Annotated in this window: 58 protein-coding genes and 1 pseudogene (2 of these 59 running past the window's edge); 25 read left to right on the forward strand and 34 right to left on the reverse strand. The window is 62.2% G+C overall.

The annotated features are described in order from the left end of the window. Together FHW75_RS00270 and FHW75_RS00275 are read right to left on the reverse strand one after the other, a co-directional pair. Window positions 1-431, reverse strand: partial view of a hypothetical protein gene (locus tag FHW75_RS00270; RefSeq protein WP_025754204.1) — the 5' portion only. Its footprint begins 151 nt before the window's first position; only the first 431 of its 582 coding nucleotides appear in the window; it begins with the start codon at window positions 429-431; its stop codon lies beyond the left edge, outside the window. Further along, window positions 400-1,137 (reverse strand): SURF1 family protein, encoded by a 738-nt coding sequence (locus FHW75_RS00275; RefSeq protein ID WP_019098092.1) that lies wholly within the window; start codon window positions 1,135-1,137, stop codon window positions 400-402. Before FHW75_RS00275 ends, FHW75_RS00270 begins: the two co-directional genes overlap by 32 nt. Window positions 1,138-1,189: 52 nt before the next feature. Here FHW75_RS00275 and FHW75_RS00280 point away from each other — a divergent pair, with 52 nt between their 5' ends. Further along, window positions 1,190-1,393 carry a twin transmembrane helix small protein gene (locus FHW75_RS00280; protein ID WP_019098091.1) on the forward strand — a complete coding sequence of 68 codons (204 nt, stop codon included), beginning with the start codon at window positions 1,190-1,192 and terminating at the stop codon, window positions 1,391-1,393. A gap of 110 nt (window positions 1,394-1,503) precedes the next feature. Here the strand turns inward: FHW75_RS00280 and FHW75_RS00285 are convergent, their stop codons facing one another. Genes FHW75_RS00285 through coxB form a run of 4 tightly spaced genes read right to left on the reverse strand, consistent with a single transcriptional unit; the run spans window position 1,504 to window position 5,745 of the window. Beyond that, a complete protein-coding gene (locus FHW75_RS00285) occupies window positions 1,504-2,391 on the reverse strand; it encodes a cytochrome c oxidase subunit 3 (protein WP_019098090.1) in 888 nt (295 codons plus the stop codon). A gap of 16 nt (window positions 2,392-2,407) precedes the next feature. Then, entirely contained in the window at window positions 2,408-2,974 is a 567-nt protein-coding gene (locus tag FHW75_RS00290; protein ID WP_016712829.1) for a cytochrome c oxidase assembly protein, read from the reverse strand. Between the two features lie 10 nt (window positions 2,975-2,984). Further along, window positions 2,985-4,574 (reverse strand): cytochrome c oxidase subunit I, encoded by a 1,590-nt coding sequence (ctaD, locus tag FHW75_RS00295; protein WP_183673019.1) that lies wholly within the window; start codon window positions 4,572-4,574, stop codon window positions 2,985-2,987. Between the two features lie 43 nt (window positions 4,575-4,617). Then, on the reverse strand, window positions 4,618-5,745 hold the full coding sequence (gene coxB, locus FHW75_RS00300) for a cytochrome c oxidase subunit II (RefSeq protein ID WP_019098089.1): 1,128 nt from the start codon (window positions 5,743-5,745) through the stop codon (window positions 4,618-4,620). 369 nt (window positions 5,746-6,114) lie between these two features. Between coxB and FHW75_RS00305 the strand changes: the two genes are divergently transcribed. Continuing rightward, the gene (locus FHW75_RS00305; RefSeq protein ID WP_019098088.1) at window positions 6,115-6,756 is read left to right on the forward strand and encodes a hypothetical protein; all 642 of its coding nucleotides are present in this window, start codon (window positions 6,115-6,117) and stop codon (window positions 6,754-6,756) included. A gap of 76 nt (window positions 6,757-6,832) precedes the next feature. Here the strand turns inward: FHW75_RS00305 and FHW75_RS00310 are convergent, their stop codons facing one another. From FHW75_RS00310 to prlC, 6 genes are all read right to left on the reverse strand, one after another. After that, the gene (locus FHW75_RS00310) at window positions 6,833-8,365 is read right to left on the reverse strand and encodes a SulP family inorganic anion transporter (RefSeq protein ID WP_025754206.1); all 1,533 of its coding nucleotides are present in this window, start codon (window positions 8,363-8,365) and stop codon (window positions 6,833-6,835) included. A 190-nt stretch (window positions 8,366-8,555) separates the two neighbouring features. Further along, window positions 8,556-9,275, reverse strand: a complete 720-nt coding sequence (locus tag FHW75_RS00315) for a carbonic anhydrase (RefSeq protein WP_016712825.1) — start codon at window positions 9,273-9,275, stop codon at window positions 8,556-8,558. Window positions 9,276-9,548: 273 nt separating this feature from the next. Continuing rightward, window positions 9,549-10,607, reverse strand: coding sequence for a PA0069 family radical SAM protein (locus tag FHW75_RS00320; RefSeq protein ID WP_183673021.1), 1,059 nt, complete (start codon window positions 10,605-10,607; stop codon window positions 9,549-9,551). Window positions 10,608-10,677: 70 nt separating this feature from the next. Beyond that, the gene (locus FHW75_RS00325; RefSeq protein WP_183673023.1) at window positions 10,678-12,672 is read right to left on the reverse strand and encodes a M3 family metallopeptidase; all 1,995 of its coding nucleotides are present in this window, start codon (window positions 12,670-12,672) and stop codon (window positions 10,678-10,680) included. Window positions 12,673-12,782: 110 nt separating this feature from the next. Continuing rightward, window positions 12,783-13,064, reverse strand: a complete 282-nt coding sequence (locus tag FHW75_RS00330) for a YheV family putative zinc ribbon protein (RefSeq protein ID WP_019098084.1) — start codon at window positions 13,062-13,064, stop codon at window positions 12,783-12,785. Next, complete coding sequence (prlC, locus tag FHW75_RS00335; RefSeq protein ID WP_232889095.1) at window positions 13,061-15,112, reverse strand: oligopeptidase A; 2,052 nt, start codon at window positions 15,110-15,112, stop codon at window positions 13,061-13,063. The genes FHW75_RS00330 and prlC overlap by 4 nt, the downstream gene beginning before the upstream one ends. 102 nt (window positions 15,113-15,214) lie before the next feature. Between prlC and FHW75_RS00340 the strand changes: the two genes are divergently transcribed. Continuing rightward, window positions 15,215-15,763 (forward strand): gamma carbonic anhydrase family protein, encoded by a 549-nt coding sequence (locus tag FHW75_RS00340; RefSeq protein WP_016712820.1) that lies wholly within the window; start codon window positions 15,215-15,217, stop codon window positions 15,761-15,763. 59 nt (window positions 15,764-15,822) lie between these two features. Then, window positions 15,823-16,473 carry an HAD family hydrolase gene (locus FHW75_RS00345; protein WP_025754209.1) on the forward strand — a complete coding sequence of 217 codons (651 nt, stop codon included), beginning with the start codon at window positions 15,823-15,825 and terminating at the stop codon, window positions 16,471-16,473. Between the two features lie 33 nt (window positions 16,474-16,506). Here the strand turns inward: FHW75_RS00345 and FHW75_RS00350 are convergent, their stop codons facing one another. After that, on the reverse strand, window positions 16,507-17,580 hold the full coding sequence (locus tag FHW75_RS00350) for an aminopeptidase (protein ID WP_161989587.1): 1,074 nt from the start codon (window positions 17,578-17,580) through the stop codon (window positions 16,507-16,509). 85 nt (window positions 17,581-17,665) lie between these two features. Between FHW75_RS00350 and FHW75_RS00355 the strand changes: the two genes are divergently transcribed. Together FHW75_RS00355 and FHW75_RS00360 are read left to right on the forward strand one after the other, a co-directional pair. Then, window positions 17,666-18,079, forward strand: coding sequence for a hypothetical protein (locus tag FHW75_RS00355; RefSeq protein ID WP_016712817.1), 414 nt, complete (start codon window positions 17,666-17,668; stop codon window positions 18,077-18,079). 55 nt (window positions 18,080-18,134) lie between these two features. Next, window positions 18,135-18,548, forward strand: a complete 414-nt coding sequence (locus FHW75_RS00360) for a hypothetical protein (RefSeq protein ID WP_027609954.1) — start codon at window positions 18,135-18,137, stop codon at window positions 18,546-18,548. A 35-nt stretch (window positions 18,549-18,583) separates the two neighbouring features. On the opposite strand, the gene FHW75_RS00365 is transcribed toward FHW75_RS00360, so the two are convergent. Continuing rightward, window positions 18,584-18,817 carry a DUF1161 domain-containing protein gene (locus FHW75_RS00365; protein ID WP_016712815.1) on the reverse strand — a complete coding sequence of 78 codons (234 nt, stop codon included), beginning with the start codon at window positions 18,815-18,817 and terminating at the stop codon, window positions 18,584-18,586. Window positions 18,818-18,890: 73 nt separating this feature from the next. Next, on the reverse strand, window positions 18,891-19,316 hold the full coding sequence (locus tag FHW75_RS00370) for an OsmC family protein (protein ID WP_016712814.1): 426 nt from the start codon (window positions 19,314-19,316) through the stop codon (window positions 18,891-18,893). A 154-nt stretch (window positions 19,317-19,470) separates the two neighbouring features. Here FHW75_RS00370 and FHW75_RS00375 point away from each other — a divergent pair, with 154 nt between their 5' ends. Next, the gene (locus FHW75_RS00375; RefSeq protein ID WP_025754211.1) at window positions 19,471-20,475 is read left to right on the forward strand and encodes an LLM class flavin-dependent oxidoreductase; all 1,005 of its coding nucleotides are present in this window, start codon (window positions 19,471-19,473) and stop codon (window positions 20,473-20,475) included. A gap of 37 nt (window positions 20,476-20,512) precedes the next feature. Here the strand turns inward: FHW75_RS00375 and FHW75_RS00380 are convergent, their stop codons facing one another. Together FHW75_RS00380 and FHW75_RS00385 are read right to left on the reverse strand one after the other, a co-directional pair. After that, window positions 20,513-20,734: a DUF1161 domain-containing protein gene (locus FHW75_RS00380; RefSeq protein WP_025754212.1), complete on the reverse strand. Its 222-nt coding sequence runs from the start codon at window positions 20,732-20,734 to the stop codon at window positions 20,513-20,515. Between the two features lie 101 nt (window positions 20,735-20,835). Beyond that, window positions 20,836-21,051, reverse strand: coding sequence for a dodecin (locus FHW75_RS00385; protein WP_003253076.1), 216 nt, complete (start codon window positions 21,049-21,051; stop codon window positions 20,836-20,838). A 151-nt stretch (window positions 21,052-21,202) separates the two neighbouring features. On the opposite strand from FHW75_RS00385, the gene FHW75_RS00390 reads away from it, so the two are divergent. Beyond that, on the forward strand, window positions 21,203-21,526 hold the full coding sequence (locus FHW75_RS00390; RefSeq protein WP_016712811.1) for a YqjD family protein: 324 nt from the start codon (window positions 21,203-21,205) through the stop codon (window positions 21,524-21,526). Here FHW75_RS00390 and FHW75_RS00395 read toward each other — a convergent pair. Further along, window positions 21,523-22,419 (reverse strand): LysR family transcriptional regulator, encoded by an 897-nt coding sequence (locus tag FHW75_RS00395; protein ID WP_019098080.1) that lies wholly within the window; start codon window positions 22,417-22,419, stop codon window positions 21,523-21,525. The two genes, FHW75_RS00390 and FHW75_RS00395, sit on opposite strands and share 4 nt — an antisense overlap. A gap of 110 nt (window positions 22,420-22,529) precedes the next feature. Between FHW75_RS00395 and trpB the strand changes: the two genes are divergently transcribed. Both trpB and trpA read left to right on the forward strand, forming a co-directional pair. After that, window positions 22,530-23,747 (forward strand): tryptophan synthase subunit beta, encoded by a 1,218-nt coding sequence (trpB, locus tag FHW75_RS00400; protein WP_015268451.1) that lies wholly within the window; start codon window positions 22,530-22,532, stop codon window positions 23,745-23,747. Continuing rightward, complete coding sequence (trpA, locus tag FHW75_RS00405; RefSeq protein WP_019098079.1) at window positions 23,744-24,553, forward strand: tryptophan synthase subunit alpha; 810 nt, start codon at window positions 23,744-23,746, stop codon at window positions 24,551-24,553. Before trpB ends, trpA begins: the two co-directional genes overlap by 4 nt. A gap of 120 nt (window positions 24,554-24,673) precedes the next feature. Here the strand turns inward: trpA and FHW75_RS00410 are convergent, their stop codons facing one another. Both FHW75_RS00410 and FHW75_RS00415 read right to left on the reverse strand, forming a co-directional pair. Continuing rightward, complete coding sequence (locus FHW75_RS00410) at window positions 24,674-25,006, reverse strand: DOPA 4,5-dioxygenase family protein (protein ID WP_183673025.1); 333 nt, start codon at window positions 25,004-25,006, stop codon at window positions 24,674-24,676. A 23-nt stretch (window positions 25,007-25,029) separates the two neighbouring features. After that, complete coding sequence (locus FHW75_RS00415) at window positions 25,030-25,929, reverse strand: choline sulfate utilization transcriptional regulator (protein WP_025754213.1); 900 nt, start codon at window positions 25,927-25,929, stop codon at window positions 25,030-25,032. Window positions 25,930-26,037: 108 nt separating this feature from the next. Between FHW75_RS00415 and betC the strand changes: the two genes are divergently transcribed. From betC to FHW75_RS00430, 3 genes are all read left to right on the forward strand, one after another. After that, window positions 26,038-27,555, forward strand: coding sequence for a choline-sulfatase (betC, locus tag FHW75_RS00420; protein ID WP_019098076.1), 1,518 nt, complete (start codon window positions 26,038-26,040; stop codon window positions 27,553-27,555). A gap of 14 nt (window positions 27,556-27,569) precedes the next feature. Continuing rightward, window positions 27,570-28,493, forward strand: coding sequence for a choline ABC transporter substrate-binding protein (gene choX / locus FHW75_RS00425; protein ID WP_027609958.1), 924 nt, complete (start codon window positions 27,570-27,572; stop codon window positions 28,491-28,493). Between the two features lie 158 nt (window positions 28,494-28,651). Further along, entirely contained in the window at window positions 28,652-30,217 is a 1,566-nt protein-coding gene (locus FHW75_RS00430) for a SulP family inorganic anion transporter (RefSeq protein ID WP_025754215.1), read from the forward strand. A 304-nt stretch (window positions 30,218-30,521) separates the two neighbouring features. On the opposite strand, the gene aroE is transcribed toward FHW75_RS00430, so the two are convergent. Together aroE and hemF are read right to left on the reverse strand one after the other, a co-directional pair. Next, window positions 30,522-31,346 (reverse strand): shikimate dehydrogenase, encoded by an 825-nt coding sequence (aroE, locus tag FHW75_RS00435; RefSeq protein WP_019098073.1) that lies wholly within the window; start codon window positions 31,344-31,346, stop codon window positions 30,522-30,524. A 25-nt stretch (window positions 31,347-31,371) separates the two neighbouring features. Continuing rightward, complete coding sequence (hemF, locus tag FHW75_RS00440) at window positions 31,372-32,283, reverse strand: oxygen-dependent coproporphyrinogen oxidase (protein WP_183673027.1); 912 nt, start codon at window positions 32,281-32,283, stop codon at window positions 31,372-31,374. A gap of 135 nt (window positions 32,284-32,418) precedes the next feature. Between hemF and FHW75_RS00445 the strand changes: the two genes are divergently transcribed. After that, a complete protein-coding gene (locus FHW75_RS00445) occupies window positions 32,419-33,396 on the forward strand; it encodes an NADPH:quinone reductase (protein WP_025754217.1) in 978 nt (325 codons plus the stop codon). A gap of 162 nt (window positions 33,397-33,558) precedes the next feature. Here the strand turns inward: FHW75_RS00445 and FHW75_RS00450 are convergent, their stop codons facing one another. From FHW75_RS00450 to dprA, 5 genes and pseudogenes are all read right to left on the reverse strand, one after another. Further along, window positions 33,559-33,858 carry a Txe/YoeB family addiction module toxin gene (locus FHW75_RS00450; RefSeq protein ID WP_084296581.1) on the reverse strand — a complete coding sequence of 100 codons (300 nt, stop codon included), beginning with the start codon at window positions 33,856-33,858 and terminating at the stop codon, window positions 33,559-33,561. Then, a complete protein-coding gene (locus tag FHW75_RS00455; RefSeq protein WP_019099397.1) occupies window positions 33,824-34,108 on the reverse strand; it encodes a type II toxin-antitoxin system Phd/YefM family antitoxin in 285 nt (94 codons plus the stop codon). The genes FHW75_RS00450 and FHW75_RS00455 overlap by 35 nt, the downstream gene beginning before the upstream one ends. 283 nt (window positions 34,109-34,391) lie before the next feature. Further along, a pseudogene (locus FHW75_RS26710) lies at window positions 34,392-34,673 on the reverse strand (hypothetical protein); the annotation flags it as partial. Between the two features lie 78 nt (window positions 34,674-34,751). Beyond that, entirely contained in the window at window positions 34,752-35,309 is a 558-nt protein-coding gene (locus tag FHW75_RS00460; protein WP_016712799.1) for an L-threonylcarbamoyladenylate synthase, read from the reverse strand. 42 nt (window positions 35,310-35,351) lie between these two features. Further along, entirely contained in the window at window positions 35,352-36,449 is a 1,098-nt protein-coding gene (gene dprA / locus FHW75_RS00465; protein WP_019099399.1) for a DNA-processing protein DprA, read from the reverse strand. A 206-nt stretch (window positions 36,450-36,655) separates the two neighbouring features. Here dprA and def point away from each other — a divergent pair, with 206 nt between their 5' ends. Genes def through FHW75_RS00490 form a run of 5 tightly spaced genes read left to right on the forward strand, consistent with a single transcriptional unit; the run spans window position 36,656 to window position 41,179 of the window. After that, window positions 36,656-37,162 carry a peptide deformylase gene (gene def, locus FHW75_RS00470; RefSeq protein WP_016712797.1) on the forward strand — a complete coding sequence of 169 codons (507 nt, stop codon included), beginning with the start codon at window positions 36,656-36,658 and terminating at the stop codon, window positions 37,160-37,162. A 60-nt stretch (window positions 37,163-37,222) separates the two neighbouring features. After that, the gene (gene fmt / locus FHW75_RS00475) at window positions 37,223-38,155 is read left to right on the forward strand and encodes a methionyl-tRNA formyltransferase (RefSeq protein ID WP_025754219.1); all 933 of its coding nucleotides are present in this window, start codon (window positions 37,223-37,225) and stop codon (window positions 38,153-38,155) included. Next, a complete protein-coding gene (gene rsmB, locus FHW75_RS00480) occupies window positions 38,152-39,462 on the forward strand; it encodes a 16S rRNA (cytosine(967)-C(5))-methyltransferase RsmB (protein WP_019099401.1) in 1,311 nt (436 codons plus the stop codon). The genes fmt and rsmB overlap by 4 nt, the downstream gene beginning before the upstream one ends. Window positions 39,463-39,485: 23 nt before the next feature. Further along, a complete protein-coding gene (trkA, locus tag FHW75_RS00485) occupies window positions 39,486-40,859 on the forward strand; it encodes a Trk system potassium transporter TrkA (RefSeq protein ID WP_016712794.1) in 1,374 nt (457 codons plus the stop codon). A gap of 11 nt (window positions 40,860-40,870) precedes the next feature. After that, complete coding sequence (locus FHW75_RS00490) at window positions 40,871-41,179, forward strand: tetratricopeptide repeat protein (protein ID WP_019099402.1); 309 nt, start codon at window positions 40,871-40,873, stop codon at window positions 41,177-41,179. A 120-nt stretch (window positions 41,180-41,299) separates the two neighbouring features. Here the strand turns inward: FHW75_RS00490 and FHW75_RS00495 are convergent, their stop codons facing one another. Together FHW75_RS00495 and FHW75_RS00500 are read right to left on the reverse strand one after the other, a co-directional pair. Next, on the reverse strand, window positions 41,300-42,187 hold the full coding sequence (locus tag FHW75_RS00495; RefSeq protein WP_016712792.1) for a lysophospholipid acyltransferase: 888 nt from the start codon (window positions 42,185-42,187) through the stop codon (window positions 41,300-41,302). A gap of 41 nt (window positions 42,188-42,228) precedes the next feature. Next, a complete protein-coding gene (locus FHW75_RS00500; RefSeq protein WP_016712791.1) occupies window positions 42,229-42,780 on the reverse strand; it encodes a DNA-3-methyladenine glycosylase I in 552 nt (183 codons plus the stop codon). Window positions 42,781-42,863: 83 nt separating this feature from the next. On the opposite strand from FHW75_RS00500, the gene glyQ reads away from it, so the two are divergent. Genes glyQ through FHW75_RS00520 form a run of 4 tightly spaced genes read left to right on the forward strand, consistent with a single transcriptional unit; the run spans window position 42,864 to window position 47,222 of the window. Beyond that, on the forward strand, window positions 42,864-43,811 hold the full coding sequence (gene glyQ, locus FHW75_RS00505) for a glycine--tRNA ligase subunit alpha (RefSeq protein ID WP_003253126.1): 948 nt from the start codon (window positions 42,864-42,866) through the stop codon (window positions 43,809-43,811). Next, entirely contained in the window at window positions 43,808-45,859 is a 2,052-nt protein-coding gene (gene glyS / locus FHW75_RS00510; RefSeq protein ID WP_019099403.1) for a glycine--tRNA ligase subunit beta, read from the forward strand. The genes glyQ and glyS overlap by 4 nt, the downstream gene beginning before the upstream one ends. Before the next feature lie 3 nt (window positions 45,860-45,862). Beyond that, window positions 45,863-46,390, forward strand: coding sequence for a D-glycero-beta-D-manno-heptose 1,7-bisphosphate 7-phosphatase (gene gmhB, locus FHW75_RS00515; protein ID WP_016712789.1), 528 nt, complete (start codon window positions 45,863-45,865; stop codon window positions 46,388-46,390). Between the two features lie 46 nt (window positions 46,391-46,436). Then, window positions 46,437-47,222: a 1-acyl-sn-glycerol-3-phosphate acyltransferase gene (locus FHW75_RS00520; RefSeq protein ID WP_019099404.1), complete on the forward strand. Its 786-nt coding sequence runs from the start codon at window positions 46,437-46,439 to the stop codon at window positions 47,220-47,222. A 177-nt stretch (window positions 47,223-47,399) separates the two neighbouring features. Here the strand turns inward: FHW75_RS00520 and FHW75_RS00525 are convergent, their stop codons facing one another. Next, the gene (locus tag FHW75_RS00525) at window positions 47,400-49,019 is read right to left on the reverse strand and encodes an MFS transporter (protein ID WP_019099405.1); all 1,620 of its coding nucleotides are present in this window, start codon (window positions 49,017-49,019) and stop codon (window positions 47,400-47,402) included. A 96-nt stretch (window positions 49,020-49,115) separates the two neighbouring features. Then, window positions 49,116-50,762, reverse strand: coding sequence for a GMC family oxidoreductase (locus FHW75_RS00530; RefSeq protein WP_027609963.1), 1,647 nt, complete (start codon window positions 50,760-50,762; stop codon window positions 49,116-49,118). Window positions 50,763-50,925: 163 nt separating this feature from the next. Between FHW75_RS00530 and FHW75_RS00535 the strand changes: the two genes are divergently transcribed. Continuing rightward, window positions 50,926-51,813, forward strand: coding sequence for a LysR family transcriptional regulator (locus FHW75_RS00535; protein ID WP_019099407.1), 888 nt, complete (start codon window positions 50,926-50,928; stop codon window positions 51,811-51,813). Here FHW75_RS00535 and FHW75_RS00540 read toward each other — a convergent pair. From FHW75_RS00540 to FHW75_RS00550, 3 genes are read right to left on the reverse strand one after another with little or no spacing between them, the layout of a single operon-like run. Next, window positions 51,802-52,620, reverse strand: coding sequence for a sulfite exporter TauE/SafE family protein (locus tag FHW75_RS00540; RefSeq protein WP_019099408.1), 819 nt, complete (start codon window positions 52,618-52,620; stop codon window positions 51,802-51,804). The genes FHW75_RS00535 and FHW75_RS00540 overlap by 12 nt on opposite strands. After that, entirely contained in the window at window positions 52,617-53,888 is a 1,272-nt protein-coding gene (locus FHW75_RS00545) for an FAD/NAD(P)-binding oxidoreductase (protein ID WP_019099409.1), read from the reverse strand. The genes FHW75_RS00540 and FHW75_RS00545 overlap by 4 nt, the downstream gene beginning before the upstream one ends. Before the next feature lie 39 nt (window positions 53,889-53,927). Further along, on the reverse strand, window positions 53,928-54,812 hold the full coding sequence (locus tag FHW75_RS00550) for an MBL fold metallo-hydrolase (protein WP_027614797.1): 885 nt from the start codon (window positions 54,810-54,812) through the stop codon (window positions 53,928-53,930). Window positions 54,813-55,034: 222 nt separating this feature from the next. Here FHW75_RS00550 and FHW75_RS00555 point away from each other — a divergent pair, with 222 nt between their 5' ends. Then, window positions 55,035-55,096 carry the beginning of a sigma-54-dependent Fis family transcriptional regulator gene (locus FHW75_RS00555; protein WP_019099411.1) on the forward strand. Its footprint extends 1,231 nt past the window's final position, so 62 of the gene's 1,293 nt are visible here — the first part of the coding sequence; the start codon lies at window positions 55,035-55,037; its stop codon lies beyond the right edge, outside the window.

Consider the following 55,096-nt stretch of genomic DNA (forward strand, 5'->3'; position numbering starts at 1 on the left):
TGGGCATCCAGCGGGTAACGTTGCAGTTGCGGGTACTCACGGCCAAGCAGCGCCTGGTAGTCGGCGCTCAGCGGCTGGGCGGCGGCCAGCGCATGGCTGGCGCGGCTGGCATCGCGGCCCAGGCCGACCTGGATCTGCCGGGCCAGGTACACCAGGCGCTGGCAGTCCTCGGCGCAGGCCTCAGGCGCGCTGACCAACAGCTGCCAGCGCTCGTCCTCACCCGCCACGCCGATATCGGCACGGCTTTCACCATTGCCGATCATGGCGCCGTGGTAGCTGCGGCCATCCGGCACCCAGAACTGAAGTTTGTACATGCTGGTGGCCAAAATCATCGGCCCGAGCACCACCAGCAAAATCAGTAATAGCTGCAAACGCCCGCGGGCTCTGGGTTTGCCACGTTCAGGCACGTCCAGTGGAGTGGCGGTGGCCATGGCGTTTCTCCTTGTTGTGGTGCCAGCCAAAGTAGAGGTAGAGCAGAACCAATGCGGCAGAAAGGGCAAACCACTGCACGGCGTACCCCAGGTGTTTTTCCGGGCCCATGGCGACTACTGGCCAATCCAGGCGATAGGCTGCCGGGCCTGGTTCCAGACGCAGCTCATGGGCGTAGCCTTCGCGGTCCAGTTGCGGCCAGAGCTGTGCGGCATCAACGGCCGTGAGCAGATGCGGCCATTGGCCGCCTTCCGGGTCGGGATGCAGCTGGAACGTGCTGCCGGGTGATACGTACACTGAAGCGTCCAGCGCCATGGCCTGGGAAGGGGTATCGAAATGCACGGGCACGCGACGGTCTGGCCAGGGCAGCCAGCCGCGGTTGACCAGCAGCCACAGGCCGCTGGCCTGGTCATGGAAGGGTTGCAGCAGTTCCACACCGGCCTGGCCGTCGCGCATGCGGTTGTCCAGCAACAGGCTGTGCCCGGCGTCGAAGCGGCCATAGAGGTGAACGCGGCGGAAGGCGTTGTCTTCGTTTGATACGAGCTGGGCCGTGGCGATCGGGGCTTCGATTCGCCGTTCGGCATAGCTGGCCAGCAGCGTACGCTTTTCCTCGGCACGGCCGAGTTGCCAGCAGCCAAGCGCTATCAGGCCCGGCAGCAGCGCAAGCACCGCCAGGGTCGGTACCCAGCCTGGGCGAAACGGCCTCACGGGCGCCTCGCTATACTTATCCACATCACCGCATCCCCCCCGGAGTAGCGCCATGCTCAAGGCCGCGATTGTCCTGATGCTGTTGGCCACGATTGCCAGCCTGTTCAGTGGCCTGGTGTTTCTGGTCAAAGACGATGAAAACTCGACCCGCCTGCTCAAGGCGCTGACCGTGCGGGTGACCCTGGCGGCCCTGACAGTCGGCCTGGTCGCCTGGGGCTTTATCAGTGGTCAGCTGGTTTCGCATGCTCCCTTCTGAATGTGCAGTTGGTTTGATGGCCTCATCGCCAGCAAGCCAGCTCCCACAGGAACCCCACATGCCTCAGGGTCAGTGCCCCCCTGTGGGAGCTGGCTTGCCGGCGATTGGCCCTAGAGCACATACACGAAGATGAACAACCCCACCCAAACCACATCAACGAAGTGCCAGTACCAACTGGCCGCCTCGAAGCCGAAGTGTTTCTCCGGGTTGAAGTGCCCACGCAAAATGCGCACGAACATCACGATCAGGATGATCGTCCCCAACGTCACGTGGGCGCCGTGGAAGCCGGTCAGCATGAAGAACGTCGCACCATAGATCCCCGAACCCAGCGTCAGCCCCAGCTTGGTATAGGCCTCGTGGTACTCGTAGGCCTGCAACGTAATGAAGCTGATACCCAGAAGAATGGTCAGCGCCATCCAGAACTTCAGTGGCCCACGGTGATCACGGCGCAGCGCATGGTGCGCAATGGTGATGGTCACACTGGAACTGACCAGCAGGATGGTGTTGATCAGCGGCAGGTGCCACGGGTCGATCACTTCCTTGGGCGGCGGGAACAGTTTCGGGTCGGGCGTGTGCAGCAGCGGCCAGGTGAACTCGAAAGTCGGCCACAACATGTGCGCAACCCCTTTGGCCCCTTCTCCCCCCAGCCACGGCCCGGCCAGCACACGCACGTAGAACAGCGCACCGAAAAAGGCGAGGAAGAACATCACCTCGGAGAAGATGAACCAGCTCATGCCCCAGCGGAACGAGCGGTCCAGCTGCGGGCTGTACAACCCCGCGCGGCTCTCCTTCACCACGGCGCCGAACCAGCCAAACAGCATGTAGGCCAGGAACAATGCACCCACGAAGAAAATCAGCGGCCCGTGCGATTCCGGGTGGCCGGCCTTCATGTCATTGAACCAGGTGCCCAGGCCGAACACCGTGATGAACATGCCGATGGTGGCGATGATCGGCCACTTGCTCTGCGCCGGAACGTAGTAGTGCTCATGACTTGCCATTGCTGTTCTCCTTCCCTTAACGGGCGCCCTGAACGTCCTGGGCCGCAACATGCGCGACCGGCGGGTGGCGAGCGGTGATGTCGAACAAGGTGTAGGCCAGTGTCAGGTGCTTCACGCTGGCCGGCAGGTCGCGGTCGACGATGAAGCGCACCGGCATCTCGATGCGTTCGCCGGGCTGCAGCACCTGCTGGGTAAAGCAGAAGCACTCGGTCTTGTGGAAATACGCGGCGGCCTCGGCCGGGGTAATGCTGGGTATCGCCTGCGCACTCATCGGCCGGTCGGTCGGGTTGTGGGCAATGAAGATCATCTGGTTCACCGCACCCGGGTTGACCTCCAACTGGTCAGCCGTGGAGTAGAAATCCCAGACCATGTCGCTGGCATTGGTCGACATGAACTGCACCCGCACCGAACGCGACGGGTCGCTGACCTGGCTGCCTTCGTATTGCCCGCCAGTCTTGCCGTTGATGCCAAAGGCCTTGCACATCACGTCGTAGATCGGCACCAGGGCGAAGCCGAAGGCGAACATCACCACCGTCAGCATCAGCAGGCGCGTTACCAGGCGTTTGAGCGACAGGCCGTTCATGGCGGGCTTCCTATTTCACTTCCGGTGGCGTCTGGAAGGTGTGGTAGGGCGCAGGCGAGGGGATCGACCACTCAAGGCCCTCGGCGCCATCCCAAGGCTTGGCCGGTGCCGGCGCGCCGCCACGGATGCACTTGATGACGATGAACAGGAAGAAGATTTGCGTGGCACCGAACATGAAGGCCCCGATCGACGACACCATGTTGAAGTCGGCGAACTGCAGGTTGTAGTCCGGAATGCGCCGTGGCATGCCGGCCAGCCCCACGAAGTGCATGGGGAAGAAGGCCATGTTCATACCGATGAACGACAGCCAGAAGTGCAGCTTGCCGAGGGTTTCGTCGTACATGTGGCCGGTCCATTTCGGCAGCCAGTAGTAGGCCGAGGCGAAGATGCCGAAGATCGCCCCGGGCACCAGCACGTAGTGGAAGTGTGCGACCACGAAGTAGGTGTCGTGGTACTGGAAGTCCGCCGGGGCGATGGCCAGCATCAAGCCGGAGAAGCCGCCGATGGTGAACAGGATGACGAAGGCGATGGCAAACAGCATCGGCGTCTCGAAGGTGAGCGAGCCTTCCCACATGGTGCTGACCCAGTTGAACACCTTCACCCCGGTGGGCACGGCGATCAGCATGGTGGCGTACATGAAGAACAGTTCGCCCACCACCGGGATGCCGACCACGAACATGTGGTGGGCCCAGACGATGAACGACAGGAAGGCAATCGCGCCGGTGGCGTACACCATCGAGGTGTAGCCGAACAGCGGCTTGCGCGAGAACGCCGGGATGATCGAGCTGACCGCACCGAAGGCGGGCAGGATCATGATGTACACCTCGGGGTGGCCGAAGAACCAGAACACATGCTGGAACAGCACCGGGTCACCGCCACCGGCGGCGCTGAAGAAGCTGGTACCGAAGTGGATGTCCATCAGCATCATGGTCACCACACCGGCCAGCACCGGCATCACCGCAATCAGCAGGAACGCGGTAATCAGCCAGGTCCAGACGAACAGCGGCATTTTCATCAGGGTCATGCCGGGGGCACGCAGGTTGAGGATGGTGGCGATCACGTTGATCGCGCCCATGATCGAGCTGATGCCCATCAGGTGGATGGCGAAGATGAAGAAGGTGACGCTGGCCGGTGCATAGGTGGTGGACAGCGGGGCGTAGAAGGTCCAGCCAAAATTCGGCCCGCCGCCGGGGCTGAACAGGGTCGACACCAGCAACAGAAACGCCGCCGGCAACAACCAGAAGCTGAAGTTGTTCATGCGCGGCAGGGCCATGTCGGGCCCGCCGATCATCAACGGGATCATCCAGTTGGCCAGGCCGACGAAGGCCGGCATCACCGCGCCGAACACCATGATCAGGCCGTGCATGGTGGTCATCTGGTTGAAGAACGCCGGTTCCACGATTTGCAGCCCGGGCTGGAACAGCTCGGCGCGAATCACCATGGCGAACGAGCCGCCAAGCAGGAACATGATGAAGCTGAACCACAGGTACATCGTGCCGATGTCTTTATGGTTGGTGGTCAGCACCCAGCGCATCAGGCCCTTGGCCGGGCCGTGGGCGTGCTCATGGCCGTGGGCGTGGTCGTCGATCACTGTGCTCATGTCCTGTCTCCTGCAACCCATTGATTGCCGCGAGTAACCCGGTTCATTGCGCTTCTGCCTGCTTCAGCGCCAGCACGTCCTTCGGCGTGACCATGTCGCCCTTGTTGTTGCCCCAGGCGTTGCGCTCGTAGGTGACCACGGCGGCAATATCCACTTCCGAGAGCTGCTTGCCGAATGCAGCCATGGCGGTACCGGGTTTGCCGTGGAAGACGATGCTCAGGTGGCCTTCCTTGGGCCCGGTAGCGATCTTCGAGCCCTTCAATGCCGGGAACATCGGTGGCAAGCCCTGGCCTTCGGCCTGGTGACAGGCCACGCAGGTGGTGTGGTAGACCTTGTCGCCACGCTCCACCAGCTCTTCCAGGGTCCATTCCTTGCTGGTCAGCTCCTTGAGCTTGGCGGCTTCGGCTTTGCGCTCACCCAGCCAGGTGTCGTAGTCGGCCTTGGATTTCACCTCGACCACCACCGGCATGAAACCGTGATCCTTACCGCACAGCTCGGTGCACTGGCCGCGATAGATGCCGGGCTTCTCGATACGGGTCCAGGCTTCGTTGACGAAGCCGGGGATGGCATCGCGCTTGACCGCAAAAGCCGGCACCCACCAGGAGTGGATAACGTCGGCGGCCGTTACCAGGAAGCGCACTTTGGCACCCACCGGCAGCACCAGCGGTTGGTCGACTTCGAGCAGGTAGTGCTCGTCCTTGGGGGCTTTGTTGTGAATCTGGTCGGCGGGGGTGGCCAGGTTGCTGAAGAACTCCACGTCCTGGCCCAGGTATTTGTAGTGCCACTTCCACTGGTAGCCGGTGACCTGAATGTCGATGTCCGACTCGCTGGCGTCGTAGATGTCGATCAGGGTCTTGGTGGCCGGGATGGCCATGGCCACCAGAATCAGGAAGGGCACCACGGTCCAGAGGATTTCCACCCAGGTATGCTCGTGGAAATGCGCGGCCTGCTGACCGGTGGAACGGCGGTGGATGACCATCGACCAGAACATCGCGCCGAAAACCACGATGCCGATGATCACGCAGACCCAGAAGATGGTCATGTGCAGGTCGAAGACGGCGTTGGAGACTTCCGTCGCCCCCGGGTGCATGTTCACGGTCCAGGCGGCGTTGGCCTGACCAAAAACCGACCACAACAGGAGGCCCATCCAGACATGTGGATGTCGCATCATTGCGGGTTCCCCTTCTAATTCTTGTTGTCCCGGAGGCGTGGCCTGCGGCAAGAGGGAACGGCGGTCAAGACTGCCTGGCTTCGACGACCGAGCCCCTGCTAAAAGCAGTCGGGCCTCATCAACGAATCACGTTCACCGGGAGTATAGACAGCGACCAATGGCACGCAATGAAGCCTGTGAAATGAACTTCACGAAATGGCCAAATTGCCTGAAAACCGCACGCTTGAGGGGGCATGGCGCAATAATGGCACCTTGATATGCCTGAGAGCGCACACGTTTGCGAGATTTATAACAAATAGGTCTTAGGTATTCTGTATACCGAGCTAATTTAGTGTCTTCCGTTTGAAACGTAATGTCCCTGGAGTTGTCATGAACATCGCTGCTGTACGCGAGCAGGTAAGCCAAGCCCATCAACATGAAGGCCAGACTGGCCAATTGAAACAGCGTCTCGAGCTGCAACTGCCGCACCTGCACCCCTCGATCCAACTGCCTGAGCAGGACGCCCAGGGTACTTTGGCGCGCTTCGTCAGCGCCTACATCGACCAGGTTCCGGAACTGCTGGAGGCCGCACATGCGGTTGCCCGCGAGGCCGGGATCGAGTCGCAGATCAAGCCGGTACTGAAAATTGCCGAAGCCTACTTCCTGCAGCCGCCCAGCGTGATGCAAGGGCATGTGGGCCTGGACTGCCTGCTGGACGAGGCCTACCTGGCGCACCGGCTGGTGGAAGAGGTGAACGATCTGTATATCCGTCACTTCCAGCAGCCGCTGATCCCGGTCGATACCACCGTCGCCAATCTGATTGCCCACCAGCTGATTGGCGAGGAATTTGCCAACCAGCTGGATGAAGTGGTGCATCACTCGGTTGACGAAATGCTCAATGACGAGAGTTTTGCGGTGGAGTCAGTGGAGGCTTATCGCGAAAAACTGAGCAGCCCGGCAACTGGCGAGGCCTGGAAGCGCTGGCCGTGCCTGTCGCGGCAGCTGGGTGTGGAGCTGGGTCAGCCGGCCTGAATCCAGAGCCCGGTGAGATCCCTGTAGGAGCGGCACAAGGCTGCTCCTACAAAAATCACCCTGTTAAGGATCGGTATCAGGTACCAAGCCCCGCCGTAGTCCGCAACCGCCCCTCGATCCGCCGCTTCAAGCGCCGCTGTTCTATCAGCAACCGCGCCCCATTCGCCGCATTGCTGCGGCCCCAGTCTTCAAGCAGCTCAAGGCACGAGTGGTCGATGTAGCTCAGGTTACCCAACGGCACATGCAGCGTGGTCCCCGCCGGTACACTATCCAGCACCTGAGTCAGCGCCGGCACCTTGAGGAACGTCGCCGCACCGCTAAGCCGCAGCTCCATGTGCCCAGCCTTCTCCAGGCTCACCAGATTGATCTTCAGCCGCGCCGCCTTGAACGCCAGCTTCAGCAAGGTCAGGGCAAAGCCAAGCAGCACGCCGGTCAGCAGGTCGGTAAAGATGATCGCCAGCGCTGTCGCCGCATAGGTGAACATCGGCATGCGGCCATAACGGCCCAATCCGCGAAACGCCTTGAAGTCCACAAGCTTTACCCCGGTAAACACCAGCACACCCGCCAGGCTCGCCACCGGAATCTGTTGCAGTACGCTACTCAGCGCCACTACGAACGCCAGCAGCCAAAGGCCATGGAAGATCGCCGAAGCCCGGGTTTGCGCACCCGCTTGCACATTCGCCGAACTGCGCACGATCACGCCAGTCATCGGCAAAGCACCCAACACACCGCAGAGCATGTTGCCGATCCCCTGGGCCGACAACTCACGGTCGAAGTCCGAGCGCTGGCCGCTGTGCATGCGGTCTACCGCCGCAGCCGACAGCAGGGTTTCAGCGCTGGCAATGAACGCCAGGGCGAAGGCTGCGACCAGCAGGGTAGGGTCGGCCAACTGCATCAGATCTTCCGGGCGGATCCAGTCGATGGCCTCGGACAAGTCTGCCGGCACCTGCACCCGGTTGACCGGCAAGGCCAGCCACATGCTGATGCCGGTCATCGCCGCAACACCCAGCAGGGCACCCGGGACGAAGCGCAGCCGCTGCGGCCGCAAGCGCTCCCAGCCCCACATGATGGCGATGGTACCCAGGCCCAGCGCACCGGCCATCCAGCCGGTACCGGCGCTTTCCTGTGGCAAGGCTGCGGCCACGGTTGCCGGGAACTCCAGCAGGTTCTGCATGCCGGAAGGCTGGGGCGCGGTGTCGAACATGACATGCACTTGCGACAGCACGATCAGCACGCCAATCCCGGCCAGCATGCCGTACACCACCGCTGGCGCGGTAACGCGGAACCAGCATCCCAGGCGCAGGCGCCCAGCCAGCAACTGCAGTAACCCGGCCAGCAGCAGTATCGGCCCCAGCATGGCCATGCCGTGCTGGCGCACCAGCTCGAACACCAGCACCGCCAAGCCGGCGGCCGGGCCGCTGACTTGTAGCGGCGAACCGGCGAGGAAACCCACGACAATGCCGCCGATAATGCCGGTAATCAGGCCTTTGGCCGGCGGCATGCCCGAGGCGATCGCAATGCCCATGCACAACGGCAAGGCCACCAGAAAGACCACCACCGACGCCAGCAACTCACGCGGCAGGGCCGCTTTCAACTGTGTAATGTTCACCGTGTTTCTCCATTCTCAGTCACACAGCCATTCCCCTGGCCGTGGGCACGTTTGCCCCTGACGAGCGCGCAGGCGCGGGCCGCCAGCGGGCGTGCCGGCAGGGCAGTCAGGGAATTAAAGGCAGCAGAAGGCCGCGCCACACCCTGAAGGGTGCAGCCGGCTATCAAAGTTCTAGCGGTGGATGGGTCGCTTAGTAGCGGCCTCTCGGGGTAGCGCAGGGGACCGGCTCGCCAGCAGCCAGGGGCAAGAAGCTGTCGCTGGCGGCATCGTAGGCTTCGATCTTGCTGGTCTCGATGTCGTAGACCCAGCCATGGATGTACAGCTCACCGGCTGCCAGGCGCGAGGCAACCGAAGGATGGGTACGCAAGTGATGCAGTTGGGCGATGACGTTTTCCTTGGTCAGCACCTGCATCGTCTCGTGTTCGCTACCGCACGAGCAGTTGTTCTCGACCACGGTGCGCGCCACTTCAGCGTGACGCAACCAGGCGGAAACGGTTGGCATCTTGGTCAGCGATTGCGGGTTGAGTACCGCACGCATGGCGCCGCAGTCGGAGTGGCCACACACGATGATGTGGTGCACTTTCAGTGCAAGTACGGCGTACTCGATCGCGCTGGAAACACCGCCATTCATCTGGCCGTAAGGCGGTACCACGTTACCCACGTTACGGGTCACGAACAGGTCGCCTGGCGAGCTTTGGGTGATCAGCTCGGGGACGATGCGCGAGTCGGCGCAGGTAATGAACATGGCACGCGGCGTTTGCGCAGTGGCGAGCTTCTTGAACAGCTCTTGCTGCTCGGGGAAGACGTCATGGTGAAAGCGCAGGAAGCCGTCGACGATGTGCTTCAGGGCTGCATCGGCGCCCTCGGCGGGTACATCCGGAACGACCTTGGATGGGTCCTTGACGGGCATGATTCATCCTCTTGACGGTGTGTAGGTAAATCCATTTTACCGGTGAAAGATTCTGGCTATGCAGGGATTTAGATGACACGCACGGGCCATTGATCACAGTCGGTGTGGACTGATTTCCTACGCTAGCGGGGAAAACTTAACTGAAACTTAATTCGACGGCTCTAGAACGGGCGTTCCAGACAGGAAAGGCGGGATCTGGATAATAGCAAAAAAGCATCAGTTGCCAATATAGATTAGCAAAATTATTGGGTGTCATTAGCTGAGTTGCAGGCATCAGAACAACGCTATCTGGCCCCCAGGTGGGCAGAATGCCGAGCAATCCAGCGCCTGCGCTTCCCGCCCCTCAAAGTTCAGCCGCTTCATGGCCTTGGCAAAACGCTGGGCCAACAGCTCGGCAAACACCCCTTCGCCGCGCATGCGCGCGCCAAACCGGCTGTCGTACAGCTCGCCGCCCCGGCTCTGGCGAATCAGGCTCAGTACATGCGCAGCCCGTTGCGGGTAATGGTCCTGCAGCCACTGCTCGAACAAGGGCGCCACCTCCAGCGGCAGGCGGAGCATCATGTAGGCCGCGCTCTGTGCGCCGGCTTCCTTGGCCGCCTCCAACAGGCGTTCCAGTTCACTGTCATTGATCATCGGAATCATCGGCGAACACAACACACCCACCGGCACACCCGCTTCGCGCAATACCCGGATAGCCCTCAACCGAGCGCCGGGAGAGGCCGCGCGTGGCTCCAGCACCCGCTTGAGATCATCGTCCAGCGTGGTCAGGCTGATCATTACCCGCGCCAGGCGCTGGCGGGCCATCTCGGCCAGCAAGTCGAGATCACGCAACACCAGCGAACCCTTGGTGACAATGGTCACCGGATGGCGAAAACGCAGCAAAACCTCAAGCAGCCGCCGGGTGAGCATGTGCTCCCGCTCGATCGGTTGGTAAGGGTCGGTGTTGGAGCCCAGGTTGATCGGCGCGCACACGTAGCCCGGTTTGCTCAATTGTTGCGCAAGCACCTCGGCGGCGTTGGTCTTGGCAATCAGCTTGGTCTCGAAATCGAGGCCGGGGGAAAGGTCCCAATAGGCGTGCGAGGGGCGGGCATAGCAGTAGATGCAACCATGCTCGCAGCCACGGTAAGGGTTGATGGAGCGGTCGAAGGGCAGATCGGGCGAGGTGTTACGACTGATCACCGACTTGGCGGTCTCGACCCGCACTTCAGTGCCTTGCGTCTGTGGCACTTCCTGGTACCAGCCATCATCCACTGCCACCGAATGGCTCGGGGCAAAGCGGTTATGGGGGTTGTGCGCCGTGCCACGGCCCTTTCGCGGTGCTGGAGCAATCATGGCTCACCTCTATACTGTATCCATATACAGTATAATGCACGCCAGAATCTTTCCAGCACCTCTGGTCTGGCTACTTCAGGCCATGCCAGCTCAGGTACGCTGCCTGTTCAGGTTGCCGCCCCAGAAACACCTCGATGCCTTCGCGCAGTGGGCGCGATGCACCCGGGGCGAACAACGCGTCCTGCAGGGCCTGGCCCGTGGCCCGGTTCAACAGGCCCTCGGCCTCGAAGCGTGTGAACACGTCAAAGGCCTGCACATCCGACCACAGGTAGGCGTAATAACCCGCATCGTAGCCATTCACCAGGTGCTCGAAGGCATGCACCGGGTGCTCGAAATCAGCGAGTGGCCAGTAGCCACAGCGCTCACGGGCCTCATTCAGGCGCTGCTCAAAGGACCTGCCATCGTTCGGTGCGGCATGCAGGTCCATGTCGAACAGCGCCAGGCTCAGATGACGCGCGATTTCCTCGACGCCCTGCTGCCGCAGCGCCTCCAGGCATTCATCGGCTTGCCGCCGGGTCAGCGGGCTGCCATCGCTTGCATGAGCCGAAATCGACACCAGGTAATCAGCATCCCAGACCCAACGCTCGAACAGCTTGCCAAACAGCTCCACACCATCGGTGCCCAGTTCGGTCACGTTGGACATCACGTGGTTCGTCGTACGCACCAGTAAATGGTGCAGGGCATGGCCGAACTCATGGAACAACTTGCGCAGTGACAAGTGGTCGAGCAATGGCTGGCTACCTGGCGGTGCCTGCGGCACATCGCTGAAAACCACCACCGACGCGGCCTGGTAGATACCCTCGGCATCGACCCGGCGGTTGCGTAGGTATGTGGTGACCACGGCGTCTGGCTGCTTTCCGGCATGCTGCACGGCATCCAGATACAGAAAACCGATGAAGGCGTTGTCCTGCCACACCTCGAACGGCTGCACGCTTTCATCCCAGGTAGCGAGCGGCTTAGGCTGGAGCACCACACCAAACAGCCTCTGCGCCAGCGCCTGTAGCGCGCTGACAACCGTGTTCAGCGGAAAGTAGTCACGCAGGATTTCGCTGGACAACTCGCCGCGCGAAGACGCCTGCAAGTAGTCGTAGTCCCAAGGTTGCGGATTCTCCAGCCCGTGATCGGCAGCCTGACGCGCCACCTGTGAGCGCCAGCGCAACATGGCCGGGCGCACATCATCGGCCAAAGCATGAAGAAAGCCGCGCACCTGAGCCACGGAACCCGCACTCTTCACATGCAGGCTCTGCTCCAGATGGCCGGAAAAACCGAGCAGAAGGGCCATTTCCTCGCGCAGTTGGGCCAAGTGCTGCAGATATGAGCGGTTGTCCAGTTGGAGATCCTGGCTGACGCCACGGGCGTGGAATGCCCGGTAAACACGCTCACGTAGCTGGCGGTTGGCGGCATGCTTGAGCACCTCATCAGTGGTCACGCTGTCACAGGCTATCAACCAGCCCGGCTCACCGCTTTCCTGCGCCCGTGCAGCCAGTGTGTCGCGTATCCGCTGTGGGATGCCGCTCAATTCGGACTCATCGGCAATACTCAGCCCTGGCCGGTTGATGTTGCTGCGAAATGCGTTGCAGGCAACAGCGATCTGCGCCTGAAGGTCTGCCAGGCGCGCCTTGCCAGCGGCATCGAGCAACGCCCCGCTGGAGGCGAACTTGTCCAGATGCCAACGCAAGGTGGCGCGTTTCTGGGCATCCAGCTGCTTGCCAATGTCACTGTTGGCCAAACGCTCATAGAGTGCATGCAAACCCATGTTGACGAACTTCTGTTCGAAACGTGCCGTCGCTTTACCGTAAAACTCGATGATGGCGTTGGCCCAGGCTTCATCCCGGCCAACCAATGGCGAGGCGGCATACAACACCGCCAGTAGCTGGCTGTCCAGGCCGTCCACCGCCAGCACCATGTCATCCCAGGTGGGCATGGCCTGCTGATCACGGATGATGCGCTCGATCCCTTGCTCGTGCGCCAGTAGCACATGATCGAAAGCCACACGCATACTTTCAAGGGTGATGGAAGGGAAATCGATAGGGATGTGGCTAGCTTGCAGCAGAGGGTTGTCCATGGCACGTCACTTTGCTCGTGGAAAGAAACAAGAGAGCGTGCATGGCCAGCGTATGCCGGAGGGCCTGACTATCTACCACCCGGGCTTTGCACCCGGGTGGCACGACAGCATTACTCAGCCGGTTTCTTCAGCTTCGGATTCGGGAAGAACTGCACCGTCTGCACCTTGGCCGGCGTGGCCTTGGGTGCCAGGTGGTTGACCCGGGTGCCAAGCTCCTTGGGCACCGAAAGCCCCTGCTCGTTGAGGGTGTCGGTGAAGCCGCAGGCCACACACTCACGGTGCGGGGTGTCGTCTTCGCTCCACATCATCAGCTTGTCAGGCTCGCTGCACGCCGGGCATACCGCCCCGGCAATGAAGCGTTTCTTGGTCTTGTTCACGGCAACCTCGCTCATGCTGCGGCGCTCTCGGTGAGGCCACTGTGGCGCAGCAACGCATCGATGGAGGGCTCACGCCCACGGAAGTCGACAAACAGCTCCATTGGCTCGCGCGAACCACCACGGGCCAGGATCGCCTCACGGAACGCGCGGCCAGTTTCGGCATTCAGCACGCCTTCTTCCTCGAAACGCGAGAAGGCGTCGGCCGACAGCACTTCGGCCCACTTGTAGCTGTAGTAGCCGGCTGCGTAACCGCCCGCGAAAATGTGCGCAAAGCTGTTGGGGAAGCGGTTGTACGCCGGTGGGCGCATCACCGACACCTCGTCGCGCACGCCTTCGAGCACCTGCAACACGCTGCGGCCGTCGCCATGGGTCGCATGCAGTTCGAAGTCGAACAGCGAGAACTCCAGCTGGCGCACCATCATCATGCCCGACTGGAAGTTCTTTGCCGCCAGCATCTTGTCCAGCAGGTCCTGGGGCAGGGGGGCGCCAGTTTCATAGTGGGCGGAGATCAGCGCCAGGCCTTCCGGCTCCCAGCACCAGTTTTCCATGAACTGGCTCGGCAGCTCGACCGCGTCCCAAGCCACGCCGTTGATGCCGGATACACCGGCATGCTCGATGCGGGTCAGCATGTGGTGCAGGCCATGGCCGAACTCGTGGAACAGGGTGGTGACTTCATCGTGGGTCAGCAACGCCGGCTTGCCGGGTGCGGCCGGGGTGAAGTTGCACACCAGGTTGGCCACCGGGCTCTGCAGCTCGCCAGCGGCAGTGCGGCGACGGTCGCGGGCGCCGTCCATCCAGGCACCGCCGCGCTTGTTGGCACGGGCGTACAGGTCGAAGAAGAAGCGGCCGACGTGCTGGCCGTTTTCCTTGATTTCGAACAGACGCACGTCCGGGTGCCAGCTGTCGAAGCCCTTGAGCTCAGCGATTTCAATGCCGTACAGGCGCTGCACGATGCTGAACAGGCCGCTCAGCACCTTGTCGATCGGGAAGTAAGCACGCAGGGCTTCCTGCGACACGCTGTAGCGTTGCTCGCGCAGTTTCTCGCCAAAGTAGCCGGCGTCCCAGCTGGCCAGCTCAGGGCAGCCTTGTTCGGCGGCGTAGGCTTTCAGTTGCTCCAGGTCCTGGGCGGCAAATGGCTTGGAACGCTTGGCCAGGTCACGCAGGAAGTTCAGCACCTGGTCGCTGGACTCGGCCATCTTGGTGGCCAGGCTCAGCTCGGCGTAGTTCTTGTAGCCCAACAGTTCGGCCAGTTCCTGGCGCAGGCCGAGGATTTCCTGCATCACCGGGCCGTTGTCGAACTGGCCGGCGTTCGGGCCCTGGTCCGAGGCGCGGGTGCAGTAGGCGGCGTACAGCTCTTCGCGCAGGGCGCGATCACTGGCGTAGGTCATGACTGCGTAGTAGCTGGGGAATTCCAGGGTGATCAGCCAGCCGTCGAGGCCCTTGGCCTGGGCAGCGGCGGCCATTTGCGCCTTGGCCGAGTCGGTCAGGCCAGCCAGCGCGGCTTCGTCGGTGACGTGCTTGGTCCAGGCCTGGGTCGCATCGAGCAGCTGGTTGGAGAAGCGGCTACCCAGCTCGCTGAGCTTGCTCTGCACTTCGGCGTAACGCTGCTGCTTGTCTGCCGGCAGGTCGATGCCCGACAGGCGGAAGTCACGCAGGGCATGCTCGAGGATAGTCTTTTGCGCCACGTCGAAACCGGCGGCTTCGGGGCTGTTGATCAAAGCCTGGTAGGCGTCGAACAGCGCACGGTTCTGACCCAGTTCGGTAGAGTAGGCGCTCAACGCCGGCAGGCACGACTCATAGGCCTCGCGCAGTTCAGCGCTGTTGCACACCGCATTCAGGTGGCTGACCGGGCTCCAGGCAGCACCCAGGCGGTCGTTCAGTTCATCCATGGCCAGTACCAGGCCAGCCCAGGAGGGGTTCTTGCCCTGCTTGTCGAGGATCTCGGCAATGGCTTTACGGTTGTCGGCCAGGATCGCTTCGATCGCCGGCAACACGTGTTCGGCACGGATTTGCGAGAAGGGCGGCAGATCGTGGGATTGCAGAAGCGGGTTGTTCGCAGTCACGGTTTGGATACCTTGGCAGAAGAAACACTGCCCCATCTTAATTACAATCGACGCCGACCGCAGCAGGCAGCCTGCCTATCGGCACAGATGAGAGACGCTATCATGGCCATCCGAAGCTTCCAGCAACACACTCCGAAAGTTGGATCACGGGCCTTTATCGACCGTTCGGCGGTAGTGCTGGGCGATGTGGAGATTGGCGAAGACAGCTCGGTCTGGCCGTTGACCGTGGTGCGCGGCGACATGCACCGCATTCGTATCGGCGCACGCACCAGCGTGCAGGATGGCAGCGTGCTGCACATCACCCATGCCGGCCCTTTCAACCCGGACGGCTTCCCGCTGATCATCGGCGACGAAGTGACCATCGGCCACAAAGTGATGCTGCACGGCTGCACCCTGGGCAACCGCATTCTGGTCGGCATGGGCAGCACCATCATGGACGGCGCCATCGTCGAGGACGAAGTGATCATCGGCGCCGGCAGCCTGGTGCCGCCCGGCAAACGCTTGGTCAGTGGCTACCTGTACATGGGCAGCCCGGTGAAACAGGCCCGGCTGCTGAACGACAACGAGCGCGCATTCTTCTCCTACAGCGCCGGCAACTACGTGAAGCTCAAGGACCAGCACCTGGCCGAAGGCTACGACCAACCGGAATGACCGCATTCGCGGGCAAGCCCGCGAAGAAGGCAATGCAGCACTCAAGTGGAACTCAGTAAATGCATCAGCAAAACATTCTGTTCGACCTCGACGGCACCCTGACCGACCCACGCCTGGGCATCACCCGTTCAATCCAGTATGCCTTGGCCAAGCTGGGCATCGACGAACCCGACCTTACCCGCCTCGAGCACTTCATCGGCCCACCCCTGCTGCAGGCCTTCATGCAGTTCTACAGCTTCGACGAAGCCAAGGCCTGGGAGGCGGTGAACTTCTACCGGGAGCGCTTCCGCGTAACCGGCCTGTACGAAAACCTTGTGTTCCAGGGTGTGCCGGAGTTGCTTGAAGCCCTGACCGGGCAAGGCCGCACGCTGTACATCGCCACCTCCAAACCCTGGGAGTTCGCCCGTGAAATCGCCCGGCACTTCGCCTTCGACCACCACTTCAAGGTGATCTACGGCAGCGAACTGGACGGCACCCGAACCAACAAGGTCGAGCTGATTCGCCACCTGCTGGACGAAGAAGGGCTGGACCCGGCCCAGACACTGATGATCGGCGACCGCAAGCATGACCTGATTGGCGCACGCAGCAATGGCTTGCAGGCCGTGGCGGTGGGGTATGGTTTTGGTAGCCAGGAGGAGTTGATGGCGGAGGAACCGGCCTATCATTTTGCGACCTTGGCCGAGATGCATCAGGCATTTATCAAGGCTTGATGGCCCTGGGGGCTGCTTTGCAGCCCCAAAATCTCACTGGCTAACCATCAACCCCTGTAACGCCGCCTTCCTTTCAGAAATCGGCAACCGTCCCAGTTGCTCGACCCGCTCATAAAACCGCCCCCAATCCCCACCCACCTCGCGGAACAGCGCCTCAAACGCCGGCACCCATTGGTCATAAAGCCCGAACGGCAACAACTTGGCATTGCTCAACGGCCCATACACCCAGGCGTCATAGCGTTTGTCCCCCCCCCACTGGCCATCACGCACCTGCCGGTAGTCGCGCCTCAAGCGCTCGAACTCGGCCCGCTTGGCCTGCCGCTTGTGCGCTTCGTCCAGTGTGCCTGAATAGATCGCCTGCAGCCGTTCACGGCTGGCCAGCACCAGCCGGATGAACTGCTCACGCTGCTGCCCCTGATCCCCGCCAATGGCGGCAAGCCCACGCGCCACGCGCCATTGCCGCGTGCCTTCCTGCTCGACGAAGGAGGCAAACGACTCGTTGAACTCGGTGTCGTTCTGCACATAAAAGCGCTGGTGAGCCAGTTCATGGAAGATCAGCGTGGCCAGGCGCTCGTCGCCCCAGCCCACCATCGAAGAAAGAATCGGGTCATCGAACCAACCCAGCGTCGAATACGCCTCCACACCGCCAACGTACACATCCAGCCCGTCTTGCCGCATCAGCGCCGCCGCCCCACGGGCCGCGCCTTGCTGGTAGTAGCCGCGATACGCCACGCACCCCGCGATCGGGAAGCAGTGCGTAACAGGCTGCAACGACAGCTCGGGCGTGGCGAAGACATTCCACACCACATAGGGCCGGCCAATGTCGGCGTAAACCCGGTAGCTGCGGTTATCCGGCAGTTTCAGCTGCTGGCTGGCGAATACCCGCGCCTGTTCAGCGTGTGCCAGGTGCGATCGTAATTGCGGGGGCGTCGCCGGGTCGGCTATCACCTGCGCGACAGGCTGCCGCGCACGCAGCAATTGCCACTGGCCCTCAGCCAACTGCCCATAGTAGGCAACGCTGCTGCAACCGTTCAGCAGGAGCGCGGCCAGCAGGGGAACCAAAGGGATGAAAACGCGGTCGAGTGCCCCAGGGCCTGAGCGCTGCATAAGAAAAAGTCGAAGCATCCGGGACTGTCTGACTCGCTCAAGGCCGATTCACTCCAAGACTATCTCGCCAAGGGGGAGTTTCGCCATGCGTGCATTGTTGGTCGCCGGTTCACTGTCGCTACTTTGTGCCTGTTCAACGTTGCCAGACCCGGACCCGAACCAGGCCTGGATCGACCTCACCCCCTACGACAACACGTCGCTGCACGCCGTGCAGGTCGACGAACGAGAGTGGGTCGACAGCCGCTATTTTGAGGTACCGCCTGGCAGCCACGAGCTGACCGTGCGCTACCAGTTTCCGGTTACCCCCAGCAATATCGGCCCGGTCGATGAGCCGCTGTGGCGCGATTGCCAGGTCAAGCTGACCTTCAAGGACTTCAGCGCCGGGCAGCGCTACCAGCTGCAAGCCGGCAGCATTGGCTTCCGCCCCTGGATCAAGCTCTACGACCAGCAGCAAAAACTGCTCGGCCAAGGCCTGCCTGCAGGCTGCCAACGCACCTGAACCCCGCAAACGGCGCTATGCTTGTACCTTGTACATCGCAAGTGGGAGTCTTGCCATGCGCCAGCCCATGATGCTGATCGCCCTCAGTGCACTGGGGGCTTGCGCCAGCCCCTTGCCGCCCGTCGACCCCAAGCAGGCCTGGATCGACCTCTACACCATGACCCCCGGCCGGGTGATCATGGCCGACCGCCTTGACGGGAAACGCCTGGAGGATGGCCGTTACTTCCAGGTAACCCCCGGCAAGCACGAACTGGTGGTGCGCTTCGATTATGAAATCTACTCCGGCGGCATCATGAGCGAGCCCCGGGACCGCACCTGCTACCTGACCGTGCGCTTTGACAACTTCAAGGCCGGCGAGCGCTATCGCCTGGAGGCACGGGCTCCGGTGATGGAGCCGCAGGTGCTGCTGTACGACGCCAGCCGCAAGGTGCTGGTGAACGAGCCTAGCAATGTGTTCTGTATTCCGTGAAAGCCGGGGCTGCCACGCAGCCCCGGGTCTCATGGCTACCGGTCATTCTTCTGGTAGATGATCTTCTTCGTCCCGCCATCGCAGGTCCCGACCACCATATTCTGGTCCTTGACCTCGCTGTTGGGCACGATCTCCAAGGTGTAGGAAGGCACGCCCTGCGCCTGGATCTTGGCCTCGATCTCGGCTTTCAGCTCCTCGCACGGTTTCACTGCCGCCAACGTGGAGGTGGCGGCCAGGGAAGCCAACACGGCGATTGCTACGCGAATCATGGAACGGCTCCTGAAGAGGCAGCGTGCTGCCGACGCTGTTTAGACTACAGCAAACCGCCACCGTTGCGCCGCTTCAGCCAACCAGCGCGGCATCCAGGCTGATCTTCGCGTTCAGCACCTTGGACACCGGGCAACCTTCCTTGGCCTTGTTGGCTATCTCCAGAAACTGCGCTTCGCTTGCACCAGGCACCTTGGCCCTGAGCACCAGGTGCACGGCTGTAATGGCAAAGCCATCAGGCAGCTTGTCTAGCGTCACCTCGGCAGCAGTGTCGATCCGGTCCGCCGTGAGCCCCGCTTCACCAAGCATCATCGACAGCGCCATCGAAAAACAGCCCGCATGGGCTGCACCGATCAACTCTTCCGGATTGGTGCCCGGCGAGCCCTCAAAGCGGGTGTTGAAGCCATAAGGGTTCTGCTTGAGCGCGCCGCTTTCTGTGGAAAGCAGGCCAGTGCCGTCCTTCAGGCCACCTTGCCAGATCGCCGATGCTGTCTTTTTCATGCTGCCTCCTTGTCTTTCGGTTACGTGCTTATGGGTTCAGAGGCCAGCCGCCTACAGCAAGTTCAGACCAATCTCACAGCAAGCATTGAATCCCCCGAATATGCCCATACAGAGATCAAAGGGCCTCTGGCCAACCACCTTTGCGGAGGCTCCAATGACGCAACTGCGCGACCTGAAAATTTCCACCCTCGATCTGGTGCCCGTACGCGCCGACGCCGGCCCCGCGCAGTCGCTGCGCAATTCGCTGGACCTGGCACAACACGTCGAGCGCTTTGGCTACAACCGCTTCTGGGTGGCCGAGCACCACAACATGGACGGCATCGCCAGTTCAGCCACCTCGGTGCTGATCGGTTATCTGGCAGGGGGGACGTCGACCATTCGCGTGGGCTCAGGAGGGGTGATGCTGCCCAACCATGCGCCACTGGTGATCGCCGAGCAATTTGGCACCCTGGCCAGCCTGTACCCCGGGCGAATCGACCTGGGCCTGGGCCGTGCGCCAGGTTCCGACCAGATGACGGCTTACGCCTTGCGCCGAGATCGCGCCGGTGGCCCGGACGACTTCCCGGACGATGTCGAGGAGCTTTCGCGCTACCTCGGCCCACGCACCGATGATCAAAAAGTGATCGCCGTACCGGGGCATGACACCGACGTACCCATGTGGTTGCTGGGTTCCAGCCTATTCAGCGCCCAGCTGGCCGGGATGCGCGGCATGCCCTACGCCTTCGCCTCGCACTTCGCACCGCGCTACATGCACGAAGCCATCCGCGTTTACCGCAACCACTTCAAACCATCGACCACGCTGGACAAGCCGTATGTGATGCTGGGCATTCCCATGGTGGTGGCCGAAACCGATGAAAAGGCCGAGTACCTGGCTACCTCGGTGTACCAGCGCATCCTGGCGCTGATTCGCGGGCAGAGCCTGATGCAAAAGCCGCCAGTGGAAAGCATGGATGGGCTATGGCTGCCGCATGAGCGGGATGCTGTGGGTAGCTTCCTGGGCCTGGCGATGATCGGTAGCCCGCAGAAAGTACGGGCCAAGGTGGAGGTGCTGCTGGAGCAAACCGGGGCGGATGAGCTGATCTTTACTTGCGACCTGTATGAACATGCAGACCGGGTGAGGTCCTATGAGCTGTTGGCGCAGGCCTTGAAAACCGAGTGACCTCCTTCGCGGGCTTGCCCGCGAAGGAGCCAACACTTCAACCGCGGCGGTACACAATCTCCTTGGTACCGGCCTCACAGCTGCCAATCACCTTGCCGGCCGGCTCGCCTTTGTTGACGATCTCCAGCTTGTATCCGGTGACGCCCTTGGCATCCAGCTTGGCCGCAATCTCCGCCTTCAGCTCCTCGCACGGCTTGCCCGCCGCCATGGCGCCGCCAGCCAGGGTCATAAGGCCCAGGGCCAGAATCAGTTTGTTCATCGATCGCTTTCCTTGTGCAGATGAAATCAGAAAGGGCGCCCGCCAAGGCGCCCCCTTCCTAAATACCCCATCAAGCCGGGATCATCTACCCCGGCGCAGCATCAGCTGTTGGCGATACGGAAACCGACTTTCAGCGTGACCTGGAAGTGCGCGGCCTTGTTATCGCGGATATGACCACGGGTATCGACCACTTCGAACCACTCCAGGTGCTTGATGCTCTTGCCCGCTTCGGCCAGGGCATTGTTGATCGCCTCTTCGATGCTGGTAGGCGAAGACCCCACCAGTTCGATCTTCTTGTACGTGTGATGATCGGTCATGAGCGTTCTCCTTGGGTGACGGTGATTTTTTAGCCTAGCAGCGCAGGCCTGGTTTATCTGCGAGCCGTCACCCACGGCCAAAGTTCGATCGCACTTTCACGCATACCAACGGTCGCACTCCTTACAGCCCATACTGCAAAGGAGAGTCAACATGCACCGTAACTCGCTGCGTAAAACGTCCCTGGAAAGCATGGAAGCAGAGATCGAGAGCCTTCTGAAAAGCCTGGAGAACCTCAAGCACGATGCGTCGGAAGAGTCCCAGAAGTCGGTGAAGGCAATCCGCAGCAACGCTGAGAGTGCCCTCCGTCATTCGCGCAGCCTGCTGAGCGATGCCTATGAAGAAGTGAAGCAGCGCACCCGTCAGACCGGCATCGCCACCCGCGACTACGCCCAGGAACACCCGTACACCACCGCTGGCGTGGCCATTGGGGCACTGGGCCTGCTGGCGGCCTACCTGATGTGCAAACGAAACTAGGCGCTCTGCCGCGCCAATTCGGCACGTAGCCACTGCGCCAACTGCTCGGCGCGCCCGTCTGCGGCGCGCCTGGGCACCCACAATGCCAACGCGGCAGGGGTAGGGGAAAAGCCCCACGGCGCACTCAAGCGGCCCGCACGCAAGTCATCAGCAACCAATGGCTGTGGCGCAATCGCCACACCCAACCCCGCCACAGCGGCTTCCAGCAAGTAATACAGGTGCTCGAACGCCTGGCCATAGTGAATGGCTGCAGGGTCCAGTCTCTGTTCCTGCGCCCAGGTAGGCCAGGCCTGCGGGCGCGAGGTGGTGTGCAGCAAGGCTTCGCCCAGTAACGCCTTGGCAGGCGCTCCCTGCAAGCGTTCAAAGCCGGCGTAATGGGGGCTCACAACTGGCCCGATACGTTCCTCGGCCAGTACATACACCTGCATGTCCGCAGGCCACGGGGGTTCGGCATACACCAGCAGCGCGTCCAGCCCAGGCCGCCGCGGGTCGAGGTCACCTTCACCCGCCGACAGGTGCAAGCGCAGCTCGGGCAAATCCGCCTGTAGCCGCCCCAGCCGTGGGATGAACCAGCGCGCCAACAGGCTACCGGAGCAGCCCAACACGAACGGCGCTTCGCTGACATCACGGCTGAGCTCGGCACACACGCTGCGCAGCCGGTCGAAGGCTTCGCCACTGGCATCGCGCAGGCGCACCCCGGCATCTGTGAGTTTGATGCCGCGCCCGTCCTTGACGAACAGGGCCACGCCCAAGTGCTCTTCAAGCACTTTGATCTGCCGGCTGACGGCACCGTGGGTCACATGAAGGGCCTCGGCCGCCTGGCTGACGCTGTTAAGCCGGGCAGCGGCTTCAAAGGCTCGCAGTGCATTGAGGGGAGGGAGGTCGTGGGCCATTTTACCTGTGAGTTTTTCTGACAAGTTTGCGCAATCTTATCGGTTTTCAGCCGGGCTTGCCGTGGTTAGAGTAAAGCCCATCACTCATTCATTACGCCCTGGAGCGCCCCATGACCCAGTCCCAATACCGCCCCGGCCCCGACGCCAACGGCCTGTTCGGCTCGTTCGGCGGCCGCTACGTGGCCGAAACCCTGATGCCACTGGTGCTGGACCTGGCCCGCGAATACGAAGCGGCCAAGGCAGACCCCAAGTTCCTCGAAGAACTGGCCTACTTCCAGCGCGACTACATCGGCCGCCCGAACCCGCTGTACTTCGCCGAGCGCCTGACCGAACACTGTGGCGGCGCCAAGATCTTCTTCAAGCGTGAAGAGCTCAACCACACCGGCGCGCACAAGGTGAACAACTGCATCGGCCAGGTGCTGCTGGCCAAGCGCATGGGCAAGAAGCGCCTGATCGCCGAAACCGGCGCCGGCATGCATGGCGTGGCCACCGCCACCGTCGCTGCCCGCTTCGGCCTGCCTTGCGTAATCTACATGGGCGCCACCGACATCGAGCGCCAGCAGGCCAACGTGTTCCGCATGAAGCTGCTGGGCGCCGAGATCGTCCCGGTCACTGCCGGCACCGGCACCCTGAAAGACGCCATGAACGAAGCCCTGCGCGACTGGGTGACCAACGTCGAAGACACCTTCTACCTGATCGGTACCGTGGCCGGCCCACACCCGTACCCGGCCATGGTCCGTGACTTCCAGTCGATCATCGGCAAGGAAACCCGCGCCCAGCTGCAAGAAAAGGAAGGCCGCCTGCCAGACAGCCTGGTTGCCTGCGTGGGGGGTGGCTCCAACGCCATGGGCCTGTTCCATGAGTTCCTCGAAGAACCAAGCGTGCAGATCATCGGCGTCGAAGCTGGTGGCCACGGCGTACACACCGACAAGCACGCCGCCAGCCTGAACGGCGGTGTACCGGGCGTGCTCCACGGCAACCGCACCTACCTGCTGCAGGATGAAGACGGCCAGATCACCGACGCCCACTCGATTTCCGCAGGCCTGGACTACCCGGGCATCGGCCCGGAGCACGCCTACCTGCACGAAGTGAAGCGCGTCGAGTACGTCAGCATCACCGACGACGAAGCGCTGGATGCGTTCCACGCCACCTGCCGCCTGGAAGGCATCATCCCGGCCCTGGAAAGCTCCCACGCCCTGGCCGAAGCGATCAAGCGCGCACCGAAGCTGCCCAAGGACCACCTGATGGTCGTGTGCCTGTCGGGCCGCGGCGACAAAGACATGCAAACCGTCATGAACCACATGGCCGCCCAGGAGAAACAGGCATGAGCCGTCTTGAACAACGCTTCGCCGAACTGAAGGCCGAAGGCCGTTCGGCACTGGTCACCTTCGTCACCGCAGGCGACCCGGGCTACGACGCTTCGCTGCAGATCCTCAAGGGCCTGCCGGCCGCTGGCGCCGACGTGATCGAACTGGGCATGCCGTTCACCGACCCGATGGCCGACGGCGTGGCCATCCAGCTGGCCACCCTGCGCGCCCTGGAGGCTGGCCAGACGCTGGCCAAGACCCTGCAGATGGTTCGCGAATTCCGTGTGGATAACCACACCACGCCGATCGTGCTGATGGGCTACTACAACCCGATCCACCGCTTTGGCGTGGAAAAGTTCGTGGCTGAAGCCAAGCAAGCCGGCGTCGATGGCCTGATCATCGTCGACCTGCCGCCCGAACACGACGCCGAACTGGCCACCCCGGCCCAGGCTGCAGGCATCGACTTCATCCGCCTGACCACCCCGACCACCGACGATGCGCGCCTGCCGCGCGTGCTGGAGCGCAGCTCCGGGTTCGTCTACTACGTGTCGGTGGCCGGTGTGACCGGTGCCGGCTCGGCGACCACCGAGCACGTGACCGAGGCCATTGCCCGCCTGCGTCGTCATACCGATCTGCCGATCAGCGTTGGTTTCGGCATTCGCACCCCGGAGCAGGCCGCGAACATCGCCCGCTTGGCGGATGGTGTGGTGGTGGGGTCGGCGCTGGTCGACAAGATTGCCCAGGCCACTAGTGCGGACCAGGCAGTGAATGATGTGTTGAGCTTGTGCTCGGCACTGGCTGAAGGCGTGCGCGGGGCTCGTCGCTAAACCGCATCGCCTTCTTCGCGGGCAAGCCCACTCCCACAGGGACGACACAGATGCTGAATTTTGTGGAGGACTTGTGGGAGCGGGCTTGCCCGCGAAGAGGCCATCACAGGCAACTGAGATTTACCCACCAAAAATAGAAAGATCCAAAGGCCGCACAGCACCCATCCAGATCGCATGGTCCCGGTGGTCCGCCAGCTCATCCCCGGTCAGCGGGTGCATGAACACCGCCAACCCCTTGCGGTACAGCGCCAACCAAGGCAACACCACCCCGACAAATTCCGGCTCGAACGCCAGCTGGCAACTCCAGTCCGGGTGCGGCCCCACCGGCTTCTGGTGCATACGCCCCATGGTCACAGGGAACAGCCGCGCCGCCTCCTCACACAGCTCACGTGCCTGCTCCATCGTTGCCGCGTCGTAATAAACGTGTGCGTGGTAGCCCTTGATTCTTTGCACAATAACTCCCGATTACACCGCCATCAGCCACTGCGTTCCTGCTCCAGCCAGCTGACGAACCGCTCGATCAACGCCCCGCGCCGCTTGCGCGGTGGCAAAACCAGATAATAGCCCCGACTCGACGTCAGGCTCCCCTCTAATGGCCGACATAGCAAGCCTTGATCCACCAGGCCATCCACCAGGTGCCGCCAACCGATCGCCACACCCTGACCGGCAATCGCCGCCTGGATCAGCAAGGTGTAGTTGTCAAAGCGCAACTGCCCCGCCGGTGGCGGGCTGGCCACGCCAAACCCGCGAAACACCCCCGTCCAATCAAACCAGCGGCTGGCCTGCTCGCCCTTCAAATGAAGCAAGGGCAATTGTTGCAAAGCCACGGCTGACAAGGGTTTGCCATGGGTCAGCCGGGGGCTGCACACGGGGAAAACTTCCTCATCGAACAGCCAACGGCTTTCGCCTTGATGAAAGCGCCCATCGCCAAACAGCACCGCCACATCGATGTCCGGCCGCAACATGCCCTGGCTGCGCTCACCGGTCACCAGGCTCACATCCACCTGTGGATAAGCTTCGTGAAAGCGCTGCAACCGGGGCATCAGCCAGAACGCGGCAAAGGCAAAGTCGGTGGCCACCTGCAGCACCTCGCGCTGGCCACGCCCGCTGGCTTGGGCAATGCCGTCATCCATCGCCTGCAATCCCTGATGCACCTGCTCGAACAGCACCTGTCCGGCTTCGGTCAGCTCGATGCCCCGGTAAATACGGTCGAACAGGCGCGTGCCCAGCTGGGCTTCCAGGCGTTTCACCTGCTGGCTCACGGCCGGTTGTGTGGTACCCAGCTCCAGCGCGGCGGCAGTAAAGCTACGCAAGCGCGCTGCTGCCTCGAACACGCGCAAGGTATCCAGTGACAGCTCGGCGAGGTGATCAAACATAAGCTCAGATAATCCCAGTCATTGCCCGCCATGGGCTTTACCCATGTTAGCCACAGTCGCATCTTGGTAGGCAAGCGGTTCGCATAACCCTCAACGATGGAAGCCACCATGACGCGCCCGAATATCCTGTTCATCATGGCCGACCAGATGGCCGCACCTTTACTGCCGATCTACGCCCGCTCGCCCATCCAGATGCCGCACCTGAGCCGTCTGGCCGAGCAGGCGGTGGTGTTCGACTCGGCCTACTGCAACAGCCCGCTGTGCGCGCCGTCGCGCTTCACCCTGGTCAGCGGCCAGTTGCCCAGCCGCATAGGTGCCTACGACAACGCCGCCGACTTTCCCGCAGACGTACCGACCTATGCCCACTACCTGCGCCGGCTGGGCTACCGCACAGCACTGTCGGGCAAGATGCACTTCTGCGGCCCGGACCAGCTGCACGGCTACGAAGAACGCTTGACCAGCGATATCTACCCCGCCGACTACGGCTGGGCGGTGAACTGGGACGAACCGGATGTGCGCCCCAGCTGGTACCACAACATGTCCTCGGTGCTGCAGGCCGGCCCATGCGTACGCACCAACCAGCTGGATTTCGACGAAGAGGTGGTGTTCAAGGCGCGCCAGTACCTGTACGACCATGTGCGCGGGAACGATGGCCGGCCGTTCTGCCTGACCGTGTCCATGACCCACCCGCACGACCCGTACACCATCCCCAAGCGCTACTGGGACCGCTACGAGGGTGTGGATATCCCCATGCCCCACGCCGGGTTCAGCCAGTCGGAACTCGACCCACACTCGCAGCGCCTGCTCAAGGTCTACGACCTGTGGAACAAGCCGCTGCCTGTGGAAAAGATCCGCGATGCCCGCCGCGCCTACTTCGGCGCCTGCAGCTATATCGACGACAACATCGGCCAGCTGCTGCAAACCCTGGAGGAATGCAACCTGGCAGACAATACCGTGATCGTGTTCTCCGGCGACCACGGCGACATGCTCGGCGAGCGTGGCCTCTGGTACAAAATGCACTGGTTCGAGATGTCGGCACGGGTGCCGTTGCTGGTTCATGCGCCGAAGCGCTTCGCAGCAGGCCGGGTCAGCGCCTCGGTCTCCACCTGCGACCTGTTGCCAACCCTGGTCGAACTCGCTGGCGGCGCTGTGGATAACCACCTGCACCTGGACGGCCGCTCACTGGTAAGCCACCTGCAAGGGCAGGGCGGCCACGACGAAGTGATCGGCGAATACATGGCCGAAGGCACCGTCGGCCCGCTGATGATGATCCGCCGTGGGCCGTACAAGTTCGTGTACAGCGAAGACGACCCATGCCTACTCTATAATTTGAGCCGCGACCCGCACGAGCGGGAGAACCTCACCGGCAGCCCGGACCATCAGGCGCTGCTGCAGGCATTGGTCGATGAAGCACAGCAGCGTTGGGACATCCCCAGCCTGCGCCAGCAGGTGCTGGCCAGCCAGCGCCGCCGCCGCCTGGTGGCCGAAGCGCTGGCCATCGGCAAGCTGAAAAGCTGGGACCACCAACCGCTGGTGGATGCCAGTCAACAGTACATGCGCAACCACATCGATCTCGATGACCTCGAGCGCAAGGCACGTTATCCACAGCCCGCACCCATGGATTGAGAAGAGAGGCCGCCATGCACAAGTTCTCCGCCGCCGTGTTCGCCCTGGCCCTGGGCACCGCCACGGCCCACGCCGCCGACAGCGACGCGCAATGCAGCACCGTGAAAATGGCCGACCCCGGCTGGAGCGATATCGCTTCGACCAACGCCGTGGCCCGCCTGCTACTGGAAAGCCTGGGCTACCAGGTGAAAATCGACAGCCTGGCCGTACCGATCATCTACGGTGGCCTGAAGGACGGCCGTGTGGATGCCTTCCTCGGCAACTGGATGCCGGCGCATCAAGGCTTCCATGAAAAGTTCATCGCCAACGGCGATGTGCAGCAACTGTCGCGCAACCTGGAAGGCACCGAGTTCACCCTGGCCGTGCCCGATCATGTGTGGAATGCCGGGGTGAAGGACTTTGCCGACCTGCAAAAGCATGCCGACCAATTCGACAAGAAGCTATACGGCATCGGCTCCGGCGCACCGGCCAATCTGTCGCTGAAGGAAATCATCGACAAGAATGATTTCAACCTCGGCCAGTGGAAGCTGGTGGAATCCAGCGAACAGGCCATGCTGGCGCAGGTCGACCGGGCAGTGAAGAAGCAGCAGTTCATCACCTTCCTTGGCTGGACACCGCACCCGATGAACGTGAAGCTGAAGATGCATTACCTGACCGGCGGGGAGAAGTGGTTCGGCAGCAAAGGCGAGGTGTATACGCTGACCCGCAAGGGTTATCCACAGGCCTGCCCGAATGCGGCGAAGCTGCTGGGTAACCTTAGGTTCACGCTGGACATGGAAAACAGCATCATGGCCGAGGTTGTGGACAAGAAGATCAGCTTTGATGAAGCAGCCAAGGGCTGGGTGAAGGCGCATCCCGAGTTGCTGGATGGGTGGTTGGCTGGGGTCACCACCAAATCTGACGGCAATGCCCTGGAGGCCGTCAAAGCCAAACTGTAATCTCGCAAGCAACACACCTCCCCTGAGGGAGCGGGCAAGCTCGCGAAGAGGCCAGCGCGGTGGATGGCACCGGCTTTGCCGGTGTTCGCGGCGGTTCGACGCCTCGACATGCCCGCTCCCACAGGGTTTGGCGAAACCTTAAGGATTGTGGATAAACCATGCATCGCCTCACTCACCTGCTGCCCTTCCTCACCTGGCTCCCCCGCCAATCGGGCCGCAGCCTGCGCCAGGACCTGCTGGTGGGCCTGAGCGGTGCCATCCTTGCCCTGCCGCAATCCATCGCCTACGCCCTGATCGCCGGCCTGCCCGCCGAATATGGCCTGTATGCCGCCATCGTGCCGGTGCTGATCGCTTGCCTATGGGGTTCATCCTGGCACCTGATCTGCGGCCCGACCGCTGCCATTTCCATCGTCCTCTACGCCAGCATCAGCCCGCTGGCCGTGGCGGGCAGCGCCGACTACATCACCCTGGTGCTGCTGTTGACGTTCCTCGGCGGCATCTTCCAGCTACTGCTGGGGCTTGTGCGGTTTGGCGCGCTGGTCAATTTCGTCTCCCATTCCGTGGTGCTCGGTTTCACCCTGGGCGCCGCCATCGTCATCGCCCTGGGCCAACTGCCCAACCTGCTGGGCATGGACCTGCCCAGCCAGGCCACTGCGCTGAAGACCGTGCAGGATCTGGCCAGCCATGCCGGAGAAGTCGACCTGCCTTCACTGGTGCTTGGCCTGGCCACCGTGCTGCTCGGCGTGACCTTGAAACTCTGGCGCCCACGCTGGCCGAGCCTGTTGATAAGCCTGATCCTGGTCAGCCTGCTGGCGTGGCTGTTGCCAGGCTTCTTTGGCCATGTACCACGAGTAGCAGCCTTCACCGGGCAACTTCCCCCGCTTAGCCCGCTGCCCCTGCTGGACGTGGAACTGATGTTGCGCCTGCTGCCCAGCGCCGTGGCAGTGGGTATGCTGGGGCTGGTCACCAGCCTGTCGATTGCCCGCTCCCTCTCGGCACGCTCAGAACAACTGATCGACCCGGATCAGGAAATACGTGCCCAGGGCCTGTCGAACATCGCGGGGGCGTTTTTCTCTGGTTACCTGTCTGCCGGCTCCTTCACCCGCTCGGGCCTGAGCTATGAAGCAGGTGCCCGTTCGCCCATGGCCGGGGTGTTCTCGGCGCTGTGGGTAGCGTTGTTCGCCGTTACCGGCGCCAGGTTGATCGCACACCTGCCGATACCCGCCATGGCCGGCAGCATTTTGCTGATCTGTTGGGGGTTGGTGGACCATCGGGGGATTCGCGCGCTGTTCCGGGTCAGCCGCTCGGAGTTTCTGGTAATGGCACTGACGGCAGCGGCGACCTTGTTGCTGGAATTGCAGACGGCGATCTATGCCGGGGTACTGGCGTCGCTCTTCTTCTATCTGAAGCGCACGTCACGGCCACGGGTACAGCAGAGCCGTGAGGGTGATGCGGATGTATTGCGGGTGGGCGGGTCGATCTTCTTTGGTGCGGCGCATTACCTGCAGGTGCGCTTGCAGCGTTGCCAGGGGCCACATGTGGTGATCGATGCGCGGCAGGTGAATTTTATCGATTACTCGGGTGTGGATATGTTGCACCGCGAGGCGCGTCGGTTGATGCGCACGGGGGGGAGTTTGACCTTGCACCGGGCCAGGCCGCAGGTGGTCGAGGAGTTGCAAAAGCTGGAGGGTGTTGAATTGTGCCCGATCCGGTTTGAGGAATGACCTGACAATTTTGCCAGTTGTGCCAAAAACAAGGCTGCGGAAAATCAGAGGTATCAACAGCGCAAGGACTGCCTCATGGCGTCTTACACAGGGTTCATGGCCTTGATCCTTTTGTCATCCACTGCCTTCGGCGCAACCAGTGACGAATGCATCACCCAGGCGGAGCAGCGAATTTCCCGGCTCGAGTTGCTGATGAACGAACGGGAGGCCTACACGGGCAAGAAGCAATCGGCCGAGAAAATTGCTCACTATGACGAGCAGATCCGCCTGGAGAAATCTCGCCTCCAGGCGAATGGAGGTCGAGTCAGTTGCGCATCAGTTGACGCCGCAGCTCAGCCAGCACCGGCGCCGTGTCCGGACGCACTCCCCGCCAGATGAAGAAGGCTTCAGCCGCCTGCTCAGCCAGCATCCCCAGCCCATCCAGCACCTTGGCCGCCCCCAGCTTGGTAGCCCACTGGCAAAACGGCGTCGGCTCCTTGCCATACATCATGTCGTAGCAAACCGTGCGCCCGGCCTCGACCAGACTGTCGGCAATCGGCGGCAATTCCCCGGCCAGGCTCGCCGAGGTGGCGTTGATGATCACATCCACCGGCTCCTGCAACCAGGCAAACCCGCTGGCCACCACCGGCCCCAATTCATCGAACTCACGCGCCAGCTGCTCGGCCTTTTCCACTGTGCGGTTGGCGATTACCAGCGACTGCGGCTTGTGCGCCAGAATCGGCTCCAGCACGCCGCGCACGGCGCCGCCGGCACCGAGGATGAGAATGCGTTTACCAGCCAGTTCGACGCCGGCATTCAGCGTGAGGTCGCGCACCAGGCCAGCGCCATCGGTGTTGTCGCCCTGCAAGGTACCGTCGGCCAGCTTGCTCAGCGTGTTCACTGCCCCAGCGCGCTGTGCACGAGGGGTCAGGCTGTCGCACAGGCGATAGGCCTCTTCCTTGAACGGCACCGTGACGTTGCCGCCACTGCCTTGCTTGAAGAAGCCGCGCGCGCAATCGCTGAACTCGTCCAGCGGCGCCAGCAGGGTGGTGTATTCCAGGTCCTGGCCGGTCTGCTCGGCGAACAGGCGGTGAATCAGCGGCGACTTGCTGTGGCCGATGGGGTTACCGAAAACGACGTACTGGTCCATGGCGGTTCCTTGGTTGTCCACAGGCTTACTGGCCAAGCCAGTCGCGGTCTTGCAAGAAGTAGTCGGTCAGGCGCGCTTCTTCGCTACCGGGCGCAGCCTTCCAGTCGTAGCCCCAACGTACCTGCGGCGGCAGCGACATGAGGATGGACTCGGTACGGCCACCAGACTGCAGGCCGAACAGGGTGCCACGGTCGTAGACCAGGTTGAACTCCACGTAGCGGCCGCGCCGGTATTCCTGAAACTCGCGCTGCTGCGGGGTGTAGGGCGTGTCCTTGCGGCGCTGGATGATCGGCAGGTAGGCGTTGACGTAGGCATCGCCGATGGCGCGGATGAAGGCAAAGCAGGTGTCGAAATCCCACTCGTTCAGGTCATCGAAGAACAGGCCGCCGATGCCGCGTGGCTCGCCACGGTGCTTGAGGTGGAAATAGCGGTCGCACCAGGCCTTGTAGCGCGGGTACACGTCGGCGCCGAAGGGCGCGCAGGCCTGCTCGGCCACGCGGTGCCAGTGGATGCAGTCTTCTTCATTGCCGTAGTACGGGGTCAGGTCGAAGCCACCACCGAACCACCACACAGCTTCTTCACCTTCCTTTTCGGCGATAAAGAAGCGCACGTTGGCGTGGGAAGTAGGCACATGCGGGTTGTGCGGGTGAATCACCAGCGACACGCCCAAGGCCTCGAAACCACGGCCCGCCAGCTCAGGGCGGTGGGCACTGGCCGAGGGCGGCAGACCCGCACCGAACACATGGGAGAAGTTGACCCCGCCTTTCTCGATCACCTTGCCGTCGCCGATCACCCGCGTGCGGCCCCCGCCACCGGCTTCGCGCACCCAGGCGTCCTCGACGAAGCGAGCACCGCCGTCTTCAGCTTCGAGGGCAGAGCAGATGCGGTCTTGCAGGTCGAGCAGGTAGGCTTTCACGGCCTCGGTGCGGCTAGTCATCGGGTCACCAGGAACGGGCAGGGAAGAATTCGCCGCGTAGCATACCACCGCCAGCGCGCGCGCCGCAGTTGACGGCGATCAAGCAAAGGCGTCCGATAGAAGGCCTTTTCCCGATCCCGACGACAGGAGTGCGAGATGGCCAAGCGTATCCAGTTCAGCCAGCATGGCGGCCCGGAAGTGCTGCAGTTTGTGGAATTCGAACCCGCCCCACCGGGGCCGCAGCAGGTGCGCGTGCGTAACCATGCCATCGGCCTGAACTTCATCGATACCTACTTCCGCAGTGGGTTGTATGCGCCGCCGTCCCTGCCTTCAGGCCTGGGCACCGAGGCTGCCGGTGTCGTCGAGGCCGTGGGCGAAGGCGTCACCCGGCTGAAGGTAGGTGACCGTGTGGCCCATGCCGGCGGCCCCCTGGGTGCGTACAGCGAGGTGCATACGTTGCCGGAGGCCAACCTGGTCAAGCTGCCCGACAGCATCAGCTTCGAGCAGGCGGCGGCGGTGATGCTCAAGGGTTTGACCGTGCAGTACCTGCTGAAGCAGACCTATGAGGTGAAGGCGGGTGACGTGATTCTGTTCCACGCGGCGGCTGGCGGTGTGGGTTCGCTGGCGTGCCAGTGGGCCAAGGCCTTGGGCGCCAAGCTGATCGGTACCGTGAGTTCTGCCGAAAAGGCCGAGCGGGCCAAGGCGCTGGGGGCATGGGAAACCATCGACTACAGCCGTGAAGATGTCGCCAAGCGCGTGCTGGAGCTGACCGATGGCAAGAAATGCCCGGTGGTGTACGACGGCGTGGGCGCCGATACCTGGCTGACTTCGCTTGACTGCCTGCAACCGCGTGGATTGATGGTGAGCTTCGGCAATGCCTCGGGCGCGGTGAGCGGGGTGAACCTGGGGATTCTGGCGCAGAAGGGCTCGCTGTATGTCACACGCCCCACGTTGGCGAGCTATGCCAACAATGCCCAGAACACTCAGGCCATGGCCGATGACCTGTTTGCGATGATTGGCAGTGGCAAGCTGGTTGTGGATATCCAGCAGCGGTATCCATTAAGTGAGGCGGCCAAGGCGCAGGCGGAGCTGTCGGCGCGCAGGACTGTGGGGTCGACTGTACTGATCCCCTGAGCCGGGCACATTCCCTGTGGGAGCGGGCATGCCCGCGAAGAAGCCACCGCGATTGATGGCACCGGCTGTGCCCGTGTTCGCGGGTGAACCAGCTCCCACAGGTATTGAGTCGGCCCGGATTACAGCAATCCCGTTTAGATTGCTTTGCCTTGATTAATCGTCCTAGTGATATCGGCACTGCAAGATTGTCATCTGCCCACCTTCGAAGAGGTAGACCAACCGATGCTCGCGAGTAATGCGGCGAGACCAGAATCCTGAAAGGTCGCCCTTGAGCGGTTCAGGCTTGCCAGTACCTTTGAAAGGAGTACGAAGGCACTCCCTGATCAGTGCGTTGATCGTTGCAAACACATCCGGGTCAGCATCTTTCCAATGGCAGTAGTCTTCCCAACCCTCTGAAGTAAACGCAACGCTTACAGAGTTGCGAGCCTCAGTCTTGTTGCGTTGTTTTGACTTCATGTTCATCTATGGACAGCTCATGGGTAGCAGCTTTACCCGACCGCAGCTGATCAATGGATGCTCGCAAACGCTTGGCATTGGCTGAAGAACCCAGCAGGTACATGGTTTCTTGCATGCCGTTGTAGTCTTCAAGCGAGAGCATAACCACCGGCTCACCGCGCTGGCGGGTAATGATCGCAGGTTCGTGATCCCGACATACATCATCCATCGTCTGCTTCAGGTCGGCGCGAGCCTGGCTAAAAGTCAGTACATGCATTTCTCAAATCCCTCCCAGGCAGGGCCCGGATCAGGTTTTTCTCGACCCATTCAGTTCTGCTGAATGGGCGCTAGGCTTGGTGGCTTCCGATAGTTAATTTGGCAGATACCAACTCAAACATTGTACAAGCCTAGGTACAAACCTCAACATCCCATGGTCGGGAACCTTGAGAATGCAAAGCATAAATTGGATGTCTTCTGGTGGGCAGGTGATTGCTGCCGACAGCGCTTGTAGGAAATTGCTGTGAAACCAGGCCTACCTGCTCCCACAGCAATGCATTGAATTAAGGGACCCCGCCGTTTTGGGGTGAACAGCTTGTCGGTGGTGGGGTCGACTCGATGCCATCGAGGATCGCCTCAATCACCCCCTCCGCCATTTCAATCGCATGCAGGTTCGACCAGAACATGCCACGGCCTTCTTCGCGCATGTAGTCCAGGGCTTTGTAGCCGGTTTCGTAGGTGCTGCGCAGGTACAGGGCTACATGGACCAGAGCGTCCTCGGCGGAAATGTTCGGGTTGACGGTGAAGAGCGGGTCATGGCCGGCAAGCCAGCTCCCACACCGACCGCACCGGTTTCAAGCCATCTGCAGTACCTGTAGGAGCTGGCTTGCCTGCGATCGAGGGCGAAGGCCTCGCCAGCGGTATCAGCCCGGGCGAACGACTTCGCCGGTTGCCAGGTTGCGAATCACACTCGGGTTCTTCCGCCCGCCCAGCGCCCCACCGAGCACCAGGTCCAACTGGCCGTGGAAGTACTGCTCCACCCGCAACCGGGTCTTCGCCGCCGGGCGCCCGCCGGGGTTGCACGAGGTGGAAATCAATGGCCCCACCAACGCACACAACTCACGCACCACCGGGTGGTCGCTGACCCGCAGCGCCACGGTGTCATGCTGCCCGGTCACCCATTCAGGCAACAGGTCCTGATGGGGCACCAACCAGGTGTTCGGTCCCGGCCAGGTGCTGCCCATGCGGTCGATCCAGTCTTCGGGGAAGTCCTCGAACAGGAAATCGAACTGGCGGATGTTGTCGGCGATCAGAATCAGCCCTTTATCCACAGGCCGCGATTTCAGCGCCAGCAGGCGATACACCGCGTCCTCGTTCCACGGGTCGCAGCCCAGGCCCCAGACCGCTTCCGTCGGGTAGGCGATCACTGCGCCCGCCCGTACCTCACGTGCGGCTTGTTGCACACGAAAACTGCTCACCATTGCTGTCTCTCCGCCTATATACCTTGCTTGTGTGCAGTGTACTTAGCCCGCACGGGCAAACCAACGCCCGGCTTCATTGCTGACCCGGCCTTCCAGCTCCAGCTCGGTCAGTTGCGCCAGCACTTCGGCCAGCGGCAGCTCGCTGCAATGCGCCAGGCTTTCGCTGGTTTGCGGTGCGGCATGCAGCAGGGCAAGCAGGGGATGGTCGAATTTGTCCACAACGGCGGGCGGCAGGTTTTGCCAGCCCTGCAAGCTTTCGAGGATCTGATCCACGCTTTCCACCAGCAGCGCGCCATCGCGGATCAACTGGTGGCAGCCCTTCGAACCCGGGTGGTGAATGGAGCCCGGAATCGCATACACCTCGCGGCCTTGCTCAGCCGCCAGGCGGGCGGTGATCAGCGAACCACTGGCCAGGCTGGCTTCGACCACCAGCACGCCCAGCGACAGCCCACTGATGATGCGATTGCGCCGTGGGAAGTTGCCGGGCAATGGCCCGGCATTCAGCGGGTACTCGGAAACCAGTGCGCCGCCATGGTCGATCATCGCCTGTGCAAGCTCCAGGTGCCGCTGTGGATAAAGTTTTTGCAACCCCGTGCCAAGCACGCCAATCGTCCCCCCACCAGCCTGCAACGCAGCCCGATGAGCGGCACCATCGATACCCACAGCCAAGCCGCTGGTGATAGTAAAACCGGCCTGCACCAGGTAGCGGGAAAATGCCGCAGCGGTGTCGAGCGCCGGTGGTGTGGCACGCCTGCTGCCCACAATAGCCAGCTGTGGACGTTCGAGCAACGCAGGTTCGCCAGCCACGAAAAGCAGCGGTGGCGCATCGTCGATTTCCGCCAGCAATGCAGGGTAATCGGGGCCGTCCCACATCAGTAAATGCTGGCCAGGTCGCTCTAGCCAGGCCATTGCGGCCAGTGCGCCATCGCGCACTTCGGCACTGCGCCGCGCGTCAATGGTGATCTGTGGGATGCCCAATGCACGCCAGGCCGAACCCGGTGCACTGAGTGCAGAGGAGGCACTGCCAAAGGCATCGAACAATGTGCGAAAACGTCGCAGTCCCATCCCGTTCAGGCAGTGCAGGCGTAATCGTGCATCCAGTTCGGCAGGCGAACAGAGCGACGAATGGTGAATTGGCATAGGGATCATCCTTGATCGAAACAGGGCCATTTACGTGGCACAACTTGTGGATAACTCTGTGAGTAACACTTTGAAAAGCTGTCCATTGATTGAAGGCTATCAAGCCCATAAACACCCTAGACGAGCTTGCCAGGTGCCGAAATCCTCGTTTCCCTTTATTATGTGTGCTCAGTTTTCAACCGAACGCACAGTGACTGCCTGACCTTATGGCCATCTTGAACATTCTCGAATTCCCGGACCCGCGCCTGCGCACCATCGCCAAGCCGGTGACGGTGTTCGACGACGCCCTGCGTCAGCTGATCGACGACATGTTTGAAACCATGTACGAAGCCCCTGGCATCGGCCTGGCCGCCACCCAGGTGAACGTGCACCTGCAGGTCGTGGTCATGGACCTCAGCGAAGACCGCAGCGAGCCGCGCGTCTTCATCAACCCGACGGTCGAAGAGCTGACCCATGACATGGGCCAGTATCAGGAAGGCTGCCTGTCGGTACCGGGCTTCTACGAGAACGTCGACCGCCCGCTGCGCGTACGGGTCAAGGCCCAGGACCGGGACGGCAAGCCGTACGAGCTGGAATGCGAAGGCCTGCTGGCGGTGTGCGTGCAGCACGAATTCGATCACCTCAACGGCAAGCTGTTCGTTGACTACCTGTCGCAGCTCAAGCGCGACCGGATCAAGAAGAAGCTGGAAAAGCAGCACCGCCAGCAAGCCTGATCCCCACCTTCCAGAAGGCTTGCTCCGGCAAGCCTTTTTCTTTTTTGAAGCGAGAACTCCATGCGCATCGTCTTTGCAGGCACTCCAGAGTTTGCCGCCGAACACCTCAAGGCCTTGCTCGACAGCCCCTACGAGATCGTGGCCGTCTACACCCAGCCCGACCGCCCGGCCGGCCGCGGCCAGAAGCTGATGCCGAGCGCGGTCAAGCAACTGGCTGTGGCCCATGACATCCCGGTGTTCCAGCCGCCGACCCTGCGCAACGCCGAAGCCCAGGCCGAACTGGCCGCGCTGAAGCCGGACCTGATGGTGGTGGTCGCCTATGGCCTGATCCTGCCGCAGGTGGTGCTGGATATCCCCCGCCTGGGCTGCATCAACAGCCATGCCTCCCTGCTGCCACGCTGGCGCGGTGCCGCACCGATCCAGCGCGCCGTGGAAGCCGGCGACGCCGAGAGCGGTGTGACCGTGATGCGTATGGAAGCAGGCCTGGACACCGGCCCGATGCTGCTCAAGGTAGCCACCCCGATCAGCGCCGAAGACACCGGCGGCAGCCTGCACGACCGCTTGGCCGAGATGGGCCCGCCAGCAGTCGTCCAGGCCATTGCCGGCCTGGCCGAAGGTTCGCTGCAAGGCGAAGTTCAGAACGACGCCCTGGCCACCTACGCGCACAAGCTGAACAAGGACGAAGCACGCATCGACTGGAGCCGCCCGGCCGTCGAGCTGGAACGCCTGATCCGTGCCTTCAACCCGTGGCCGGTTTGCCACAGCTCCCTCGATGGCGAAAGCGTGAAAGTGCTGACCGCCAACTTGTCCACAGCGACAGGCACCCCCGGCGAGATCCTCTCCGCCAGCAAGGACGGCCTGGTGGTCGCCTGCGGTGACCAGGCCCTGAGCCTGACCCGCCTGCAACTGCCCGGCGGCAAGCCGCTGAACTTCAGCGACCTGTTCAACAGCCGTCGCGAGAAATTCGCCAGCGGCAAGGTGCTGGGCCAATGAACCCACGCCTCGCCGCCGCCCGTGCCCTTGCCGCTGTACTTAGCGGCAAGGCTTCGCTGAACAGCTCGCTGCCGGCGCAGCTGGACAAGGTCGACGAGCGCGACCGTGGCCTGACCCAGGACCTGGCGTTCGGCACCGCACGCTGGCAGCCTCGCCTCGACCTGTTGGCCGCGCAACTGCTGCAAAAGCCGTTCAAGGCCGCCGATGCCGATGTGCAGGCGCTGCTGCTGGTCGGCCTGTATCAGTTGTTCTACACCCGTATTCCCGCCCACGCCGCCATCGGCGAAACCGTCGGCTGTGCCGACAAGCTGAAGAAACCGTGGGCCAAAGGGCTGCTCAATGCCGTACTGCGCCGCGCCCAGCGCGAAGGCGAGGAGCTGTTGGCAAGCATGGAGCGCGACCCGGTGGTACGCACCGCCCACCCGCGCTGGCTGCAGAAATCGCTGAAAGCGTTCTGGCCGGAGCAGTGGGAAGCCATCTGCGCCGCCAATAACGCCCACCCACCGATGATTTTGCGAGTAAACCGCCGTCATCACAGCCGCGATGCCTATTTGGCCCTGCTGGCCGAAGCTGGCGTGGCCGCCAGTGCCTGCCAGTTCAGCCGTGACGGCATCGTGCTGGCCGAAGCCTGCGACGTACGCGCCCTGCCAGGCTTTGCTGAAGGCTGGGTGAGCGTGCAGGACGAAGCCGCGCAACTGTCTGCCGATCTGCTTGAACTGGCCCCCGGCCAACGCGTGCTGGACGCCTGCTGTGCACCCGGAGGCAAAACCTGCCACCTGCTCGAAGCCGAATCTGGCCTGGCCCACGTAGTGGCCATCGACCTTGAAGCCAAGCGTCTGACCCGCGTACGCGAGAACCTCGACCGCCTCAAACTCGACGCCGAGCTGATCGCCTGCGATGCCCGCGACACCGCCAGCTGGTGGGACGGCAAGCCGTTCCAGCGCATCCTGCTCGACGCCCCGTGCTCGGCCACTGGCGTGATCCGCCGCCACCCGGACATCAAGCTGACCCGTCAGGCCGACGACATTCCTGCCCTGGCCTCGCTGCAAGGCGAGCTGCTGGATGCCCTGTGGCCGACCCTGGAAGTGGGCGGCATGCTGCTGTACGCCACCTGCTCCAGCCTGCCGACCGAGAACACCGAAGTGATCGACGCCTTCCTGGCCCGCACCCCGGGCGCCCGTGAGCTGGACCTGGCCACCGAGGCCGGCCTGCGCCAGCCCCACGGTCGTCAGTTGCTGGCCCAGGAAGGCGGCCACGACGGTTTCTACTATGCCAAGCTGATCAAGATCGCCGCCTCGCGCGGATAAGAACAAAAGGTAGGGAGTAGCGGATGAAGATCATCATCCTCGGCGCAGGCCAGGTAGGCGGTACGCTGGCAGAGCACCTGGCCAGCGAAGCCAACGACATCACCGTGGTCGACACCGATGGCGACCGCCTGCGCGACCTGGGCGACCGCCTGGACATCCGCACCGTGCAAGGCCGCGGCTCGCTGCCGACGGTGCTGCGCCAGGCAGGCGCTGACGACGCCGACATGCTGGTAGCGGTGACCAACAGCGATGAAACCAACATGGTCGCCTGCCAGGTAGCCTATTCGCTGTTCCACACCCCGACCAAGATCGCCCGGGTACGCGAGTCGGCCTACCTCACCCGCGAAGAGCTGTTCGACAACGACCATATCCCGGTCGACGTGCTGATCAGCCCCGAGCAGGTGGTGACCAACTACATCAAGCGCCTGATCGAACACCCGGGCTCGCTGCAGGTGATCGATTTCGCCGAAGGCAAGGCCCAGTTGGTGGCGGTAAAGGCTTACTACGGTGGCCCGCTGGTCGGCCAGCAACTGCGCCAGATTCGTGCGCACATGCCCAACGTCGATACCCGCGTGGCGGCCATCTTCCGCCGCGACCGGCCGATCACCCCACGGGGCGACACGGTAATCGAAGCTGACGACGAAGTGTTCTTCATTGCCGCGAAGAAGGACATTCGCGCCGTGATGGGCGAGCTACGCCGCATCGACGAAACCAACAAGCGCATTGTCATCGCCGGGGGCGGACAGATCGGCGAACGCTTGGCCGAGGCCATCGAAAGCCGCTACCAGGTGAAGATCATCGAGATGAGCCCGGCCCGTTGCCGGCACCTCTCCGATACCCTGGAAAGCACTGTGGTGCTGCAGGGCAGCGCGTCGGACAAGGACCTGATGCTCGAAGAGAACATCGCCGACGCCGATATTTTCCTGGCCCTGACCAACGACGACGAAGCCAACATCATGTCGTCGCTGCTGGCCAAGCGCCTGGGCGCGGGCAAAGTGATGACCATCATCAACAACCCGGCCTATGTCGACCTGGTGCAGGGCGGCGATATCGACATCGCCATCAGCCCGCAGTTGGCCACCATCGGCACCCTGCTGGCGCACGTGCGCCGTGGCGACATTGTCAGTGTGCACTCGCTGCGCCGTGGCGCGGCCGAGGCCATCGAAGCAGTGGCGCACGGGGATTCGAAATCGAGCAAGGTGGTTGGCAAGGCGATCGAGGATATTGCCCTGCCGCCGGGCACCACCATTGGCGCGATCATTCGTGACGAAGAGGTGATGATTGCCCACGACGACACCATGATCGAGTCGGGTGACCATGTGATCCTGTTCGTTGTGGATAAAAAGCATATTCGGGATGTGGAAAAGCTGTTCCACGTCGGCTTGAGTTTCTTCTAGGAGAAGAGGGCATGCGCGAATCGCTGGAGAAGATGCTGGCCAAGGGTGTGGATAACCCGCTGCTGAGGTTTGGCTTGGGCAAGGCCTGGCTGGATGAAGGCAACGGCGCTGAAGCGGCGGAGCACCTAGCCCGGTGTGTTGAGCAGGATCCGAAGTACTCCGCAGCCTGGAAGCTGCTGGGCAAGGCGTATCAGTTGCAGGGTGACCTGGCGGCGGCGCGCAAAGCCTGGGAGGAGGGGATCGAAGCAGCTCTGGCCCATGGGGACAAGCAGGCCGAGAAAGAGATGACCGTGTTTCTGAAGAAGCTCAACAAAGTCTGAAATTGCCGGGGCGGCTTTGCAGCCCATCGCAGCGGTTCGTCGCCACGACAAGCCAGCTCCCACAGGGACCGAGTGGGAGCTGGCTTGCCTGCAAATGGGGCGCGAAGCGCCCCCAAAATCTCAGTACCAGCGCGGCTCGCCCGCCGGGCGCTTCTTGAAGCGCTTCATGCTCCACATGTACTGGCTCGGGTACTCGCGCACATAGCGCTCGACCACCTTGCTCATCGCCGCCGCCGACTCGGTCACGTCGGTGCTATACATCGCCTCCGGCGCCGCCTCCAGGAACACCTTGAAGCCCGAGCCATCCGGTAGCCGCAGCGCATGCAGGAACACCCCCACCGCCTTGCCACCGGCCAGCATGTTCGGCACGAACTTGCTGGTCAGTGCCTGGGTACCGAGAAACGGCACGAACACGCCCGCCGATTCCGCTGGCTCCGGGTCGGCAGGGATGCCTACCTGGCCACCCCGGCGCACTTCCTTGATCACGCTGAGAATGCCTTCCTTGGTAGAAGGCGCCACCCGGTTGCCCATCTGCACGCGCTGCTCGCGCAGCAGGTCATCCACTGCCTTGAGCTTGGGTGGGCGGTAAAAGATGATCGGTTTGCACTGGTTGCAGTAGAAGTGGTTCAACACCTCCCAGTTGCCCAGGTGACTGGTAATGCCCACCACACCCTTTCCCGAAGCCAGGGCCTGTTCCAGCACTTCCAGGCCGTGCACTTCCTTGACCAGCTCCAGCGAGCGCTGCGGCGGCCAGATCCAGGCACAGGCACTTTCGACAAAGGACTTACCAATATCCCGTAGTGCCTGGCCAACCAGTTGCTCACGGGCAACCGGGTCCATCTCCGGGAAACACTTGGCCAGGTTGATGCGCACCACGTTGCGCGAACTGTTGGGGATCTTCCACATCAGCCAGCCAATACCCGCGCCGACGCGCTGCACAGCGCCCCAGGGCAGCTTGGCAAACAGGCGCAGCACCCCGACCATCAGGGCGCCCTTGAACTTTTCCACAGGCGAATTCCTTATTTCAGCAAGGCGCGCATTGTAACCCCTCAACGCAACAAGGCGGCGTAGCGATCGCAATCGGTGGTGTGGTCCATGACCATGCCGGTGGCCTGCATGAAGGCGTAGCAGATGGTCGGGCCGACGAAAGTGAAGCCGGCTTTCTGCAGGGCCTTGCTCATGGCCTTGGCTTCATCGGTGACCGCCGGCACATCGCTACGGCCCGCGAAATGGTTGACCTTCGGCTCCCCGCCAACGAACGACCATAACCACTCGGCAGGGTTATCCACAGCCAGCCAGGCCTGCGCGTTGCGCCGGGCGGCCTTGAGTTTGAGCCGGTTGCGGATGATGCCGGCATCCTGCATCAGTTCTTCGATGCGTTCGTCGCTCATGGCGGCCAACTGCACAGGGTCGAAGCCGTACATCACCTCGCGATAACGCTCGCGTTTGCGCAAAACAGTGATCCACGAAAGCCCCGCCTGGAACCCTTCAAGCAAAAGCATCTCGAAGAGCAACGCCGGGTCGCGCTGTGGCGTTCCCCATTCCTGGTCATGATAGGCCTGGTACAACGGATCGTCGGTACACCAAAAGCAGCGTGGCATAAGGCTCCAATGAGTAGAGGGCGAGGCGAATCAGGTTATACTCCCGCTCTTTACATCCGCATCCCCAGATACAGGTGAATTTCGTGAGCCAGCCTACGCCAGCCGTGCGTACCTTCCAAGACCTGATCCTCGCCCTGCAAAACTACTGGGCAGCTCAAGGTTGTGTGGTGCTTCAGCCCTACGATATGGAAGTAGGCGCCGGCACTTTCCACACCGCAACATTCCTGCGCGCCGTGGGTCCAGAAACCTGGAACGCCGCCTACGTGCAGCCCAGCCGTCGCCCTGCCGACGGGCGGTATGGCGAGAACCCCAACCGCCTGCAGCACTACTACCAGTTCCAGGTGGTGCTCAAGCCAAACCCGGCCAACTTCCAGGAGCTGTACCTCGGCTCGCTGAAAGCCATCGGCCTGGACCCGCTGGTGCACGACATCCGCTTCGTCGAAGACAACTGGGAATCGCCAACCCTCGGCGCCTGGGGCCTGGGCTGGGAAATCTGGCTGAACGGCATGGAAGTCACCCAGTTCACCTACTTCCAGCAGGTAGGCGGCATCGAGTGCTACCCGGTCACCGGTGAAATCACCTATGGCCTGGAGCGCCTGGCCATGTACATCCAGGGCGTCGACTCGGTGTACGACCTGGTGTGGGCCGACGGCCCGTTCGGCAAGGTCACCTATGGCGACGTGTTCCACCAGAACGAAGTGGAGCAGTCGACCTACAACTTCGAACACGCCAACGTCGACAAGCTGTTCGAACTGTTCGACTTCTACGAAAGCGAAGCCAACCGCCTGATCAAGCTGGAGCTGCCGCTGCCGACCTACGAAATGGTCCTGAAGGCCTCGCACACCTTCAACCTGCTGGACGCCCGCCGCGCCATCTCGGTAACCGAGCGCCAGCGTTACATCCTGCGTGTACGTACCCTGGCCCGGGACGTGGCGCAAAGCTATCTGCAAGCCCGCGCACGCCTGGGCTTCCCGATGGCCACCCCTGAACTGCGTGACGAAGTGTTGGCTAAGCTGGAGGCTGCACAATGAGTGCTCAAGATTTCCTGGTAGAACTGGGCACCGAAGAGCTGCCACCGAAAGCCCTCGCCAGCCTCGGCGAAGCCTTCCTGGCCGGTATCGAGAAGGGCCTGCAGGCTGCTGGCCTGAACTACACCGGCAAGCAGGTTTATGCCGCACCGCGTCGCCTGGCCGTGCTGATTCGCCAGCTGGACGTGCAGCAGCCTGACCGCAGCATCAATATCGACGGCCCACCCCTGCAGGCTGCTTTCAAAGACGGCGAGCCGACCCAGGCTGCCCTGGGCTTCGCCAAGAAGTGTGGCGTGGAGCTGGCCGAAATCGACCAGAGCGGCCCCAAGCTGCGCTTCTCCCAGCACATCCCGGGCAAGGCGACTGCCGGCCTGCTGCCGACCATCGTCGAAGATTCGCTCAACGACCTGCCCATTCCCAAGCGCATGCGCTGGGCGGCCAGCCGTGAAGAGTTCGTGCGCCCGACCCAATGGCTGGTAATGCTGCTGGGCGACCAGGTGGTCGACTGCACCATCCTGTCGCAGAAGGCCGGCCGTGAATCCCGTGGTCACCGCTTCCACCACCCGGAGAACGTGGTCATCACCACCCCGGCCAACTACGTCGAAGACCTGCGCAAAGCCTACGTGCTGGCCGACTTCGCCGAGCGTCGCGAGCTGATCAGCAAGCGTACCGCCGAGCTGGCCATGCAGCAGGAAGGCACTGCCATCGTGCCACCGGCGCTGCTGGACGAAGTGACTGCCTTGGTCGAATGGCCAGTGCCGCTGGTGTGCTCGTTCGAGGAGCGCTTCCTCGAAGTGCCGCAGGAAGCCCTGATCACCACCATGCAGGACAACCAGAAGTACTTCTGCCTGCTGGACAGCGAAGGCAAGCTGCTGCCGCGCTTCATCACCGTGGCCAACGTTGAAAGCCGCGACCCGAAGCAGATCGTGCAAGGCAACGAGAAGGTCGTGCGCCCACGCCTGACCGACGCCGAGTTCTTCTTCAAGCAAGACAAGAAGCAGCCGCTGGAAACCTTCAACGAGCGCCTGAAGAACGTGGTGTTCCAGGCCCAGCTGGGCACTGTGTACGACAAGGCCGAGCGCGTTTCCAGGCTGGCTGCCTTCATCGCCCCGCTGATCGGCGGCGACGCCCAGCGTGCTGGCCGTGCCGGCCTGCTGTCCAAGTGCGACCTGGCCACCGAGATGGTTGGCGAGTTCCCTGAAATGCAGGGTGTTGCCGGTTACTACTACGCGCTCAACGACGGTGAGCCGGAAGATGTGGCCCTGGCCCTGAACGAGCAGTACATGCCGCGCGGTGCTGGCGCCGAGCTGCCGCAGACCCTTACCGGGGCTGCTGTGGCCATCGCCGACAAGCTCGATACCCTGGTGGGTATCTTCGGTATCGGCATGCTGCCAACCGGCAGCAAAGACCCGTACGCCCTGCGCCGTGCTGCCTTGGGCGTGCTGCGTATCCTGATCGAGAAGCAGCTGGACCTGAACCTGACCGGTGCGGTCGAGTTCGCGGTCAAGCAGTTCGGTGCCAAGGTCAAGGCTGCCGGCTTGTCGGAGCAGGTGCTTGAATTCATCTTCGACCGCCTGCGTGCACGTTACGAAGACGAAGGTATCGATGTGGCCACCTACCTGTCGGTGCGTGCCCTGCAGCCTGGTTCTGCCCTGGACTTCGACCAGCGCGTACAGGCCGTGCAGGCCTTCCGCAAGCTGCCGGAAGCCGAAGCCCTGGCTGCGGTGAACAAGCGTGTGTCGAACCTGCTGAGCAAAGCCGAAGGCGCCATCGCCGAACAGGTCGAGCCGAAGTACTTCGACAATGCCAACGAGTTCTCCCTGTACTCGGCCATCCAGCAGGCCGACCAGGCCGTGCAACCGATGGCTGCTGCACGCCAGTACAGCGAATCGCTGGCCCGCCTGGCGGCCCTGCGTGACCCGGTCGACGCCTTCTTCGAGGCGGTGATGGTCAACGCCGAAGACGCCAAGGTACGCGCCAACCGTTATGCCCTGCTCAGCCGCCTGCGCGGTCTGTTCCTGGGTGTGGCCGACATTTCGCTGCTGGGGTAAGCCTTGAAACTGCTGATTCTCGACCGTGACGGGGTGATCAACCATGACTCCGACGCCTATATCAAGACGCTGGAAGAGTGGGTACCGATCCCAGGTTCGGTCGAAGCGATCGCGCAGTTGAGCAAGGCGGGCTGGACGGTGGCCGTGGCCACCAACCAGTCCGGTATTGCCCGTGGCTATTACACACTGGCAACCCTCGAGGCGATGCACGCGCGCCTGCGCGCGCTGGTGGCAGAGCAGGGCGGCGAAGTGGGCCATATCGTGTATTGCCCGCACGGGCCGGACGAGGGCTGCGATTGCCGCAAGCCCAAGCCTGGCATGCTGCGGGCCATCGCCGAGCATTATCAGGTCGGCCTTGAGGGCATCTGGTTTGTTGGCGACAGCAAAGGTGACCTGGAGGCCGCCCTGGCCGTCGGTGCACAACCCGTGTTGGTGAAAACCGGCAAGGGCGAGCGGACCCTGGAAAAAGGTGTCCCTGAAACTACACTGATTTTCGACGATCTGGCAGCTATCGCCAGAGAACTAATTTAATCAGTGCGCCTTCGGGCGCACTTTTCTCAGGCGGGCATGCCCCGCAATGGTACAAGCCACTATGTCGATCCTGCAGGCGATCAGAATCTTTCTTTTTTACCTGCTGCTGGGCACCAGTTCGCTGCTGTGGTGCTCGCTGAGCTTTTTCGTCGCGCCGTTCCTGTCGTTCCCCAAGCGCTACAAGTTCATCAACGTATATTGGTGCCGCTGCGCGCTGTTTCTGGTGCGCACCATCCTCGGCATCGACTACAAGATCACCGGCGCCGAGAACGTGCCCAATGAGCCTTGCGTGATCCTGTCGAACCACCAGAGCACCTGGGAAACCTTCTTCCTGTCCCAGTACTTCTCGCCGTTGAGCCAAGTGCTCAAGCGCGAACTGCTGTATGTGCCGTTCTTCGGCTGGGCCATGGCCATGCTGCGACCGATCGCGATCAACCGCGACAACCCCAAGGAAGCCCTACGCCAAGTGGCGAGCAAGGGTGACGAACTGCTCAAGCAGAAGACCTGGGTGCTGATTTTCCCGGAAGGCACCCGCGTGCCCTTCGGCACTGTGGGCAAGTTTTCCCGTGGCGGTACCGCTCTGGCGGTAAATGCCGGGCTGCCGGTACTGCCGATTGCCCACAACGCGGGCAAGTTCTGGCCAAAGACGGGTTGGGGCAAACGCTCTGGCACCATCGAGGTGGTCATTGGCGAACCCATGTACGCCAATGGCAGCGGGCCACGTGCCATTGCAGAGCTCAACGACCGCGCCGCAGCGTGGAACGAGGCGACTCAGCGGGCCATGGGTTCGCTGCCACCAGCAGCGGAAAAACCCCAGGAACAGACAGCTTGATGTTCTGTGGATAACTTGTGAGCAGTTTTTCGATCAGATGCTTCAAGTGATCTCTAAGTAGTTGAATTATCTGTTTATTTCTACGTATGACATTTTTCTTAAAATCGTGCATAAGTTTTTTCGGGGCATAAAAAAACCGGCTTTTACAGCCGGTTTTTTTATGGCGTGGGGACAGCATCACACCTTGTCGATATCCACATCCTTGGTTTCTTTCAGGCAGAAAATCCCCACCACCAGGCTCACCCCTGTCACCAGAATCGGGTACCACAGCCCGTAGAAAATATCCCCGGTGTACACCACCAACGCGAACGAGACCGTCGGTAGGAAGCCGCCGAACCAGCCGTTGCCAATGTGGTAGGGCAGTGACATCGAGGTGTAGCGGATACGGGTCGGGAACAGTTCGACCATCACCGCCGCCAAGGGGCCGTAGGTCATGGTCGCGATCAGGATCATCGCCACGATCAGCACCACCACCATCACCTGGTTGACCTGCGCCGGGTCGGCCTTGGCCGGGTAACCCGCCTGTTCCACTGCCGAGCGCATGGCCGCTTCATCGAAGCCATTGATGGCCTTGTCGCCAATATTCACCACTACATCACTGCCCGCCACGCTCACCGATTTGTACGGCAAGCCCTGCTTGACCAGGAACGTCTTGACCTTGTCGCACGGGCTGTCGAAACGCGCCTTGCCCACCGGGTCGAACTGGAAGGTGCAGCCTTTAGGGTCGGCGGTTACCACGATCGGCGCCTGCCGGCTGGCGGCATCAATCTGCGGGTTGGCGTAATGGCTCAGCGCCTTGAACAGCGGGAAGTACAGCACGGTGGCCAGCAGCAGGCCGAGCATCAGGATCGGCTTGCGGCCGATACGGTCGGACAACCAGCCAAAGAACACGAAGAACGGCGCACCGATCACCACACTGATGATCAGCAGGGTGTTGGCCTGGGCCGGATCCATCTTCAGCATCTGGGTCATGAAGAACAGCACGTAGAACTGTGCCGTGTAGAAGGTCACGGCTTGCCCGGCGTTGATGCTGAACAGGGCGGTAAGTACCACCTTCAGGTTTGGCCAGGAGGTGAACGACTCACGGATCGGCGATTTGCTGATCTTGCCTTGGGCCTTCATTTTCACGAACGCCGGCGATTCGTGCATGCTCATACGAATCCAGGTCGAGATGGCCAGCAGCACGATCGACAGCAGGAACGGCAGGCGCCAGCCCCAGGTTTCGAACTGGTCGCCGCTGATGTAGCGGCTGCCCAGCACCACCAGCAGCGAAAGCAGCAGCCCAAGGGTGGCGGTGGACTGGATGAAACCGGTGTGGAAGCCACGCTTGCCGGGCGGTGCGTGCTCCGCCACATAAGTGGCAGCACCGCCGTACTCACCGCCCAGCGCCAGCCCCTGCAACATCCGCAGAATCACCAGGATGATCGGTGCTGCGATGCCGATGCTGGCATAGGTGGGCAACAGCCCCACCGCGAAGGTGGACAGGCCCATCAGCACGATGGTGACCAGGAAGGTGTACTTGCGCCCGATCATATCGCCCAGGCGGCCGAACACCAGCGCCCCGAATGGCCGCACCAGGAAGCCGGCAGCAAAGGCCATGAGGGCGAAGATAAAGGCGGTGGTGTCGTTCACCCCAGCGAAGAACTGCTTGCTGATGACCGCTGCCAACGCGCCATAGAGAAAAAAGTCATACCACTCGAAAACCGTCCCGAGGGATGACGCGAAAATGATCTTGCGTTCTTCACGGCGGCTGGAGCTGCTGGCCGCCGCACCCTGCTCTTGGATGTAATCCGACATCGTTGCTGTCCTCGGCCCGCAGGCCACAGTGATTATTCTTGTTGTTCCACTGTCGGCAGCCTCTGACCGCAAGCCGCCGGTACTGCACGCACCCGGTCAGGGCGTCGGTAAGGCGTCTTCATTCAGATAGGTTTGGGTCGCAGCTCCTTTGAGAATCAGTTGCGCCGCCTTTTCGGCGATCATGAGGGTGGGTGAGCAGGTATTGCCGGAAGTGATCTGCGGCATGATGGAAGCATCCGCTACGCGCAGGCCGGGAATGCCGTGTACGCGCAGCTGGTTATCCACAACATCCAGTGCGCCGGAGCCCATGCGGCAGGTACCGACCGGGTGGAAGATGGTGGTGCCGATTTTGCCAGCGGCCTCGAACAGTTCTTCCTCGGTTTGCAGGCCCGGACCCGGCAGGTATTCCTTGGGCTCGAACGCCGCGAGGGCAGGGGCCTGGACGATACGCCGGGTAAGGCGAATGGCATCGGCAGCGACTCGCAGGTCCTGTGGGTCGCTGAGGTAATTGGGGTCGATCAGCGGCGTGCTGTTCATGTCGGTGCTGCGGATGTCGATACGCCCGCGGCTGGCCGGGCGCAGGTTGCACACCGAAGCGGTGAAAGCCGGAAACTGATGCAACGGCTCACCGAAGCGCTCCAGTGACAGCGGTTGCACATGGTACTGCAGGTTGGCAGTGGCCTGATCCGGGCTTGAACGGACAAATGCACCCAGTTGACTCGGCGCCATGGCCAACGGGCCACTGCGGTCATAGAGGTAGCGCAGGCCCATACCCATCTTGCCCCACAGGCTGTTGGCCATCTGGTTCAAGGTGCGGGTGTTGCGGATCTGGTAGATCAGACGCAGTTGCAGGTGGTCCTGAAGGTTGCCGCCCACCCCCGGCATATCGTGGCGTACACCGATACCCAGGCCTTCCAGCAGCTGACGCGGGCCGATGCCTGAGCGCTGCAAAATGCCAGGTGAACCGACGGCGCCAGCACACAGGATGATCTCGCGGCGCGCCGCAAACTCGTGCCAGGCGCCTTGCCAAAACGCTTTCACGGCGCGCGCCCGGGTATTGTTGAGCAGTACCTGGTCAACCTGTACGCCCGTCAGCACGGTGAGGTTGGCGCGGTCCCTGATCGGTCGCAGGAAGGCTTTGGAGGCGTTCCAGCGCACGCCGCTGCGCTGGTTGACCTGAAAGTATCCACAGCCTTGGTTGTCACCGGTGTTGAAGTCATCGACCTTGCCGACGCCGCTTTGCTCAGCGGCATCGCGGAAAGCATCGAGGATCGGCCAGCTGTAGCGCTGGCGTTCGACCCGCCACTCACCTCCACCGCCATGGTGCTCGCTGGCGCCGGCAAAGTGGTTCTCGCTGGCCTTGAACAGCGGCAGTACATCCTTCCACGCCCAGCCGTCATTGCCTTGCTCGGCCCAGCGGTCATAGTCAGCGGCCTGGCCACGCATGTAGATCATGCCGTTGATCGAAGAACAACCACCGAGAACCTTGCCACGCGGGTAGCCCAGGGCGCGACCGCCAAGGCCAGGTTGGGCCTCGGTCTTGAAGCACCAGTCGGTGCGCGGGTTGCCGATGCAATAGAGATAGCCGACGGGAATGTGAATCCAGGGATAGTTGTCGCGACCACCCGCTTCCAGCAGCAGAACGCGGCAGGAAGGGTCGGCGGACAAACGATTGGCCAGCAGGCAACCGGCGGGACCGGCCCCTACGACCACGTAGTCGAAGACAGAATCGGCTGATGGCATGTGCAACCTCGGGCCTGTTTTTTTATTCTTGTCCCGATCCATCTTAGTGAGTAATTTCGTGGAGGAAACACGAGATTTCGCGCAGCCGCTGTGCGTTTTAGCACAGGAGCAAGCCTGGACAGGCCCATTCGCGGGCCGGAACGAACTGCCAAAAAGGATCAGCATGTTCGACTGGAACGATCTACGGTTTTTTCTTGAGCTGCAACGCAGCGGCCGTCTGTTGACCGCCGCCAAGCGCCTCAACACTACCCACAGCACCGTAGCCCGGCACATCGAGAGTATCGAGCAAAGCCTGGGTACCGCACTGTTTGTACAACATGCCCAAGGTTATGAGCTGACCCCGTCAGGCCAGGCCCTGCTCAAGCACGCCGAGGCCATGGAAAATGTCGCCCTGCTGGCGCAGGAAGAAATCACCCAGGCCATCACCCCGCTGGGCAAGATTCGCCTGGGGGTGACCGAAGGCATCGGCATCATGTTCTTCACCCCACGCATGAACGCGTTGTTCGAGCGCTACCCCGGCCTGGAAGTGGAGCTGGTAGCCGTACCGCGTTTCGTCAGCATCCTCAATCGCGAAGCAGAAATCAGCATCCACCTGGAACGGCCCAATGCCGACCTGCTGATCACCCGCAAACTTACCGATTACCGCCTGGCGCTGTACGCCAGCCAGAACTACCTGGACCGCGCGCCACCCCTGCGCAACCGCGAAGACCTGGCCAGGCATAGCTGGATCGGCTACGTAGACGACCTGCTGTTCAGCCAGGAACTGCTGTTTCTCAACAGTTTCTGCCGGGCCCCGAATGTCGTGTTTCGCAGCACAAGCGTAATCGCCCAACAGGCCGCTGCCCGTGCCGGCCTGGGCATCGCCGTGCTGCCCAACTACATGGCTCGCCACGACCCGACGCTGGTGCGCGTGCTGCCGAGCGAGACCATCCAGCGCAGCTACTGGATCTGCACCCGCCGCGAGCTGCACAAATCGGTGCGCCTGCGGGTGGTGTGGGACTACCTGCTGGCGCTATGTGCGGCAGAACAGCACGAATTGCTAGCCCAGTAGTGCCTTGCCGGCCAGCAGCAAGGCCGCCACCCAACCAGCCACTGCAAACATCTGCTGCAAACGCGGCCCGGCCAGCCTGGCCGTCAATGGCCGTGCCAGCAGCAAACCCAGCACCGCGCCGGCGGCGAATGGGGCGCCTACCTGCCAATGCATGACCCCCGCCAGGCTGGCGCTGACCACACTGCCGGTGGATACCAGGGCGATTACTGCCAGCGAAGTGGAAACGATGCTGGCCATGCGCAGGTTGGTATAGCGGTTCAGCGCAGGGATGATGACGAACCCTCCACCCACACCCAACAGGCCGGACATTAACCCGGACAACGCCCCGGTGAAAGCCAGGGCACGCGCGCAGGGAAGGGTCCAGCGCAAGCGGCCCTGCAACGGGTTCAACACACAGGGTTCGATATAGCGATGGGCGTCATTGGCCTCACCGCGCAGCTCCTTGGCAGCCTTGCGCCAGATACGCAGGCAGGCGTACACCAACACACCCGCGAACACCAACTGCAAGGGTGTGTTCGGCAAGCGGTGCGCCAGCATCAGCCCGAACGGCGCGGCAACCACACCCACCATCGCAATGAACAGCGCCGCCCGATAACGCACCAGCCCCTGTCGTAGGCCCAGCACCGCGCCAACCGCTGCAGCCAGGCCTACGGCCAGCAGGCCAACCGGAGCGGCCTCGACCATCGACAGCCCCAGCCCGAACACCAACAAAGGCACTGCGAGAATGCCACCGCCTGCGCCGGTCAATGCCAGGACCGCGCCGATGATCGCGCCCAGGCCCGCCCCCAACAATTGATGTTCGATCACTTCCCACCCTCTGCACCCAACGGCTGCGGCCGAGCCAGCCACTCGCGGCCCTTCAGCATGCCTTGCCAGTACAACGGTGGCAGCGCTTGCGCCTTCAGCAACCAGGCCAGGCGCGTTGGTTTGCGGCCATCCAGCAACCAGCTGGGGAAGCTCGGCGCCAGCTTGCCGCCATAGGTAAACTCGGCCAGGACGATTTTGCCGCGCTCTACAGTCAGCGGGCACGAGCCATAGCCGTCGTACTGGGCGAGGGTAGGCAACCTGCCCAATGCCACCAACACGTTGTTGGCCACGACCGGCGCTTGCTTACGGGCAGCCGCAGCAGTCTTGGCATTGCTGGTGTTGGCCACATCACCCAGGGCATGGATGTTGATGTACTTGCGGTGGCGCAGGGTATGCGGGTCGACATCGACCCAGCCAGCGTTATCGGCCAACGGGCTTTCACGAATGAAGGCCGGCGCCACCTGGGGAGGGACCACATGGAGCATGTCAAAGGCCTCGATGTGCGTTTCGCTGCTGCCGTCGGCCAGGGTGCACACGAAGGTGGCGCGCTTGTTCGGGCCATCCACGGCCACCAGTCGGTGGGAGAAATGGAGGTCCACGGCGTATTTGTCTATGTACTTCATCAGCGCGGGCACATAGTCCGCCACACCGAACAACACAGCACCAGCATTGAAGAAACTGGCTTTCACCGCCCCCAGATGGCCGTGGCGTAACCAGTGGTCGCAAGACAAGTACAACGCCTTCTGCGGCGCGCCCGCACATTTGATCGGCATGGGCGGCTGGCTGAAGATGGCACGGCCTCGCTTGAGCTTCTGCACCAGCTCCCAGGTATAGGGCGCCAGGTCGTAGCGGTAGTTGGAGGTGACACCGTTGCGGCCCAGGGTTTCGCTGAGCCCGTCAATGGCCGCCCAGTCCAGCGTAAGGCCGGGGCAGACTACCAGCTGCTCATAGCTGATGGCGCGACCGTCCTCGAGGACGACCAACTGGCCCAACGGATCGAAAGCCTGCACCCGCGCCTTGACCCAGCGTACCCCGCGCGGAATGGTCGAGGCCATGGTGCGGGCAGTGCTCGGTGCCTTGAACACACCGGCACCGACCATGGTCCAGCCGGGTTGGTAGTAATGCACTTCGGCGGGATCGATCAAGGCAATGTCCAGCGACGGGTCACGGCTGATAAGGCTGGAAGCGGTAGCGATACCGGCGGCACCGGCACCGACGATGACCACCTTGTGATGGTCGGTATTGGCAGGGGACAACAAGGCAGGCATGGCGGTAAATCCTGGAAATCTGATTATGGGGCAGGGCGGTTACAGCTTGTTCAGCGGAATCTTCAGGTAGCTCACGCCATTCTCTTCCGGCGCGGGGAACTGGCCGCTGCGCATGTTCACCTGCACCGAAGGCAGGATCAGCACCGGCATGTCGAGGATCTTGTCGCGCGCTTCACGCATGGCGACAAAACTGTCTTCGTCGATGCCCTGATGAATGTGGATGTTGCTGGCGCGCTGTTCGGCCACGGTAGTGACGTACTGCATGTCGCGGCCACCCGGCAGGTAGTCGTGACACATGAACAGCCGTGTCTGGTCGGGGAAAGCCAGCAATCGACGGATCGAGCGGTACAGGGTGCGGGCATCGGCACCCGGGAAGTCACAGCGGGCAGTACCGTAGTCGGGCATGAACAGGGTATCGCCGACAAACACCGCAATTTCGCCAGCGTCTTCGATCATGAAGCTCATGCACGCGGGCGTGTGCCCCGGAGTGTGCAGGGCACGGGCATGCAGGTTGCCAATGCGGAAACCTTCCTCGTCTACGAACAGTACATCGAACTGGCTGCCATCCCGGGCAAAGCCAGGCTCAGCGTTGAACAACGCACCGAATACTTTCTGCACCTGAGTGATGTGAGCACCGATAGCGGTGTGGCCGCCCAGCTTTTGCTTCAGGTAGGCAGCCGCCGAGAGGTGGTCGGCATGCACATGGGTTTCCAGCACCCACTGAACCTCAGCGCCCAGCGCCTTCACCCGGTCGATCAACTGATCCGCCGAGACGGTGCAGGTACGCCCTGATTTGGGATCATAGTCGAGGACGCTGTCGATCAATGCACACTTGCGCGTTTCGCCATCCATGACCAAGTAGCTAATGGTTGAGGTCGCCTTGTCGAAGAAGGCTTCCACGTGAAGGTTGTTGCCGATGATCATCACGTTCTCCAGATTATCCACCGCGCCTTTTACAGGCGTAGGCAGTGACAGGAGGTTTATCAAGATGCATGCCAGGCTTTTTACTGCGTATGGGCCAATGAAATCGGCCAGGTGCCAATAACTGACAGCAATACTGACACCCCAAATGGCAGTCGACTGACAGCCAATGGCAGTGTTTGGCAGTCCTTGTTACCCTGCGCCGGTACTCCATACGGTGCCGTCATGCCTCAAACCCATCCCCTCATCCTAGCGCTGGTTTCCTACCTTGAGCACGATGCCCTGCC

This window comes from Pseudomonas sp. OG7, from assembly GCF_014192825.1.
GTDB classification, from domain to species: Bacteria; Pseudomonadota; Gammaproteobacteria; order Pseudomonadales; family Pseudomonadaceae; genus Aquipseudomonas; species Aquipseudomonas monteilii.

Excerpts from the sequence above, each read along its gene's own strand:
- FHW75_RS00355 (WP_016712817.1), top strand. The coding sequence starts at position 17,666 with ATGCGTGCATTGTTGGTCGCCGGTTCACTGTCGCTACTTTGTGCCTGT.
- trpA (WP_019098079.1), top strand. The coding sequence starts at position 23,744 with ATGAGCCGTCTTGAACAACGCTTCGCCGAACTGAAGGCCGAAGGCCGT.
- FHW75_RS00445 (WP_025754217.1), top strand. The coding sequence starts at position 32,419 with ATGGCCAAGCGTATCCAGTTCAGCCAGCATGGCGGCCCGGAAGTGCTG.
- betC (WP_019098076.1), top strand. The coding sequence starts at position 26,038 with ATGACGCGCCCGAATATCCTGTTCATCATGGCCGACCAGATGGCCGCA.
- aroE (WP_019098073.1), bottom strand. The coding sequence starts at position 31,346 with ATGGACCAGTACGTCGTTTTCGGTAACCCCATCGGCCACAGCAAGTCG.
- FHW75_RS00500 (WP_016712791.1), bottom strand. The coding sequence starts at position 42,780 with ATGCCACGCTGCTTTTGGTGTACCGACGATCCGTTGTACCAGGCCTAT.
- FHW75_RS00325 (WP_183673023.1), bottom strand. The coding sequence starts at position 12,672 with ATGGACAACCCTCTGCTGCAAGCTAGCCACATCCCTATCGATTTCCCT.
- FHW75_RS00330 (WP_019098084.1), bottom strand. The coding sequence starts at position 13,064 with ATGAGCGAGGTTGCCGTGAACAAGACCAAGAAACGCTTCATTGCCGGG.
- FHW75_RS00550 (WP_027614797.1), bottom strand. The coding sequence starts at position 54,812 with ATGATCATCGGCAACAACCTTCACGTGGAAGCCTTCTTCGACAAGGCG.
- ctaD (WP_183673019.1), bottom strand. The coding sequence starts at position 4,574 with ATGAGCACAGTGATCGACGACCACGCCCACGGCCATGAGCACGCCCAC.
- FHW75_RS00305 (WP_019098088.1), top strand. The coding sequence starts at position 6,115 with ATGAACATCGCTGCTGTACGCGAGCAGGTAAGCCAAGCCCATCAACAT.
- FHW75_RS00285 (WP_019098090.1), bottom strand. The coding sequence starts at position 2,391 with ATGGCAAGTCATGAGCACTACTACGTTCCGGCGCAGAGCAAGTGGCCG.
- FHW75_RS00345 (WP_025754209.1), top strand. The coding sequence starts at position 15,823 with ATGCATCAGCAAAACATTCTGTTCGACCTCGACGGCACCCTGACCGAC.
- FHW75_RS00280 (WP_019098091.1), top strand. The coding sequence starts at position 1,190 with ATGCTCAAGGCCGCGATTGTCCTGATGCTGTTGGCCACGATTGCCAGC.
- FHW75_RS00395 (WP_019098080.1), bottom strand. The coding sequence starts at position 22,419 with ATGGCCCACGACCTCCCTCCCCTCAATGCACTGCGAGCCTTTGAAGCC.
- FHW75_RS00390 (WP_016712811.1), top strand. The coding sequence starts at position 21,203 with ATGCACCGTAACTCGCTGCGTAAAACGTCCCTGGAAAGCATGGAAGCA.
- trkA (WP_016712794.1), top strand. The coding sequence starts at position 39,486 with ATGAAGATCATCATCCTCGGCGCAGGCCAGGTAGGCGGTACGCTGGCA.
- FHW75_RS00455 (WP_019099397.1), bottom strand. The coding sequence starts at position 34,108 with ATGCATGTACTGACTTTTAGCCAGGCTCGCGCCGACCTGAAGCAGACG.
- choX (WP_027609958.1), top strand. The coding sequence starts at position 27,570 with ATGCACAAGTTCTCCGCCGCCGTGTTCGCCCTGGCCCTGGGCACCGCC.
- coxB (WP_019098089.1), bottom strand. The coding sequence starts at position 5,745 with ATGATGCGACATCCACATGTCTGGATGGGCCTCCTGTTGTGGTCGGTT.
- hemF (WP_183673027.1), bottom strand. The coding sequence starts at position 32,283 with ATGACTAGCCGCACCGAGGCCGTGAAAGCCTACCTGCTCGACCTGCAA.
- FHW75_RS00370 (WP_016712814.1), bottom strand. The coding sequence starts at position 19,316 with ATGAAAAAGACAGCATCGGCGATCTGGCAAGGTGGCCTGAAGGACGGC.
- dprA (WP_019099399.1), bottom strand. The coding sequence starts at position 36,449 with ATGCCAATTCACCATTCGTCGCTCTGTTCGCCTGCCGAACTGGATGCA.
- FHW75_RS00460 (WP_016712799.1), bottom strand. The coding sequence starts at position 35,309 with ATGGTGAGCAGTTTTCGTGTGCAACAAGCCGCACGTGAGGTACGGGCG.
- glyS (WP_019099403.1), top strand. The coding sequence starts at position 43,808 with ATGAGTGCTCAAGATTTCCTGGTAGAACTGGGCACCGAAGAGCTGCCA.
- FHW75_RS00315 (WP_016712825.1), bottom strand. The coding sequence starts at position 9,275 with ATGCCCGTCAAGGACCCATCCAAGGTCGTTCCGGATGTACCCGCCGAG.
- FHW75_RS00365 (WP_016712815.1), bottom strand. The coding sequence starts at position 18,817 with ATGATTCGCGTAGCAATCGCCGTGTTGGCTTCCCTGGCCGCCACCTCC.
- FHW75_RS00385 (WP_003253076.1), bottom strand. The coding sequence starts at position 21,051 with ATGACCGATCATCACACGTACAAGAAGATCGAACTGGTGGGGTCTTCG.
- FHW75_RS00375 (WP_025754211.1), top strand. The coding sequence starts at position 19,471 with ATGACGCAACTGCGCGACCTGAAAATTTCCACCCTCGATCTGGTGCCC.
- rsmB (WP_019099401.1), top strand. The coding sequence starts at position 38,152 with ATGAACCCACGCCTCGCCGCCGCCCGTGCCCTTGCCGCTGTACTTAGC.
- FHW75_RS00430 (WP_025754215.1), top strand. The coding sequence starts at position 28,652 with ATGCATCGCCTCACTCACCTGCTGCCCTTCCTCACCTGGCTCCCCCGC.
- FHW75_RS00380 (WP_025754212.1), bottom strand. The coding sequence starts at position 20,734 with ATGAACAAACTGATTCTGGCCCTGGGCCTTATGACCCTGGCTGGCGGC.
- FHW75_RS00520 (WP_019099404.1), top strand. The coding sequence starts at position 46,437 with ATGGTACAAGCCACTATGTCGATCCTGCAGGCGATCAGAATCTTTCTT.
- trpB (WP_015268451.1), top strand. The coding sequence starts at position 22,530 with ATGACCCAGTCCCAATACCGCCCCGGCCCCGACGCCAACGGCCTGTTC.
- FHW75_RS00360 (WP_027609954.1), top strand. The coding sequence starts at position 18,135 with ATGCGCCAGCCCATGATGCTGATCGCCCTCAGTGCACTGGGGGCTTGC.
- FHW75_RS00415 (WP_025754213.1), bottom strand. The coding sequence starts at position 25,929 with ATGTTTGATCACCTCGCCGAGCTGTCACTGGATACCTTGCGCGTGTTC.
- def (WP_016712797.1), top strand. The coding sequence starts at position 36,656 with ATGGCCATCTTGAACATTCTCGAATTCCCGGACCCGCGCCTGCGCACC.
- FHW75_RS00535 (WP_019099407.1), top strand. The coding sequence starts at position 50,926 with ATGTTCGACTGGAACGATCTACGGTTTTTTCTTGAGCTGCAACGCAGC.
- FHW75_RS00450 (WP_084296581.1), bottom strand. The coding sequence starts at position 33,858 with ATGAACATGAAGTCAAAACAACGCAACAAGACTGAGGCTCGCAACTCT.
- FHW75_RS00525 (WP_019099405.1), bottom strand. The coding sequence starts at position 49,019 with ATGTCGGATTACATCCAAGAGCAGGGTGCGGCGGCCAGCAGCTCCAGC.
- FHW75_RS00545 (WP_019099409.1), bottom strand. The coding sequence starts at position 53,888 with ATGCCTGCCTTGTTGTCCCCTGCCAATACCGACCATCACAAGGTGGTC.
- fmt (WP_025754219.1), top strand. The coding sequence starts at position 37,223 with ATGCGCATCGTCTTTGCAGGCACTCCAGAGTTTGCCGCCGAACACCTC.
- FHW75_RS00530 (WP_027609963.1), bottom strand. The coding sequence starts at position 50,762 with ATGCCATCAGCCGATTCTGTCTTCGACTACGTGGTCGTAGGGGCCGGT.
- FHW75_RS00320 (WP_183673021.1), bottom strand. The coding sequence starts at position 10,607 with ATGATTGCTCCAGCACCGCGAAAGGGCCGTGGCACGGCGCACAACCCC.
- FHW75_RS00490 (WP_019099402.1), top strand. The coding sequence starts at position 40,871 with ATGCGCGAATCGCTGGAGAAGATGCTGGCCAAGGGTGTGGATAACCCG.
- FHW75_RS00350 (WP_161989587.1), bottom strand. The coding sequence starts at position 17,580 with ATGCAGCGCTCAGGCCCTGGGGCACTCGACCGCGTTTTCATCCCTTTG.
- FHW75_RS00290 (WP_016712829.1), bottom strand. The coding sequence starts at position 2,974 with ATGAACGGCCTGTCGCTCAAACGCCTGGTAACGCGCCTGCTGATGCTG.
- FHW75_RS00340 (WP_016712820.1), top strand. The coding sequence starts at position 15,215 with ATGGCCATCCGAAGCTTCCAGCAACACACTCCGAAAGTTGGATCACGG.